This is a genomic window from Streptococcus downei MFe28, assembly GCF_900459175.1.
GTDB lineage: Bacteria > Bacillota > Bacilli > Lactobacillales > Streptococcaceae > Streptococcus > Streptococcus downei.
The window spans coordinates 1,554,390-1,612,060 of the sequence record NZ_UHFA01000002.1 but is presented as its reverse complement, the minus strand read 5'-3'; the positions used below and the strand labels follow the sequence as shown (position 1 = coordinate 1,612,060).

Here is a 57,671-nt window from a genome sequence, read left to right as displayed (position 1 = left end):
CGAAGGTTTCGGCGGCTTTTCAAACGCTAACTAGAACTGGCTTTCAATGATTTTCAAAAAAAGATGAAAATTTGGGCTAGTCTAAATGAACGGCCAGCCATAATCAATAATGATAGGAAAGTTCTGCCAAATAATGGGAACTTCCTTTTTTTTGTGTTAAAATAATAGGGTTAATGAGTCCCGAAAAGGCGGTCTAAAAAACTTATGGGTGTCGTCGTCTTGGCTTGATAGACCTTAGTCTAATCTTCGCCGGCGCCTTCTAACCCCTAAGCCTTTTAGCCTCGCTATCTCAAGTTCAGAAACGGATAGTTATATCCTATTTTGGGTCGAGCTTGAGAGACCGGTTCTTTGTAACTCGACACCAACAAGGGCAACTGAAAGTTGCTCCTTGTTGGACGCCAAGCCCCATGGGGTCTTGGCTAGTCGACTTACTAGGATTTTTTGGCCAATGATATCGATTGGCCAAAAATCCGTCGTAACAATCTGAATTCCAATCTTTGCTATGCTAGAGTAAGTTGACGCCATTCTATTTTAAGGGGGGACATTTTTATGTCAGAACGTAAACTTTTCACGTCTGAGTCGGTTTCGGAGGGACATCCCGATAAGATTGCCGATCAGATTTCGGATGCTATCCTAGATGCTATTTTGGAGCAGGACCCAGATGCCCATGTCGCTGCCGAGACAGCGGTCTATACGGGTTCGGTTCATGTCTTTGGGGAAATCTCCACGACAGCCTATGTCGATATTAACCGGGTGGTTCGTGATACCATTGCTGATATTGGTTATACCAATGCCGATTATGGTTTTGCAGCCGATTCGGTTGGGGTTCACCCATCCCTGATTGAGCAGTCGCCTGATATTGCCCAAGGGGTTAATCAAGCCTTAGAAGCACGCGAGGGGCAAGAGGATGAGCTCAGTTTGATTGGGGCTGGTGACCAAGGTCTCATGTTTGGTTTTGCGATCAATGAAACACCCGAACTCATGCCCTTGCCAATTTCCCTGTCTCACAAGCTGGTTCATAAATTGGCGGAACTCCGCAAGTCTGGTGCTATCAGTTACCTGCGACCTGATGCCAAGTCTCAGGTGACGGTTGAATACGACGAGATGGACCAACCTGTTCGGGTGGATACCGTGGTCATTTCCACCCAACACGACCCTGATGTGTCACAAGAGCAGATTCGTCAGGATGTGATTGAGCAAGTCATCAAGGCTGTTATCCCAGCAGAATATCTGGATGACAAGACTAAGTACTATGTCAATCCAACCGGTCGTTTCGTTATCGGTGGTCCCCAGGGGGATTCTGGTCTGACTGGACGTAAGATTATTGTCGATACCTATGGTGGCTATGCCCGGCACGGTGGTGGGGCCTTCTCTGGTAAGGATGCTACCAAGGTTGACCGCTCGGCTTCCTACGCCGCTCGCTATATTGCTAAAAATATTGTCGCTGCTGGCTTGGCCGACAAGGCAGAAGTTCAGCTGGCCTACGCTATCGGGGTTGCCCATCCGGTTTCTGTTCGGGTGGATACCTTTGGAACAGGAAAAGTTTCTGAAAGCAAGCTAGAAGCAGCAGTCCGGGAAAACTTTGACCTCCGCCCAGCAGGAATTATCAAAATGTTGGACCTCAAACGGCCAATCTACCGTCAAACTGCCGCCTACGGCCACATGGGTCGGACCGATATCGACCTGCCTTGGGAAAAATTGGACAAGGTGGATGCCCTCAAGGCAGCCGTTCAATAAAGCACTCAACTACATTCCTGATGGAGTGTAGTTTTTTGCTAACGTTTTGGGCGCTGGTCGATTTTGGGGGCTGATAACCCTTGTGCAAATCATCTGTTTGACAGGTGGTTATGCTCGGATGCTATAGATAAGAAAACTTGATTAGACAGGCCCTTCTGTCATTTGATAAGAGCCGAGCCTGTACAGCAGATGCAGTGCTGGAACTGTCAAGTCAAAAATTTTCATCCGATTGTCAAATTCCTTAATCTCTGCTATAATAAAAAGGTTCAAATCAGTGATAGAAAGAAATTAAGCTATGCGAAAAATTATAATCAATGGTGGCAAGCCTCTCTCTGGTGAAGTGGCTGTATCAGGTGCCAAGAATTCGGTCGTTGCCCTGATTCCCGCCATTATTCTAGCAGACGACATCGTGACCTTGGATGGTGTGCCGGCCATCAGCGATGTGGATAGTCTGGTAGAAATCATGGAAATCATGGGGGCTAAGGTCAAGCGTGATGGTGAAACGCTAGAAATTGACCCCCGTGGTGTCAAAGATATGCCCATGCCTTTTGGGAAAATCAACAGTCTGCGTGCTTCCTATTATTTCTATGGAAGTCTCCTAGGCCGTTTCGGACAGGCGGTTGTCGGCCTACCTGGGGGCTGTGATCTAGGCCCCCGCCCTATTGACCTCCACCTCAAGGCTTTTGAAGCTATGGGAGCTAGTATTTCCTATGAGGAAGAAGCCATGCGCTTAGCGACTGATGGCAGAGCCATGCAAGGGGCCCATATCTATATGGATACGGTCAGTGTCGGAGCGACCATCAATACCATGCTGGCGGCCGTCAAGGCCCAAGGTCGAACCGTGATTGAAAATGCTGCTCGGGAGCCTGAAATCATTGATGTGGCGACCCTGCTCAATAATATGGGGGCCCATGTCCGTGGGGCTGGAACCAATATTATCACTATTGATGGGGTTGACCGTCTTGGTGGAACTCGTCATCAAGTTATTCCTGACCGGATTGAAGCTGGCACCTATATTGCCATGGCGGCAGCTATAGGTGAGGGTGTGCGGATTACCAACGTTCTCTACGAACACTTGGATAGTTTCATTTCCAAGCTGGAAGAAATGGGCGTGCGGATGACCGTTGATGAGGATGCGATCTTCGTTGAAAAGCAAGACAATCTCAAGGCCATTTCTGTTCGAACCGCGCCCTATCCTGGCTTTGCGACAGACCTGCAACAGCCCATCACTCCGCTTTTATTGACGGCTCACGGTCGAGGGTCTATTCTTGATACCATCTATGAAAAACGGGTTAATCATGTCCCTGAATTGGCTCGGATGGGGGCAGACATTTCTGTCTTGGGTGGTAAAATCGTCTACAATGGCCCTAGCCAATTAACTGGTGCAGCGGTCAAGGCGACAGACTTGCGAGCAGGTGCGGCCCTTGTCACCGCTGGACTCATGGCTCAAGGACGGACAGAAATCACCAATATCGAATTTATCCTGCGGGGTTATGCCAATATAATTGAAAAATTAACCGCCCTAGGTGCTGATATTCAATTAGTTGAAGACTGAAAAAAGACTGATTCACGACTGTGGATCAGTTTTTTGATAGGTTGAATAAGAGTGACAAAGGCCTTCCTATAACGATGAAAACCATTCGATTTGCATAGGAGGGGGCTATCCAACTTTCTCCATAGCAATTTTTGGATAGATAATCATGAGAAGGGATAAAATAGGTTTAGAAAGTTTCAAGCCTATAGACAGGTATTTGAAGGGAGTAGAAAATGAATATTTTTATTATCGGGGCTAATGGCCGAGTGGCCCAAGAATTAACAAAGAAACTCGTTAAACAGGGTCATACCATCTATGCTGGCCTAAGAGATTTGAGTAAGATCCAAGAGACCCAGCAGATTAAGCCCATTCACTTTGATCTTCATGACTCAGTAGAAGTGCTGGCAAAGAGTCTAGTAGGGATGGATGTGGTCTATTTCTTAGCGGGTTCCAGGGGTAAGGACCTCCTGCAAACCGATGCTTTTGGAGCCGTTAAGTCCATGCAGGCTACGGAACAAGCAGGTGGCAAGCGTTTCATCCTGCTCAGTTCCCTCTTTGCTACAGAGCCAGAAAAGTGGAATCAAGCAGGCCTGGACCAATTGACTGATTACAATATCGCCAAGTTCTTTGCTGATAACTATCTCATCAATCAGACCCAGCTTGACTATACGATTTTGCAACCTGGTGGTCTGGCAGAAGAGGAAGGAAGGGGACTAGTAACCTTTGCTCCTGAAAAGGTTGGTCGCAATCCTATTCCTGATGCCGCCGAAGTTCTAGCAAAAATTATCGAGTATCCCAATACTAAGAGGAAGGTCATCCAAATGCTATCGGGTAGCCAACCGATTGATGCTAGTATGGCCAAACTATAGGAGGTGTTTATGGTAGAAAAAAATCTTCGTCAGCAAATTGGCGATTTAGCCTATGAAGTCACGCAAAATGCAGCAACTGAGCCAGCCTTTAGCGGTTCCTATGATGATTTCTTTGACAAGGGTATCTATGTTGATGTCGTCAGCGGAGAGGTTCTCTTCTCATCGCTAGATAAGTATGATTCAGGCTGCGGTTGGCCAGCCTTCACCAAGCCCATTGAAAATCGCATGCTGACCAACCATGAGGATAATTCATTAGGGATGCATAGGATTGAGGTTCGGAGCCGACAGGCCAATTCCCACCTGGGTCATGTTTTCAATGATGGTCCAATAGATAAGGGTGGCCTACGCTACTGTATCAACTCGGCAGCCCTGCAATTCATTCCCTATGACCAAATGCAAGAAGCCGGTTATGGAGATTGGTTGAAGATATTTGAGGAAGCATAATTGTAATAGTTCCACTTGGTTTATGACTAGGTGGGATTTTTTAGCCCATGAAAAAACACCCTGCTAGGCAAGGCGTTTCTAATTAGAGCTTAGGGTTGAAAGTTATTAAAGTCATTTGGAACTTGCTTGGTTGGCATGGAAAGAAGAACCAACAGGGCAATACTGCCAAAGGGAATAAATTGGATGAAAATGAAGGCCCAATGGTAACCAGCATCACGTAGGCGACGGACAATCAGGGCAATGCCTGGGCAAATATTAGCCGATCCCCAAATCATAAGTAGGATTCCAAAAATTCCCATGGAAGCAATGAAACCAGTTGAAGGGGCATCTGAATAACTAGTAGCAGCGCCACCAACGATAGCAATAATAATAATATAAAAGGCTATGGAAATCAGGGAGTTCACTAAAACAACCTACCAGAATCCAGAACGGCTGGTCCGTCCTTCAAAGTCCACATATTTGTTTCCAATAGTTCTTATAAGCTTCAATCATAAAATAGATACTCCTTAAATTTAGAATAGCTTAAGTTTACCGGACTTTTTATTGAATGTCAAACTACTTTGAAAATCAAAGTGTCTTTCAACACTCCTATTTTCATCCGGTTGAGCACTTTGGCCAAACTGATTGGGACTACTAAGGCTACCGGCTTCATCACCCTATCGTTCTAAAAGATGCGGACCTAGACATAAAAAACTTCCACTGGTTTTATCGACCAGAGGAAGTTTTTAAATCAAGGATAAACTTATTGTTGGATAGTTTGGTCAGGGAATTGAGGACGGTTGAACTTCCCAAGTGAAGTAAGGTAGAGAATACCTCCGATTAACTCTGGAATTTCTCCAAAAAGACCAAATAGCAAGCTCAAGGCCCCTCCTACGATGAGAAGGATATGTGCTGCAAGTGGAACAGCCTTATTGTCTGCTTTTCTAAATTGCACTATAGCAACAATTCCCAAAATCAAGACAACTAGACCAGGAATGGCAGAAACCAAGTAAACTGGTATCTGTGTTTGGAAAATTTCTTGAGCATTAAGTGATTTTCCTGAATTAGCAATCTTGGAACTAACCATAGTTAAGCCAATAATTCGAATCATAAAAGAAAGAATTGGGCAGACAATTCCGACCACACCATTGGTCAAGGCCAGCTTCTTCAAGCCATCAGTATTGGTATCGTTATTCATAAAATAAACTCCTTTTTATTTTTACTCTCCTAGTCTAACAAATTTACCCAGTAAAGGCAAGGTAATATTAAAATATTCTTAATTTTGTTAGACTGTTGAAGAGGTCTCGGCACTCTTATAATCCTAGTTGAGTTCCTCATTTAAAGAGTTCCCCTAATCTTGCCATTTCTTAAAGGCTAGAACGGCATTGTCCCCACCGAAACCAAAGGTGTTGGAGAGGGCATAGGTGACGTCTGCTTCTTGGCCTTGGCCTAGAATGATATTGGCCTCAACATCAGGATCCAGCTTCTTAGTGCCTGCTGTCATGGGCAGGTAGTTGTGGCGGAGGGCTTCAATGGTAATGATGGCCTCAACAGCGCCTGTTGCCCCTTGGAGGTGGCCGGTGAAGGACTTGGTCGAAGAGACAGGGAGCTGACGTCCAAAGAGGCTGACAATGGCCTGGCTCTCTGCCAAATCATTAGCAGGGGTGGAAGTCCCGTGGGCATTGATATAGTCAACTTGGTCAGGGGAGAGGTCAGCCTCCCTCAGGGCTAGTTGAAGGGCCTTTTTAGCGCCAATGCCGTTAGGGGAAGGGCTGGTTAGATGGTAGGCATCGCAATTGCTCCCATAACCAATAATTTCGGCGAAAATCTTGGCTCCCCGCTTTTGCGCATGGTCTAGACTTTCTAGAACCAAAAGGCCAGCCCCTTCTCCCATGACAAAGCCATTGCGGTCCTTGTCAAAGGGAATAGAAGAGCGTGAAGGGTCCTTGGTTCTCGATACAGCTGTCAGGGCATCAAAACCTCCCAGTCCAATCTCTGTGATGGGAGCTTCGGCTCCACCGGCTAAGATTATATCCAGGTTGCCGTATTTGATGTCCCGAAAGGCTTGACCAATAGCATCGTTGGAGGAGGAGCAGGCTGTCGCAATACATTTAGAGCTACCCTTAGCACCTAGTGCCGCTGCAACATTTAGAGCTGGCATATTATAGAGGGCCTTGCTGAGAAAGGTCGGTTTGACTGCGTCTAGTCCATGGTCATCCATGGCGATAATTTCGTCCTGAAATTCCTTGAGACCTCCGACGGTCGTCGAGAGATAGACGCCTGTTCGCTCCTGATCCTCAGCTGAAATCTGCCCAAGACCAGAATGTTCTAAGGCTGCATTTGCGGCATAGAGCGCATACCAGGTGCTGAGGTCATAGCGCTCCTTGTTTTGATTGGCAAAATAGCGATTAAAGGGGAAATCCCTAATTTCTCCGACATTAGAGGCGCTTGTCTGACTGGCATCAAAGCGAGTCAGAGCTTTGATGCCGATTTTACCTTGGACTAGGCTGTGCCAGACCTCTTGGGGAGTGTGACCGATGGCAGTAGTTAGGCCATAGCCTGTGATAACGACACGATTTTTATTCATCTATACCTCTATTTCTGTTAAAATTTTGCTTCATACTAGGCTGAATTAGCCTGATGGACTAGGATTTTCAATTGACTGGATGTACAGGAAAAACCAAATTTTTCTAGGATGCCTTCAATACTTAGGGTTGTGATGAGTAGCTGAACTTGGGAACAAAATACTCCAGTCAGTCGGCTGGAGTTGCTTGAAATAAGAAGCGACCTATTCTATTATTGATGGTTTTCTGAATTGCCCGCTTGTGGATTGAAGCTTGGTTCAGCCTTGGCTTGCTGGTCAGCTGGATTTGCGAAGGCATTATCCTGAGCCAATGGCTCTTGAACGGTTCCATTAGCAAATCCATTTACAGGATTTTGAGGAGTTGGCGCCTCTTGTGGAGCAGGATTAGGATTGAAAGTTGGAGCTGGATTGGTGTAGTCTTGGGCTTGTGGTTCTTGACTAGGATTATTGGCAAAACCATTGGCTGGATTTTGTGGGAAAGCCGGATTGATTGGCATTCCAAAGGCATCATAATCCGGTGCCGGTTGATCTAGCTTATTCACGGAGGCTAGGAAAAGTCCTCCGGCAACGATAGAAAGAACATCAGCAACGATACCAAAGTATGGAATAACATTGATACCAAAAGCGACAATCAATAAAATTGAAGCAGCGGAATTGACCCGAGGATCTTTTGAGAACTTATTAGCCCCCATAATTCCATAAATAAAGGCTGGAACCCGAATGGCAGCGATAATAAAACCGAAAATGACAAAGATTGGAATTAATGTATCTGGCTCATCAGCGTTTAGAGCTGAAATTGCAAGGCCCCATTTAACAAAGTGTAGTAGAAGGGTGGCAATCCCACCAATAAGGGCAATTAAGCCGGCTGTTTTGACAAAAGTTTTTTCATTTGACATATGTAAATAACCTCCATTTATTTCCTTCTAGGCTAACAAATACTAGGCAGAAAAGCAAGTCTCTATCTTACTTCTGTGGTTTTCTGGCCTCGCGATGACAGAGCCAGCCTCCAAGTAGGGCAAGCAGGTCTGGGAGGATATTGATATAGGGACTGAGTAAGAAAGTGATGGCAAGTAAGAGTTGGCCCAGATTGGCCAGGCTGACCTCATCTCTAAGTTTGAAAAAGCCGATGAGACCAAAGATGGTGATGGGCAAGCGAAAGATGGCAATACCTATTCCTAGAAAATTCTGACCGGGTAAATTCCAATGGAGAAGGGCCAGATAAATCAGGGAAAGGAGAAGGGTCAGGCTACCACCGTAGAGGCCAACTCGGCTATTTCTATTAAGTAATTGTTCTCGTGACATGTTTCCTCCAAAATACTTTTAGCCTAGTATAGCAAACCCTCCCAATAAATCAATAGGCGAAGCGTGCTTGGTGACTTTGGCGGAGCGTACTAGGTGATTTTTGGTCCCTTGTGGGTCTAAACTTGATGAAAAATCTTGCTCCCTCAGGGGTGATGGGATAGTTTAGGATGGTGTTTTTCTAGTCACTGACATAAAGTTTTAGCAGAAGTTGAGGGGGCCTGTGAGCCCTAGAAATCTTGGTTAGCGGGCATCACGCCTAATCTCCAAACAGTTTGATTGACCAAACTATTTCGATATAGTACTATGTTTAAGTATCAAAAAATAGGGGAAAGAAATGATTAAAGCAATTGAACTATATCTGGTTACCGACAAAGACGGCCAAGCGGCTGTCGATTTTTATGCTCAGGTCTTTGAGGCCAAAATCCTGAGCAAGACAACCTTTGGTCAAGCCATACCTGATTGTCCTGAGGAAAACAAGGACCTGCTCTTGAATGCACAACTTGATATTAATGGCATTCGTCTGCAGATTTCTGACAACAATCCTGAAGGTTATTATGTCGTTGGTAATAATGTATCTGCTTGTTTACAGGTTGACGATGCCGACCAGGCTCGTGAACTTTTCGATAAATTAGCGGTAGAGGCTCGCCATATTGAGATGGAATTGCAGGAGACTCCTTGGAGCCCTGCCTATGGCATTATCGTGGATAAGTTTGGTTTAACCTGGCAAATCAATACAGATATTGGGGGCTTCGTGTCGGAAACGGTTAATTTTTAAAATTAGGGAATCTAAGGACAAATTATTGAAAAGAATACTATAATAAGAGGTAGAAAATGATTAATAAAGAAGTGGGAGTAATGCTCTATGTCGATGATGTGGCTGCTGAGCGAGAATTTTGGCAGGCCATCGGCTGTAGGATTGAAGAAGAAAAAGAAGAAATGGGTTTTCTCAATTTCAGTATGAGACCAACCTTGGATAGTTCGGTGGTCTTTACGGTCTATGCTAAGGATTTCATCCGTCAGGTATCCCCTGAGGTCCTAAATCATCAGCCTAGTCTTTTGTTTGAGAGCGAGGAGCTCTTGATGCTCCATGCCAAGATTGCTGAATTGACGGATAAAATTGGCCCCATCCAGACAGAGCCTTTCCCCAACTTTAACTTTGCTAGCCCTAGTGGCAACTATTATGCCGTTAAGGGTGTATAATACGGAGGTAAGACAATGGCAATTAGGCGTGCGCAGTTAGCGGATATTCCTGCTTTGGAACAGCTCTTGGAGGAAATTCTTTTGATCCATCATCAGGCCAGACCTGATCTCTTTAGAGAGAAGGGGAAGAAATTCAGTCGTCAGGATTTGGAAAAGTTAATCCCAGACGATAGCAAGCCAATTTTTGTCTATGAGGATCAAGAAGGTAAGATTCTCGGTCACCTCTTTACCATTATTGAAAATCATGCTGGTCAAAATGATCAGGAACATAAGACTCTCTTTATTGATGACCTTTGCGTGGCTGATGGAAGCAGAGGTCAAGGGATTGGTCAGGAGCTTTTCGATTTTGCGCGTGCCTATGCCAAAGACCTAGGTTGTTACAATCTGACCCTCCATGTCTGGAATGCTAATAAAGGAGCTCTGCGCTTCTATAAGCACCAAGGGCTCAAGGAGCAATTCACATCCATGGAGGAAATCCTCTAGAAAAGTAGAAGACAAGGACATCCTTGTTAATTACCTTTATGGGGCTTCTAGATCTTCCTTACCCAGTGAGTAGAACAGGTCCAGTTTAAGCCTTAGTAGAACTTTATACTAGCCTAGGGAAAATCAAAGAGACTTAAGATCCTTGCAGGAAGTGCGGGGATTTTTTCTTGGGGCTTGGAACCTTGAATTTTGGTAAGGCTTTTAGTATCGAAGCTTTTTCTGAGAATTTTTGCTTTTTTTAACAATGTTCCTAGCAACTGATTTTTCAGGTTTTCAGGACCTTGGTATTGTGGTAAAATATTCAAGTAACACTATCTTAATTTGAAAGGACGATTATGTCCCTGATATTATTCTCAACAGCTGTATTTCAGCTTTTCATGTTGAAGTTGCTTATCTGCTCATCGCAGTGGTCATTTTTTACCTATGTTACTGGAATCAGGCCCAAGTTCTATAAGGTTAGCCTCATAGTTGGTATCCATATACTGCTATCTATGCTTTTGGCGCCCTATATTGGAGAAGTTACGGTTGGGCTCCTGGTCTACCTAGTCGTTATTTCGATCAATATGCCCCGTCGGCCCTTTATGGAGAACTTTTTCTTTGCCCTCTTTCCACCTGTTCTCTATTCCATTCTCTGGAATTTCACGGCAAGAATCTTGTTTCCCTTTTTCTCGGATCATTCCTTTACCTATCTCAACCAGAATTTTATCTGGGAAATGCTTATCCTCATTGCGGTCATCTTATTGGAGCGCTTCCTGAGGGAGTTCTATCAGATTGACTATATCTCAATGAAAAACAGTGTCTGGTTGGATAGGCAGACCCAGAGCAATTTTTGGGTGACCTTTGGTGAGATGGCCAGTTACTATGTCTTTCAGCATCTCCTTTTGCTACTTGAAGCCCTGCATGTCAAAAGCATTCTCGGTATGCCTTTGTCCATTGTCTTCCTAATTGTTGCAGTAGTCTATGCGGTGATCCTGATGAAGGTGCTTATTCTGATTGACTATTTCTCCCGGGAATATCTCAAAGATTTGAGGCGTAAAGAGCAAAAGCAGTACCTGGAAAGTCTAGAATCATATAGCCAGCAAATTGAAGAGTTTTACCAATCGGTTCGGTCCTTCCGTCACGATTATAATAATATTCTCCTTAGCCTAAAGGGAAGTATTGATAGTGGGGATATTAAACTGATTACCAAGGTCTTCGATGAGATTTTCCAGGAGAATATAGCTGGTTTGGAATCCAAGGATCGGCAGGCAAAATTAATCAATATTATGGTGCCTGAGGTCAAGTCCTTCCTCTTTGTCAAACTCAATGAATTCGAGAAGAAAAACCATCGCCTCATCCTTTCCATTCCTGAAATGATTAAGGACTGTGGTAGCCCAAGTTCGGCCGGTCTGACTATCTTTTCAGAAATGTTTGACCGGATTGAGCCCTGGTTTGAAAAAAATCCTTCGGCAGTTTTAACGGTTAGAATTATTGAAAAAGATGACCTGCAAACTTATGGCCTTGAATTTACACCCTATCAGGCAGAAGATTTGGAGCAGTTAGAGGACTTAAAAACGGATAGTCGCAAGGTACTTAACCATTACCACAGTCTAGAATTTACGCAGGGTACTCACGATCAGACCTTCTATCAAGAATTGCATGTTAGAAGGGAGGTGGCATCATGATTTTTATGAAATGTTTTCTCTATTCTTGGGCCCTCTTTTGGTCTGGTTGGTATGTTTTTACTTGGATTAGTAAACTCAGCCTTCCTTTGAAAAAGCTGCTTCCCGCCTCTCTGGTCTCTGCCTTATTAATCTACTTTAATCTGAGACTGGGAACTATTGTTGATGTGGTTCACCTCTTATTGATCTCCTTTATTTTCTTTAAGTTTGAACCCAAGCGTCGACTGGTTTTCTTTTCCTTTTATACCGCGATTGGCCTAGAATTTTTGCTGAGTATTTCTTACTATATCGTCTTTGGGGTTGACCCCAACCAGATGAATTTGGCAGAATACCCCATCTACCAGATCTTGATTGCTAATCTTTTGGTTATTCCTGAGTACTGGGTTATCCATACGGTCTTCAATTTGAATTTTAAGTCCATTACCAATAGTCGTAGTAAGCGGGTCAATAAATTCTTGATTGAGATAACAATCGGACTGGTTGTTTCCTACCTGATCCTATATGGTATCTATCTCTTAAGTCATATTCATAATGACCCCACCATTGATTGGCTTACCGCCAACCGAAACAAGGTCGTCTTTGCGGCTGTTCCTATCTTTGCTTGGTTCCTGTTTGGTTTCAACCGCTGGGTTCGTATGACCCTGAAAAAGGATATTGAGAACGATAGGGAACTCCATATCTCAAACTTAGAGACCTATAATCACCGAGTAGAGGTCCTCTATGATGAATTGGCCAGCTTCAAGCGAGACTATCAGTCTGCGCTGGAAAAAATGGCCAAGAGTATTGTTAGCCAAGACATCGCAAAGATAAGAAAGACCTACCAGCAAATTCTGGGGAATACCAACCAGGCCCAAGAAATCAGTCGCTCCAAAAATAGCGATATTGGTAAACTGTCAGCTATTCATGTTTCTCCGATTAAAAGTATGCTGTCGGCCAAGATTTTACAGGCCCAGGAAGCAGGTATTGAGGTGACCATTGAAGCACCCGACCAGATTGATGACATTCCCATGAAGATTATCGATTTGGTGACCCTGATTGGGATTTTAAGTGACAATGCCATCGAGGCAGCCAAGGAGTCAGAAGAAAAAGCCATTAGTGTGGCCTATTTTAGGGTTGATAACCAGCAGTTCTTCGTGATTGAAAATTCGACGAAGGACGAGCAGGTTCCTATCAGCCATATCTTTGAAGATGGATTTTCTTCTAAGGGGAGCAACCGTGGGATTGGTCTGGCCAATGTTGAGCGGATTATTTCTGAATACGCCAACGTCAGCCTATCCACACGGTCGTCAGATTATAGCTTCCGCCAAACCCTAGCCATGGTTGAAAATGACAACCAGCAAGAAAAGCCAGTAGCTAGCTAGTGGTTTTTCAAGGCTAGGTCTAGTCTCTTTTCTCTGTTGAACCTAAAACCATATTAAAAGGAGCGCCCGACTGGTGCTCCTTTTTAGTATCAAGAAATTCTCTTCGGCTTCGGTCCCAGAAATTTTTTCAGGACCAAAAGCAGGTAGCCTAGGAGAATGTAGAAGATGGTTAAAACCAAGATATAGGTCAGGACATAGGACCAGCCTTCCTTAGGCACATTGAGGAAGAAGTAGGGAAAGGGGCTGACCGTTGAATCTGGAATAGGCCACTTGATGAAAAATCCATTTAAGAGAGCCCAGATACAGTAGAGGATTGGCATGACTGTCCAGAAAATGGGATCTAGTAGCTTGTAAACCCTCTTTTTATCAAAGAGAAGAGTGTCAAAAATCATTCCCAGCGGGGCAATATAATGGACTAGGAAGTTTCGGATGTTCCAGTAGTCAGCAGCCGAAACCCTGGGCGCCAGCATAAAATGGTAGACCAGAAAGGTCAGGGTAATCACTAGGGTTGTGCTCCCCTTAATCCTCAGGAGACCAGAATGTTGGTTGATGGATTGTCCCTTGGCTTCAAGGTAGAGATGGTAGAAGTGGCTGGAAAAGACCACAATATTGGAAAGGACTGTGTAATAAAGCAACATGCCAAAACCATTTTGACTAATCTGCATGCCAACCCCAATCAGGCCACAGAGACCAAAAAAGAGACGATAAATTTGTGTCAGGGACATAACTGTCGGACTCCTAAGTTTTATAGTTTTTCCTATAGTACCATAGTTAGGAGTATTCGCCTAGCCTGCTTGTCTAATTTTTAGAAATCTTTAAAAATATGCTATACTGAAAGTAATGACAAGGGAGAAAACATTATGCCAACCTTTTTAGACTACGCCAAAATTTACGGGGAAAAATCTTTTTCAGAACTGACTTTAAATAGCATTGACCTAGCTATCATCAATGAATTGGGCTATCTTCCATTGGGGCAGGACCAGTCTTTAGAAAGACCTGTCAGCCTACAAAAATTAAAGGAGGACTTTGATGCTAGTGGTCAGTCGGTTCTCTATTCTTTCTCGGTTACCAAAGAGCGAGTCGCCTTGTTAGAAACCGTCTTGGATGCTCCCCGTTATCAGGGCTTGAGCGTGAGGGCTTACATCAATGATATCGACCCCCAATTTGAAAAACAGTTTGCGGCCATGGTCATGGAGCTTCCTGCTATCCACCATCATCAGGTTGTTTTTCGAGGGACGGATGAGACCTTCATCGGCTGGAAAGAAGACTTTAAGATGACCTATCTGGATGAAATTCCAGCTCAGCGCCAGGCCCTGGACTATCTGCAGAAGATTTTGCAAGAGAACGAAGAGACTTATACACTAACCGGTCATTCTAAGGGAGGCAATCTGGCACTTTATGCGGCTTCTTGCCTGCCAGAGCATTTACAGGCAAGAATTGACCATTTGTTACTTCTGGATGCACCAGGCCTGCACGACCACATTTTGGAGAGCCCAGGCTACAAGACCATTAGTCCCAAGGTTCTCTGCTTAAGGCCCAAGGATTCCATTGTTGGTAGTATGTTAAAACATGATATTCCCAGCTCCTTCGTCGAAAGTAAGGCCCTTGGCACCTTCCAACACAATGTTAGTAAGTGGGAAGTCGAAGGGGTGGATTGGAAATGGGCGTCAGGTCAGTCAGAACTTAGTAGGGCTATGGAAGTCACCTTTAGCCAATGGACTGAGGAACTTTCTCAAGAGGAGCTGAAAACCATCTTTGATACGGTCTTTGACCTTTTCTTGGAGAATGATGTCGCTACCCTAGATGTACTCCAGGCTGATGTCCTCCAAAGTGCTAGGACCATTATGACGGCTTTCTCACAATTACCTGCCGAGAAAAGACAGCTACTGGGCAAATCGGCTACCAGTCTTTTAAGCATTTTTATCAAATCCCGCCTACAAGAAGTGGAAGTGCTCAAGCTGGACCAGTTGTCCGATAAACTAAAAGGCATCCTGGGTCCAGGGATGAAATGAGAAAAAGGAGGAGAAAATGTTATAAAAGGAGCTGGGCAAAAACTCAAAATCTCACTAATTTTCTCAGATTTTAAAAATAAGAAATCGCATGAAATCAGCGTTTTTAAACGAAAGATTTCATGCGATTTTGTTAATTCAGGACTTTTTGCCCAGCTCCGAATTTTAGCTAGCCTATTTCTTTTTCTTACTAGGGGGACTGTTTATGCTACCGGTGAAATAGCTAATAATTGTTACAATAAGGCTGATTGGAAGGGCGTGTCTGATAGGTTTTAGTGGATGTTGGAAGACGAGTGCAGGATCTTTAGCCATAAAGAGGTCTAGGAGGAAGATAAGGATAGACATAAGGAAAAATAGTCCAAGGAATTTTATCCAACCCTTAAGCTTGATAGTTTCTCGAAGCTGTTCTTCTGTATCTTCGATATTTTCAGTGCTTTCGACTCTTATCTTTCTCTTTATAAGAAAGTAGAAAGATAAGCCATTAACAGCCATAAATAATAAGAAAATAACAGACTACGCTGAGAAGAGGCTAGCTAAAAATGATTGGCCTCTTAAAAGACTATAAGTCAAAATCATGACGGGGGTGAAGAGTGCAGATATGCTTGCACCAAAAATAGTAGCACCCATTTTCCATTTTCTTAGAGTGGCATGATATTCGACATCTTCAATATAAACTTTATCCAATTGAAGTTGTCGCAACCTTCTAATTTTTTGCCTTTCCAATCTGAGTTGAAAGAAGGCTTGGATGATATAGGTGGTAAAGAATCCGATGGCTGAAGCCAAGGGCCACTTGAAAATCAAGAGAAAGAATATAAAGTTGGGAAGTGCTGAAATCAATCTCCCTAACCGGTAAGCTCTAGCATCAAATTCATTGAAAATTTCCTTTTGCAATTCATCATAACCTGATTCTAGACTTATGCTATTTTTTAGATTCGTCCAAAGTTTCATTTTCGCCTTCCTTTTTTAAAAAAATTTTCTAGGTCTGAGGAAATAGTACATCAATAGGCCCCAAATCAATCCGGCACAAAGACTAGCAATAATGTGCTTGGGCGTCAAAAGGTAGTCCCAATAGTCCTTCTTGTGCTCATCAAGAGGAATGATAACATACATGAAGAAGAGAAAAAGTAAGGTTCCAAAAAGGATTCCTTTCCTAAATATTTTAACTTGCTTGTTGTATTCTGCCTGAGTCTCATATATTTTTCTTCATCAAAATCAACAGACTTTCTAGACTGCCAAAAGGGAAAGCTTTGCTTTCCTCAGCAAGTACGGCAAAGTGAGTTAACGATGCGACACGAGGTATAAACTGTCGTTACCACAGTTTATACAGAGTTAGTCAGGGATATAGAAAACTACAATCGTAGTTTTCGTAGTCACTCTAATGAAAACTATAGAGTAACTTTATCCGTGGGATAGTTTTGATTTTTGAAGAGTATTAGTCTCTTGGAGACCTGTCACTGACCTCCCAGAAGAGGCTGTTAAGGTCGGTGTCTAGACTTTTAGCAAGCTTGATACAAAGTTCAAGCGAAGGGTTGTACTTCCCATTTTCAATCAGATTGATAGTTTGCCTAGCCACACCAATTTCCCTAGCCAAGGCCAGTTGCGACAATTTTTTTAACTGGCGAAATTCTTTAACGCGATTCATGTCTACTCCCAATGTCATATATATATTACATCCCCAGTATAACAGAAAATCAGATAGTGTCAATTATACATGACATTTTTGCCGGAAATTTTTGTTTCTTTCAAGTGGGTTGTCCTAACTTAATAGCTTTTTTGTGGGAGTTCAGTAGCTAGTTAGAAGCCAATTCCAATTCAGCCAATTTTTTTAAGAAAAAAACAAGGTAAATATCTTGACAGGTCTGTAACAAATTGGTAAACTATAGGAGCAGTAGCCGATTTAGCTCAGTAGGTAGAGCAACGCACTCGTAACGCGTAGGTCGTAGGTTCAATTCCTGCAATCGGCATTCTTCATAGACAAGTGGTGGCACGGCTTAGCGGTGTCACCTTTTTTTGAAGAAAAGGATAAGTTTATTGTAGATAGGAAGCCTAGGAAGTCCAAGGGGAAAACCGTATTTTTGACTCGGCTTATTTTGCTGGATAAGTATGTAGCCCTTCGAGCACCCTTAACCCAATCTAGGAGTCAAGTTTAGAATATAGGAATGTGTTAAAAAATCGTTTGCGGGTTGACCTTCTCAATTTATCAGTGATTTAAACAGAAAATTATTTATAGGTGAAAATATGGAAAAGAAATCTTCAAATGCCCTTGTTAATTGGGCGCTCGGTTTGGAAATTACCAGCCTGGTGATTGGGCCGATTCTTTCAGTCATCGCTATAACGATTGCAACGGTATTCGTTCAGTCGAGTAGCTTGGGTGACCTGTCTACAAGTTCTGGTGGCAGTGATGTGGCTAGGTTTATAGAATTTATAGGATCATTTACCCAATTGATTGGTATTTTTGCGGTTTACCTCTTTGCCCTAATGTCTGCTAGCTTAATTGATTTGGTCTTTACCTGGCTTGCGACCAGTATTAGTCTTTTTGCTGCTAGTAGTCGGAAGAATGCTAAATCTATTTTTAGGGGATTCTTCATCTGTCTGGTTCTGCAGGTTCTTACTCCCTTTTTGGCTTTACTCCCTATTCTCTTCAGGTTAGAGAGTGTGGTAATCCTAATCTACTTCTCTTTTTTCGCTTTTCTGGGTTCAAAAATTTTCGCTCTGGTTTTGGCTAGTCGATTATTTGGACAAGCTCGGCGAGAAAAAAGGGACTTAAGCTATCAAAGCCAGCCAACTGTGTCTGGGGTTATGAACAAGAAGGTACCAGCAGTCAAAAATTCTCTGACCAGGGGCGATATAAGCCCACAGATTCCGGAAAGGGTAAAAGAAGGGAGCCTGCCTGCAAAGGTCCAAGAAGCAGCTCAGGTCAAGACAAATTTGAAAGGAAAATCTATGGTGAAAAAACCTTCATCTGGATTGATTGTTTGGTCGCTTAACCTCGTCATTCTAGATTTTTGCTTGCAAGTAGCTTCGATAGGCTTTATGATTTCAGCAGGAGTCATGACAGGCAACGTTGACTTACTTTATCCTCTAGTTGTTATCATTGCCTATTTATTTCAATCTGGATTCTTTGAGGGAAGCGGCTCTTTCATGTCCATTATTTTCCTCTTGATTGTATTCAGTCTAATTTCGGGGGCCATTGATGTCGCTGCTCTAGTCTTGCCCATAATTGTAGCTGTCAAAAACATCCGCCATCGTTTACCAGCTACTGGGATTCTAATCGCGCTAGCTACTAGGTTGCTTGTACAAGTCCCCACCTACTTTGTAACTCAAGCAGGGGGGCCTAGAAAATTGGTCAATCTGGATGGGTGGCATTCTTAGTTTGGCCTCGCAAATTGCCCTGATGACGTTTCTGGTCATGCTCAATAAGAGGATTGGACAGGAAAGAAAAGCTGGGCAAGCAGTTGGCTCTCCTACAAACCCACCGGTTAATCACTTAAATTCCTAAAAAGGAGGATTGAATATGAATCTCTTTCAACCCTACGATGACTTCCTAAGCCCTTCCATAGAAGAGAGGGCAAGGATAAAGACTAGATGCTTGCTGAAGTTTGCCCTGGTCTTTCAGATTTTGGCCATCCTTTTTATGGTCATTTGGAGTGTGGCCTTAACGGGGCATTTTCAGGCAACCTCCTATTCTAAAGAAGAAATGGCAGGTGTCATAACGACAGTGGCAATGGTTTTTCCTATCGTCTTGTTTGGGCTGGCCTTGATTCTAGTCCCTCCCTTCTTTTCCCTGCTTTCCCTGAGCCTATTTAAGGATAAAATCATCACCAAGTCTTTTCTAATTCTAACGGTATCAGTTGACCTCATTCTTTTCCTGATAGCCATGGCCTATTTCTTGCAGGCAGATGCTACAGGCTATTTGGTTATAACTATTCTTGAATTCCTAAGTAAAGTGATTTCGCTTCCTATCCTAATAGTCGCCATCATTCGCCCAAGACCCCCAAGGATATTTCCTAATTTTTAGGATCTTGATGAAAGCAAAATATCAAGAATTCACAAGTCATCCAAGAGGGTGGCTTTTTTCAGTAGTAGTGATGGAATAAAGTTAATCTCCAATTTCTGAGCAAAATAATTGCCATTTTAAAAACAACAGGTTATACTATATCTATAAGCTGTTAAACAAAAAGAAACATCTATATAAATCATTTTTTAAATAGGAGAAAAAACTATGTCTACAGTAACAATTTTTGGTAAAGGTAATATGGGGACAGCCATCGCATCTGTTTTTGAAAAAGCTGGTAACAGCGTCAACTTCTCAACAACGGAAGAACCTGCGACTAGCTTTGGCGACATCATCGTTTTGGCTGTGCCTTACCCAGCTCTTGAAGGCATCGCAGCGGCAAACCAGGAGAATTTTGCTGGTAAAATCGTCATCGATATTACTAACCCTGTCAACTTCCAAACCTTCGATGAATTGACCGTTCCAGCAGATTCTTCTGCAACAGCCCAACTGCTAAGGTAGTCAAAGGCTTCAATACGACCTTCGGCGCTACTCTGGCAAGCGGTAAGGTAGCTGGTAGCCGCCCTCTTTGCTTCTGACCATGCGGATGCTAAGGAAGCTATCATGGAGGCTCTCAAGGGTGGCGACGTCCAAGCTATGGATGCTGGTAGTCTGAAACGAGCACGTGAATTGGAAGCTATGGGCTTCTTACAAATTAGCCTAGCTGCCCAAGAAAAAATTGCCTGGACAGGTGGCTTTGGTATTTTTAAATAAGTCATCGAAGTGTGATTTTTTCAGATTTGCCATTTGTCCTTGGATAGGCTATAGTAATAACTAGAGAAGGAATAAATGGAGTGATTAAAGATGAAACAATCTCATAAACTGAGCGATGCTCTACATATTTTAAGCTATATTGCCCTCAATCAGGAGCGCTTGCCTAAGATTTCCAGCCAGACCATCGCCGACTCTGTTGGGACCAATCCGGGTCTTGTTCGTCGGCTGATGTCCAATCTCAGTAAGGCAGGTCTCTTGATTACCAAGGTGGGAGCAGCCAAGCCTCAGTTGGCCAAGGCCCCCAAGGACATTTCTTTTTATGATGTCTTCGAGGCGGTTGAAACCGATGGCCTGCTTAAGGTTGACGAAAGTACCAACCCTGACTGTCCAATCGGTAGCAATGTTCCTAAGGTTCTACCAAGTTTTTACCAGAGGGTAGCGAAAGCTGCCTACGATGAAATGAGGGCTATCAGCTTGCAGGACATGATGGATGAAATTTTGGCAAATATTGGTGGCTAAGAAGTCCTAACTAAGCAAGAAGCAAATAAGAGGTTGGAGCGAGATTCCAACCTCTTATTTAGAAGCAATAATTACTAATTAGAGATTTATAACTGACTTAAGAAAGGAAAAGAATGTACGACTATCAATCAAGAATACGATTAGGACGAGTGGTCTTGAATGTGGCTAACTTGGACCTACAAACTAGATTTTACAAGCAGGTCCTAGGACTAGCAATATTGGACCGAGGTCAAGGCTGGGTTAATTTGGGGATTAAGGACAGCGGGCTTGACCTGCTGCGATTGGAGGAAGTGCCAGCAAGTGAAGTAGAAGCTTATGGTCTCTATCACTTTGCTATTTTACTTCCCAGTCGTAGCGACCTTGGAGACTTCCTCCGACATGCTTTGGTTAATAATGTCCCTCTGCAAGGTGCCAGTGACCATGGCTACAGCGAAGCCATTTACCTCAATGATACCGAAGGCAACGGTATTGAAATCTACCGCAACAAGCCAGTACCGCAGTGGGATATTCAGGGTGATAAGATTTTGGGTATCACCGAAGAAATGGATGGCGATGGTGTTTTAGCATCAGCCCATGGCGATTATGCGGGCTATCAAATGCCAGCAGGAACTAAGATGGGGCATTTCCACTATAGTGTTTCTAATGCTGCCAAGCTATCAGCCTTTTATCGGCATCTCTTTGAGATTAAGGAAAATCAGGCCTTTTCAACGGCCAGTTGGATTGCTGATGGTGGCTATCACCATCATTTTGCCTTTAATCACTGGGCTGGACCAGGTTTAGCTAAACGAAGTCAGGGCCTTCCTGGACTCAACCATGTCCAAGTATTTGTCAAGGACTCGGCTTATCTGAAAACTATTGAAGAGAGAGCTCGGGCTCTTAAATCCTTGCTTGCAGCCAATGAGAACGATTTGCTTATTGAGGATATTGTTGGCAATCGGATAGTGGTGGAGCTGGAGAAATCACTATAATCATTGTATAATAGGGGCTATCCTAAAGAAATTTGCTGGGCACTAGTGAGTAGGGCTCAACTAAGCCTGACTTGGGAGTTTGAAACTGTCAATGACTGTTGAGGAAAAGCCGAGTCTTTTAGTGGCTGGCATACTAGTGGAAAATGCAAGGAGTAAGGAAAGGATTAACCGCTAAGGCTGTTTTATTAACTCACCCAAAATAATTCCTTGCTACCCAGAAAGGAGCTTGAATTTGACCTATAAATTTTTACTTTTCGACCTTGACCACACCCTCCTAGACTTCGAAGCGGCGGAAGAAGTTGCCCTGACACAAATGCTGGAGGCGGAAGAGGTCGATGATGTGACAGCCTATAAGGCCTACTATAAGCCCATGAATCAGCAACTCTGGCTGGATTTGGAGGCTAAGAAAATTTCAAAGGAAGAGCTGGTCAACAGTCGTTTTGCTCTACTTTTTGAGCATTTTGGTAAAGTGGTTGACGGGAAGGTCTACGCTGAGAAGTATCAGTCCTTTTTGATGAATCAGGGTCAGACCTTTGCTGGTGCTAAGGAGCTCCTAGCTGAACTGACAGTCTCAGGTTATCAGATATACGGGGCAACCAACGGCATTACGCGTATTCAGGAAGGTCGCCTGAGGGCTTCTGATATTAAGCCCTATTTCAAGCAGGTCTTTATTTCAGAACAAACAGGCTATCAAAAGCCTGATAAGGAATTCTTCCAAGTGCTAGCAGACCAGATTCCTGGATTTGCTAAGGATCAGGCCCTTTTTATCGGCGATAGTCTAACTGCTGATATTCAAGGTGGCAATAATGCTGGTCTGGATACGGTTTGGTACAATCCTGAAAGAAAGGAAAACACCAGCCCAGCGATACCGACTTACACAGTCACCTCTTATTCAGAGCTCTTGCAACTCCTTCATGGTCAGAGGAGTGAATAGGGATGATTTGAGCTATAACTTAAAACCACCCTAAAATGCCTTGTTTCCAAGGTTTTTTTACTTGTTCTTCCTTTCCTAACAGGGTATAATTAGTAAGTTCAGATACTTTTTATAATACGCCTTTAAAATCAATATCTTCCCTTGAGGGACTCGCTCTGGCTGGCACTTGTATTTCCAGCAAGTCTTACACCTGGGCTAATTTGATTTTCATTGGCTAGCAATCATAAAATTTTTGAAAAAACGACTCCAGAGAGATGCAAGTCTGGGGAGACAGGTTGGGTCGTTTTAGAGATTTTTTGTGGAGAGAGAAGTGGGAACATTATCGATTTAAGAAGTTGAGGTCATAAGCGATTGGGAAGCTATGTCCTCTAATCACAGTATTTTAAACATGAGAGGGAGAGAATCATGAAACCACTATTAATTTTAGCAACCAATCAAAACCATTACGAGGGACAGGAGATTCCAACAGGCCTTTGGTTGGGAGAGCTGACGCATTTTATTGCCATCATGGAAGAGAAAGGTCTGCCCTATCAAATTGCCAGCCTTAAAGGAGGGGAAATTCCTCTGGATCCTTTTAGCCTGACGGAGCAGTTTATGGATCAAGAGAGCATGGATTATTACGATGACCTTGCTTTTATGTCAAGCTTGGTCAATTCACTAGCTCTGGACAAGCTTGAGCCAGCTGATTATTCGGGCCTTTATTTTACAGGGGGGCACGGGGCTATGTATGACTTTGCCCGCGATCCTCAGGTAGCTGACTGGATCTTAGCCATGAGCGCAGCCCAAAAGCCAGTAGCGACTATCTGTCATGGTACTGCAGCCCTGACCAATCCCCAGCTTGAAGTTGATGGCGAGGCCTGGGTTGAAGGAAAAAGGGTGACAGGCTATTCCAATGCTGAAGAGCTTTATGTCGGCCATAGCGACCACGTTCCCTTTCTCCTGCAAGACCGATTGGAGAGAATGGGAGCCGACTATGTAGAGGCTAATCCCTTTCATTCTCACGTCTTGACTGATGGCAAGCTGATAACTGGGCAAAATCCACAGTCTACTAAGGAATTAGCCAGAACTCTGGCTGGCCTCCTGCTAGGAGAAGAGGAATGCTAGTGACATACTACCGCAGAATCTTGTTTATCCTGGGAATTTTGGGTCTCGGCCTCCAGCTCTTTAAGTATGGGCTAGGGAGGCTACTTTACTATACCATTTTATCCAACTTGGCCGTCGTCGTATTTTTAGGAGTCACTCTATACTGGATGGCTCAAAAGAAGGAGGCTACTTTACTCAGTCACAAATTTTTACGCTTTAAGGGTGGCTTGACGGTAAATGATTTTGATTCCCTTTATCGTTTACCTATCGTTTACCATTTCTTCTTGGCTCCTTTGGTGACAGCGCAAGCCTATTGGAATTTAGAGAATTTCTTGGTTCACTATATTCTTCCCTTGGGCTTTCTCCTTGATAGTCTCCTATTTGACCCAAGGAAAAACTATAGAATTTGGGATCCTATCGCTTGGTTACTTTTTCAATTAGCCTATAGTTTCCTGGCTCTTTTTAACGGTTTTGTGACCAAGTGGGCCATTCCAGGTGCTGTAGACAGTCCCTTCCCTTATTACTTTGTCAATGTCTATAAGTATGGTTGGGGCTTTGTCCTTAAAAATTGTTTGGGACTCTTTGTTTTTTACCTCATCCTGGGTTATCTTTTTTGTCTAGCCAATTATGGCTTGGACCTAGCCAGCAAAAGCAGGAGTTAAAAAATGAAAATTGATTTTAAAAATGTATCAAGCACAGGCTTAGAGAGTTCCCCTGTCGCTGATAGTCTAGCAGGTTGAGGCCCGGTATTTCTGGAATAAGTTTAAGGTAGACTTTGAGACTCAGCCAGTATTTGAGCGAGCGGAACTGAAACTGATGGCTGATATTGAGGCCCTGCTCAAGCGAGAAAAGGATTTGGTTTTTGTGGCCAAGCCCTTAGAAATTGCCCAACTCTTCCTAGAAGACCGCATCCTCTGGACACATGTTTTTTATGAGGATGGCCTAGCTATTAATGTGCTCTACGAATTGGACAATCCCAAGAAGCGGTCGGTCTCAAACTCTCGGACGGCATGGAAGTGCCAGCCGAGCTGGAAGGCCGCTTTAAATTCGCACGACAAAAATCTAAACTAGCTGGCACTATTCGTGGCTCTTATTTCACCCTCAAGGGAGATAATCAGGCTATGATAGAGCGCTGGTTGGAGAAGTTTAAATCATAAAAAATGGCAGGATTGACTGAGAAACCGCTTTGGGGTGACCTCTTGTCAGACCTGCCTTTCTTTTTATTCAAGAAACTATTTGAGTTGACGACCGTCTTGGTCGAAGTAGCAAACTTCACCGTTAATGACTTGTCTACCCGTTACTCTAAGGCCATTATCCTTATCAAGGTAATACCAAGTTATACCGCCATCAGGGGTGACAAAACGGCCCTTAATTTGTTGACCAGTTTCATCAAAAGTATAACGTTTACCAGCAATAGTTTGTCCACCAGTTAGAGCTTGACCATTATCCTTATCCAGATAGTACCAAGTTTTGCCGCCATCAGGCGAAGCGAAGTCTCCTTTGACTTGAGAGCCATCGGCATTGAAATAGTAGGTCTTACCGTTGACAACTTGAAGGCCTGTCAAAACCTGTCCATTGTCTTTATCTAAGTAGTACCAGGTCTTACCTCCATCGGGCGAGGCGAAGTCTCCTTTGACTTGAGAGCCATCGGCATTGAAATAGTAGGTTTTACCATTGATCACTTGAAGGCCTGTCAAAACCTGTCCATTATCTTTATCTAAGTAGTACCAAGTCTTGCCACCATCAGGTGAAGCGAAGTCTCCCTTGACTTGAGAGCCATCGGCATTGAAGTAATGAGTTTGTCCATCAATATCAGCCAAACCAGTCTCTAGTTGGCCATCTGCCTTGCGATAATACCAAGCTTGATTAGCGGTGAACCAGCCTTGCGACTTAACTTCCTGATTGAGCGGAGTCAGATAGACATTTTGGAAAGCGACCTCTCCATCCCAAAGTCCCAGGCCAATATAGGCCTTATTGAAATAGTCCTTAACTGTGTCAAATTTATGGCTCATAACTTCTTGTCCATCAATACTCAGGCTCACACTATCCTTGGTCTTCTTGATTTCAAGGTGATGGTAGAGATTATCATTGAGCGCCTTTGTGAGCGGTTCTTCTGTGATGGTATCCCCTTGGAAGTAGTAAAGTCGTGCACTGGCTTGGTCGCCCAATTGGAAGGTGTAGGCATTAGCTGGGTCGGTTGCCGGAGAGGCAAAGAAGATGTTGACCAAGCCCTTTTGATATTTAACATCAGCTTCTAATTTATATTCAGCATAAGAGACAATATCGGTTGACATAATGGCATCATTAGCGCTAGTATTGCTGTCCAGCAGCTCTTTATCATCGACCACCCATTGCCCTGAAATAGCCTTGAGATTTTTCAAGTTGGTCTTAAAATTATTCTCAAAGATATTAATTTTGTAGACCTTGGTCAAGCTAGGATCCTCCTTAGAGCTTGCCGTCAGGGTTAAACTGCCAGCCTTTTTGGCAGTCAAGGTCACCTTATTACCAGATTGACTAAAGTCAACTAGGTCAGGCTTATCTAATTGCCAGTTTACTTCCTGCTTGGCTTGAGCAGGTGCTAGGTAGGCCTCGAAACTTGTTGACTGACCAGTATTCAAGCGTGTTTCAGCCTGGCCGGTTCCGACAAGTTTGAATGGCTTGTCTGTTACGACCTTATTGGTCCAGATAGACTTAAGTGGATAAAAGGCAATATCAGCTTTAGCGTCACCACCTTCCGTGAAGACACTGGCTCCAAGGCTATCAGGAGCTGGGAAAATTTGGTTGGCACCAGCTACAGTGTCTCCCTTAGCAAAGACTTCAAGGCTAGCGCGGTCGACAAAGATATGAAGAGAAATGCTACCATCAGCATTTGTCGTTACCTTTTGCTTGTTAATTTCAGCAAATTTATCGGTAATAATAATGCCTGATTGGCTACGGTCGATTGAGAGTTCTTGAGTTTGTAGATCATAAGAGACAACAGTGGCTTGGTCTTGTGATTGCCGTAATTTAAAGCCAACCTTCGTGGTAGTTGCACTTGGCCTAAAGGTTGAGACGATTTCATAGCTATCGGATTTAACATCCTTGAGTAAATCATTATTAGCCGAAACCGTAACATCCTGATAGTTTATAGCCTTAGCTGTGTCGCGAAGAGACTCGTAGGCTTTAATTGGAGTTTGCGTCAAGACATATCTATCATTTTCCTTGGTCAATCCCAATTGCAGGTTGAGATTATAGGTTCCGTTGAAGTCTTGGTCAAGGGTCTTACCGACTAGGTTACAGTAGTCCCAGGTATTCATCCAGTTTAGTTCTGTTAATTTTGGAATGGTAGGATTGGCCTCGCTACCAAAATCCTGTACATAATAGGTCATGGCAGCGTAGGAATCTTTACCAAAATTCATAATGCCATCGGAATCCTGATAGGCCTGGTCTGGGCTGAAGGTCCATTTACCATCAACTTGCTTGAAGTCGCCGACCTTGTAATAGCGACCGCCTCGTGAAAGTACCCATTTAATGCTACCATCATCGGTTTGAATCGGATAGAGGTCAGGACACTCGGTTTGGATGTCAGGATAGGTAGATTCAACCGACCAGTCTCTTAAATTATCAGAAGAATAGATGCGTAAAGGACCACCAGCTAGGACCATGAACCACTTGTTATTCCAATGGAAAACTTTAGGGTCGCGGAAATCCTTGCTTTGCAGCGGGTCATTAGACCAGTCAGCAGCCACTTGGTCAACCTTGGTCCAAGTTTGACCTTCGTCCGAACTATAGGCCAATTTAATTCGTTGGCCATTACCATCAGCTGTAACTAAGGCAACCAGTCCACCTTCTCCATCTTTGAAGAAGCCAGAGCTGTTGTGTTCGTCGACGACAATACAACCCGAGAACATGGTTCCGTTACTATCGGGGTAGAGAGCAATTGGTTGCTCTTCCCAATGAAGGAGGTCTGTGCTGGTAGCATGAGCCCAGTGCATCGGTCCCCAAACATTATCATCATAGAACTGATAAAAGAGATGGTACTTACCCTTGTAATAGACCAAACCGTTAGGGTCATTGCCCCAGCCGTCCTTGACCGAGTAGTGGTATTGGTCACGGAAGAGTTCATTGTAATAGACTTCATTTGCTTGCCGCCGATGGACATTGATGCGATAGGTTAGGCTAGCCTGATTAGCTTCAGTTGTAACAGTGCTGGTCACCGTTAGATAATTAGCTCCAACAGCTAGAGGGATGCTGTCAGTTAATTGGTATTCCTTGCCGGTGCTGTCAGAAATCTTAAATTGCGCTTGACTATTTTTGGGCTTAATTGCTAGTTTTACGCTAGTCGTGGCATTATCAACATACTGGATGTTGATAGGAGCATTAGCTAGAAATTGCCCTTTCTTTTCGGCGCCACCTTGGTCAGGTGTGACAGCGACATCTTCTAGTTCTGGATTTAAATCATCAGTGATTGGCGTATAGTAGGTATTTTGGAATACCACTTCGCTATTCCAGTTAAGCAAGCCCAGATAACCCTCTTTAATGACAGTGGTTTGCCCCTTGTCATCTTTTTGTAGGGTATAGTCCCCAGTGGAACCAATCAATTGACCGTTGATATAGAAGGAGAGCCAAGAATCAATTGCGATAACTCTGATGAAATAGTTACCATCGGCGCTTGGTTCGATTTGTCTTTCATCAATCAGTTGTTGATCCTGTCCATCTTGCCAACGCCAAAATTTACTCTTTTTCGTGCCACCATCGATATTGATGGCATAGCTATTTTGGACGTTATTAGGGTCAGTACTGCGGAATATTAGACCGACAGCTCCCTGATTTTTGAGGAACTTGACATCGGTTGAATAGACAAAATTATCTGTCTTGATATCAGAAATGTTCCAGCTGTCTCCCTTGTCAAGGGCATTGCTGTAGAGACCGTCATCTCGAACTTTCCAAGTTCCATTTGTTGGCTTAAGATTGGTCAAATTAGTTTGATAACCTTTTTCAGCAACTTGTGCTACATCAGCTAGGTCGGTCTTCTCGACAGTGACAGCCCCATCGACAGGCTTAATAGTAGGATCTTTCTCATTATTTGAGGCTACACCCGTTTGTTCACTAGATTCGACTGAAGTGGTTGCAGTCGAAGTATCAGCAGTTGCTTGTTCGCTAACTTCATCGGATTTGGAGGGAGTATCACTCTTGTCCGTTTCATCGACAGCAGAAGTTTCTTGGCCAACTGAGGCTGTTTGGTTATCAGCTGTAGTTGCTGAATTGTTCATTGATTTTTCAGCAAGTCCTCCGACATCTGCCAACTGTGTGCTGGAAGAACTGGAAGTCGTTGCTGTGGTATCCTCAGCATAAACTGGACTAGCTAGAGCCAGGCCTGCGACGAGTAGGGTAACGAGGCTACAACCAAAAATCCAGTGTTTGCCACGCTTATGCATATACCAACCAGTCCGTTTACTTTCCGTAGATGAGCTATCTGTCATGATGGCTTCCTCCTTTTTTGAATTTTCACGACCATTATAAAATATATGTAAGCGTTTTACAATATGTGAATAATAATTTCTTTAATTAAAAAATCTAGTTCTACCTTGTTCAGTTTGAGGATGGGCGAATGGATAGGTTGTTATTTTAAATCCTTAAGTAGGCCAAGTAAATTTGTTATAATGTCTTTATGAATGAACTGATTAAACACAAGTTGGAGTTGCTACCAGATAGTCCTGGTTGCTACATCCACAAGGATAAAAATGGCACGATTATTTATGTTGGTAAGGCCAAGAATTTGAAAAATCGGGTTCGCTCTTATTTCCACGGTAGCCATGACACCAAGACTGAGATGTTGGTCTCAGAAATTGCCGATTTTGAATATATTGTTACGGGCTCCAATACCGAGGCCCTGCTTCTGGAAATCAACCTCATCCAGAAGAATATGCCTAAGTACAACATTCGCCTCAAGGATGATAAGTCCTACCCCTATATCAAGATTACCAATGAGGTTTACCCTCGGCTCATGATTACCCGTCAGGTCCACCGCAAGGATGGCCTCTATTTTGGCCCCTATCCCGACTCTGGAGCTGCCACCGAAATTAAGCGCCTGCTGGATCGGATTTTTCCCTTTAAGAAATGCACCAATCCAGCCAATAAGGTCTGCTTTTATTACCATTTGGGTCAATGCAATGCCCACACTATCTGCCATACAGACCAGACCTATTGGGATGGCCTCAAGGAGGACGTAAAGAACTTCCTCAATGGCAAGGACAATAAGATTGTTGAGCAAATTCGCCAGAAGATGCTCAAAGCGTCGGAACTCATGGAATTTGAACGGGCGGCCGAATACCGCGACCTCCTAGAAGCCATCAGCAAACTTCGCACCAAACAGCGAATTATGAATCAGGATATGCAGGACCGAGACATCTTCGGCTATTATGTGGATAAGGGGTGGATGTGTGTCCAGGTTTTCTTCGTCCGTCAGGGCAAGCTCATCCAACGTGATGTCAATATATTTCCTTATTATAATGAACCAGAAGAAGATTTCCTGACCTATCTAGGGCAATTTTATCAGGAGAGTAAGCACTTCCTGCCCAAGGAGGTCTTCATTCCACAAGATATTGATGACCAGCTGGCTAAGGCGGTTGTCAAGACCAAGGTCCTTAAACCCCAACGGGGCGAGAAGAAGCAGCTGGTCAATTTGGCCACTAAAAATGCTCGGGTCAGCCTGCAACAAAAATTTGACCTTCTAGAAAAGGACATTAAAAAGACCAAGGGAGCCATCGAAAATCTGGGCCAACTGCTCAATATTCCTGCCCCCCGACGGATTGAGGCCTTTGATAACTCCAATATTCAGGGGACCAGTCCTGTGGCAGCCATGGTTGTCTTCGTTGACGGGAAACCTAGCAAGAAAGACTATCGCAAGTTTAAAATCAAGACCGTTATTGGTCCTGATGACTATGCCAGTATGCGCGAGGTTATTTACCGTCGCTACAGTCGCGTCATGCGCGATGGCCTGACCCCTCCAGATTTGATTGTTATTGATGGTGGTCAAGGCCAGGTCAATATCGCTAAAGATGTTATCCAAAACCGTCTGGGGCTGGATATTCCGATTGCTGGTCTGCAAAAGAATGACAAGCACCAGACCCACGAACTCCTCTTTGGTGAGCCTTTGGAAGTCGTGGACCTTCCACGAAATTCTCAAGAATTCTTTCTCCTGCAAAGGGTTCAAGATGAAGTCCACCGCTTTGCCATTACCTTCCATAGACAGGTCAGAAGCAAGAATAGCTTTAGTTCCAAGCTGGATGGTGTCCCAGGCCTAGGACCCAAACGCAAGCAGCTCTTGCTCAAGCATTTCAGGAGCCTGACCAAGATCCAGCAGGCCGATGTCGATGACATCGTCAACTGCGGTGTCCCCAGAAATGTGGCTGAGGACTTAAAGGCAAGACTGAGCGAGATGGAGAATGCCAAGGTGGAAAAATAAATTAGCCTGACTAGGATTTTCCTAGAAGGAATTACGAATAGATTATGGGGATAGTTTTGAAAACCCGGTATTTGATTATCTGGTACTTATTGATAAGTATTGAATATGTACGTTATTATGTACATAAGAGGAGGCGATTTTATGGTAACGATGTCTGCGACAAACCTTCGCAAGGATCTCTTTAATACCCTAGAGAATACCATCAAGTATAATGAGCCTGTAAATGTGACAACCAAGCAAGGGAATGCGGTGATTTTAAGCGAGGATGACTACAATGGTCTCTTGGAAACACTCTACCTTTGAAGAAGAGGTTGATTGGTGACTTATCGGCTGATTTATTCTAAAAAAGCTCTATCAGATATTCAAAAATTAAAGGCAGCCAACTTGACGACTAGAGCGAAAAACCTAACTGAGCTTCTGAGAGATAATCCCTATCAAAATCCTCCACGCTATGAAAAATTGGTTGGTAATTTGAGCGGTGCCTACTCACGACGAATCAATCGAAAGCACCGTTTGGTCTATCAGGTGGATGATGAGAAAAAATTAGTCAGAATCTTGAGCCTGTGGTCTCAACTATGAGTTTTAGTCAGGAATAACCCGTTTTTTCTAAACAGACCACAAAAATTTTTGAGCCCGAGGGGACTTTTTCCTATCCCTTTAGCTTTAAGCAACTGTCTTTAATAAAAGGGAATTTTTCCCAACTCTACAAAACCTAGCTAGATTTTTCTGGTTAGGTTTTTCTTTCTACCAATCTTTCAGCCCTTTGTCTTTCTTATGCTCAATAAAAAATCAAAAATAGTCAATGCAAGGATCAAAGCTATCAGCCCCTTTAGTGGCTTGATAGCTAACGGCAATCTCCATAACGATTGCCTAGCTCCCTTACTAACCTCACAAAGTTGGTGAAATCGACCAACTTTGCTCTGCATCGCACGAACTGCAGGTGGCTCAAAAGGTCTGATAGACCTTTTGAGGTTGGAAATAGGGAAAGCTTCGCTTTCCTCAGTAAGTACGGCAAAGTGAGTTAACGACGCGACACGAGGTACAAACTGTCGTTGCCACAGTTTATGCAGAGTTAGCCAGGGATATAGAAAACTACAATCGTAGTTTTCGTAGTCACTCTAATGAGAAATCATAGAGTGACTTTATCCGTGGGATAGTTTTGATTTTTGAAGAGTATTACCGTAGTGGAAATTTGCCCACCCCTAGCTTTTATGGTAATCTGACCTTAGAAAGCTTGCGAGGTCGCTAGGGGACTGGGATAGTTGGCTTTGCAGAGCCACTCCCAACGCCTTCCTAGCTAATATCTGAAAAAGCAGAAAGGAAATACTATGGTAAAGACATACGATTATATTGTTTTGGGAGGCGGTTCAGGCGGGATTGCTTCGGCTAATCGAGCTGCCATGCACGGAGCTAAGGTTCTCCTGATTGAAGCTCAGGAAACTGGCGGAACCTGCGTCAATCGTGGCTGTGTGCCCAAGAAGGTCATGTGGTATGGAGCCCAGGTTGCCGAAGCCATTGGTAAGTATGCCGGCGAGTACGGCTTCAAAGTGGCTTCTAGCGACTTTGACTTTGCTATCCTCAAGAAAAATCGCCAGGCCTATATTGACCGCATCCATGGCTCCTATGAGCGAGGCTTTGCCGCCAATGGCGTTGAAGTGCTCAATGCCTACGCTCGCTTTCTCGATGCTCACACCCTGGAAGCGGATGGTCAAACCTACACCGCTCTCCATATTTTGATTGCGACCGGCGGTCACGCCCGCATTCCTAATATCCCTGGTGCCGAATACGGCATCACTTCCGATGGTTTCTTTGAATTGAACCAAATTCCTAAGCGTGCTGCCGTCGTTGGTGCGGGTTATATTGGGGTCGAAATTTCCGGCGTGCTCAATGCCCTTGGCAGCGACAGCCACCTCTTTGTCCGCCACGACCGGCCTTTACGAAATTGGGATACCTATCTGACCGATGCCCTCATGGAGGAGATGGAAAAAAACGGTCCAACCCTCCACAAAGAGTCTACACCCAAAGAAGTCCGTAAGAATCCTGATGGTTCTCTGACTCTGGTTCTGGAAAATGGTCAGGAACATGAGACCGATGTTCTGATTTGGGCCATCGGTCGGGTTGCCAATACCAAGGGCTACGGTCTGGAAAATACGGGCGTGGCCCTCAATGAGCGAGGATTTATCCAGGCGGATGCCTATGAAAATACTAATATCCCTGGCCTCTATGCTATCGGTGATATCAACGGAAAACTGGAGTTGACCCCAGTAGCGGTTAAGGCGGGTCGCCTGCTTTCTGAACGCCTTTTTAACAATCAGAAAGATGCTAAACTAGACTACACCAATGTTCCAACGGTGGTCTTTAGCCATCCAGCTATGGGTAAAGTTGGCTATACTGAAAGCCAGGCCATTGAAGCCTTTGGCAAGGACCAAATCAAGACCTACACCTCTAGCTTTACTTCAATGTACACAGCCCTCGCCGACCACCGCCAAGTGGCTCGAATGAAACTAGTGGTGCAAGGGCCGGAGGAAAAGGTCATTGGTCTCCATGGCATCGGTTATGGTGTCGATGAGATGATTCAGGGCTTTGCGGTCGCCATCAAACTAGGAGCGACCAAGGCCGACTTTGATGCCACCGTTGCTATCCACCCAACTGGAGCAGAAGAATTCGTCACCATGCGATGAAATTTCTTGAAATTGACATACTGTCCCTTATGTGGACAAATAAAGGGACTAAAAAAACAGCCAGACTTTCTCAATCTGGCTGCTTTTTAATCTCGCCCATTTAAAAGATAGTGCCGAACGTCTGAAATGAAGTAGAGGGAGCCAGTCACGACAAAGAGGTCGGTTGACCTTTCAGCCTGCTTCAGCCAAGTTCGGAAATCAGGTATCTGGGCATAAGTATCAGGATAATCAGTCAAATCTGCAGCCCCAGGGAAATCGAAACTGACAACCGTTACATCCTGACCAGCCAGTAGCTCCAGCATTTTCGCTAAATCTTTTCTTTTAAGCCCCGCAAAAAGCAGGTGCTTGGGGCGGTCAGGGAATTCCTTTTCCAAGAGTTCTATCAAGGCTTGGATGCCTTGGGGATTGTGGGCACCATCTAAGAGAATATTCGGTCTGACAAGCTCACCTCGGCCTGGCCAAGTGGCACTCCGCAGACCCTTGCGGATGGCTAATTCGTCAACCTTTGGAAAGTCAAATCTCAGCAAGAGGCTGGCCTGGATAGCTAGGGCGGCATTGTTCTTCTGATGCGGTCCGAGGAGGGAGGTGTGAAGATTTTCCAAGGAGCCTAGGGGACTAATAAAATCAAAAACCTCCATCTCATCCTTTATCTGAAATTCCTGCCCCAACCGATAGAGTGGAGCCCCTAAACCTTGGGCTTCCCTTTCAAAAACACTCCGAGCCTGCCTAGGCATTGAGCCAAGAATCATTGGCCGATTGGGCTTGATGGCACCAGCCTTCTGCCAAGCGATGTCCTCTAAACGGTCTCCCAAGGTTTCTGTATGGTCATAACCGATAGAAGTGCAAATCGTTGCAAGGGGGGTGATGACATTGGTCGAGTCAAAACGACCGCCAATTCCAGCCTCGATGATAACAAGGCCTACTGGCTGAATCTGCCCGAAATAGACAAAGGCCAAGACCGTCACCAATTCAAATTCCGTAAGGATACCTAAGTCGGTCTTGGTAATTTCCTCCAGCCAGGGCCTGACAAAGTCAAAGGTTTTAACCAAATCCTGGTCGCTGATGGGCCTGCCATTGACAGAGATTCTTTTATTGAAGCGGGTGATAAAGGGAGAAGTAAAGGTCCCCGTCTTATAACCAGCAGACGAAAAGATAGCTTGCAGGAAGGCAGTCGTAGAGCCCTTACCGTTGGTTCCGACAATATGAAGAATGGAAAAGCCCGCTTGAGGCCTCCCCAGTTTATCCAATATCCAATTTAATCGTTTAAAATCAGGCCGTCGGCCATTAGCCTTGTGGCTGTGGATAGCTTCTAGCGTTTCTTGATAAGTCAGCATGATTATTGAGCGGTTTGCCCAGCATCGCCAGCAGGTTGACGTTGACTTTGGCCAGTAGTTCCTGAGTTAGCATCACCTTGTTGATTTTGATTACCTTGGCTTTGATCACCTTGGCTTTGGTCACCAGTTTGGTTAGCATCTTGAGACTGATCTTGATTTTGACTTTGGTCATCAGTCGTCTGACCATCTTGATTTTGCTCAGCATTCGCATCGCTCGAGCTGTCTTGCGTTTCTGAGCTAGACTGGTTACTGTCGCTACTTTTAACAACGGAGCTTGAAGGCGTGCTGTCCTTATCACTATTGCCTGAGTCCTTGTGGGTTAGAGCGTAAATCGTAAATGAAGCAACAATAATTGATAGAATTGCAGCCACGGTTGCAATAGTCTTTTGGATGGCAGAAAGCCCCTTCTTAGCACCACGAGCGATTTTCTTGCTGGTTCTTGCTTTAGGAATACGTCTGTCGCTTTCCTTGCGGATTGGGGTGTGGCTGAGTTGGGCATCGTCTTTCTTTCTGCGTTCCGAGCGTGAGTATTGTGCCATGAATCAAATCTCCTTAAAAAATATTTCTAACTACTAGTGTACCAAAATCAGATAAATTTTCCATAATTAAACTGGGAAAATTCATGCTTGGCAGGAGAATCTTCCCCCTAGCCAGCCCTATAATTTATGCTATAATGAAAGCAATTGACGTTAAAAGGAAAAATTATGATTTATTTTGATAATTCAGCGACAAGCCTGCCCTATCCTGAGGCTTTGGCTAGCTATCAACAGGTAGCGACTAAGATTTTTGGGAATCCGTCCAGCCTTCACAATCTAGGCGACCAAGCGACCCGTCTGCTGGAGGCCTCCCGTAGACAGATTGCCCAGTTGCTGGGCAAGTCGGCTGAGGAAATTTTCTTCACCTCAGGTGGTACCGAAAGCGACAACTGGGCTATCAAGGGTCTAGCTTTCGAGAAGGCTCCTTATGGCAAGCATATTATCGTTTCCGATATTGAGCACCCAGCGGTTAAGGAATCGGCCAAGTGGTTGGCTGGCCAAGGCTTTGAAGTTTCCTATGCCCCTGTTGACGGGCGTGGTTTTGTGGATGTCCAAAAGTTGGCCGACCTGATTCGATCTGACACCACTTTGGTCTCAGTTATGGCGGTCAATAATGAAATTGGTTCTGTCCAGCCCATCCAGGCGATTTCAGAAATCTTAGCCGATAAGCCGACTATTTCCTTCCATGTGGATGCTGTCCAGGCCATCGGTAAGGTTCCAACCGCTAAATATCTGACAGACCGTGTCGATTTTGCCTCTTTTTCTGGACATAAATTCCATGCTGTTCGTGGCGTTGGTTTCCTCTATAAAAAATCTGGTAAACGCATCAGACCCCTCTTAAGTGGTGGTGGTCAGGAGAAAGACCTGCGCTCAACTACCGAGAATTTGGCTGGGATTGCAGCCATGGCCAAGGCTCTGCGCTTGACCCTAGATAAGGAAGGACAAGCCCTGCCCCGTATCCAGGCTATGAAATCTGTCATCTTCGATGAACTCAGTCACTATCCTGATATCAGGCTCTTTTCTGGAAATGGTCAAGACTTTGCCCCTAATATTTTGACCTTTGGAATCAAGGGTGTGCGAGGTGAAGTAGTGGTTCATGCCTTTGAAGAGCACGAGATTTATATTTCTACAACCAGCGCCTGCTCTTCCAAGGCTGGTAAACCAGCTGGGACTCTGATTTCCATGGGGGTGCCGACCAAGGAAGCCCAGACAGCCGTTCGCATTAGCCTGGACGATGACAATGATATGAGTCAGGTCGAGCAGTTTCTGACCATCTTCAAGCAGGTCTACGAGAAAACAAAAAAAGTTCGCTAGGAACCCACCATAAGAAAGGATGTCCGGCAGCAAGTAGTCGGACTTTTGAAAGAAATCATGCAATACTCTGAAATTATGATCCGCTATGGCGAATTGTCCACCAAGGGCAAGAATCGGATGCGTTTCATCAATAAACTCAAACGCAATATTCAAGACGTCCTCTCGGTCTATCCCCAAGTCAAGGTGACCGCTGACCGCGACCGTGGCCATGTATTCCTCAATGGCAGTGACTACCATCCTGTTGCTGAAAGCCTCAAGCAGATTTTTGGTATCCAGGCCTTTTCTCCCGTTTATAAACTGGAGAAGGACATGCCAATTCTGCGTCAGGCCGTTCAGGAAATCATGACGGGTCTCTATCATGAGGGACTGACCTTCAAGGTTTCCAGCAAGCGCAGTGACCACAAGTTTGAGCTGGACAGTCGTGAGCTCAACCAAGACCTAGGTTCAGCCGTTTTTGATGTTCTCCCTAATATCCAGGCACAGATGAAGAAGCCTGACATCACCCTCAAGGTGGAAATCCGTGACGAAGCGGCCTACATCTCCTATGAAGAAATCAAGGGGGCTGGTGGTCTCCCAGTTGGAACGGCAGGTAAGGGCATGCTCATGCTCTCAGGCGGGATTGACTCCCCTGTGGCTGGCTATCTAGCTCTCAAACGGGGCGTCGATATTGAGGCCGTCCACTTTGCTAGTCCGCCCTACACTAGCCCTGGAGCCCTCAAAAAAGCTCAGGATTTGACCCGAAAGCTGACCAAGTTCGGTGGCAATATCCAGTTTATCGAAGTGCCCTTTACGGAGATTCAGGAGGAGATCAAGGCCAAGGCTCCTGAAGCCTACCTCATGACCCTGACCCGTCGCTTTATGATGCGGATTACCGACCGCATTCGCCAAGAGCGACATGGTCTGGTCATCATCAATGGCGAAAGTCTTGGCCAGGTGGCCAGCCAAACGCTGGAGTCCATGCAGGCTATCAACGCTGTGACAACGACCCCAGTCATTCGACCGGTTGTGACCATGGATAAGCTAGAAATCATTGACATTGCGGAAAAGATTAACACCTTCGAGATTTCTATCCAACCTTTCGAGGACTGCTGTACCATCTTCGCCCCTGATCGGCCTAAGACCAATCCTAAGATTAAAAATGTTGAGCAATACGAAGCGCGTTTAGATGTTGAGGGATTAGTAGAACGCTCAGTAGCTGGCATCAAGGTTTCTCAGATTACGCCTGACGATTCAGCCGATGCCGTGAACCAGCTGATTGACGACCTCCTATAAAGGAGGAGTTGTCTATGTCCTTAACAGTCAAGACAGTCAGGCCCAGTGCAGACTTTTATCCTCTAGTTGAAGCGCTCTATCTGACCGCTTTTCCTGAGCAGGAGCGCCTGCCTTTGGCTTGGATGAACGATTTGTCTGATACTGGTCGAGCTGACTTTCAGGCCTACTTTGATGGTGCGGTCTTTTGTGGATTTAGCTATAGCCTCAAATCTGAGACCTGCTATTATCTCCTCTTTCTAGCCGTAACCAAAGACCAGCGTTCTAAAGGCTATGGCTCTGCCATCTTGACCAAAGTGGCCCAAGAAGCAGGAGGGCGAACACGAATCTTAGTCATTGAGCCTCTTGACCAATCGGCCACTAATTATGGCCAGCGCCTGCGACGGCTAGCCTTCTATCAGTCAAATGCCTATCATTTGACTTCCCACTATTATTACGAGGATCAAGAAGCCTATCGGGTCATGGCTGATCGCCCCAAGCTTTCCCCTGCTGATTTGGCAAGTTTTAGAGACCTTGCTAGCTTGATAGAGTCTACCGGACTAGCCATCGGACTCGACTAAGCAATGGCCACAAAGGTCTTTTAGCCCCCCCCCCCCCTCTATGTAAAATCCTTGAGGAAAAATCAACCTCACCCAATAATAAAGTCCTACCTGCCAGTCAGTCATCTAACTGCTTGTCAGGTAGTTTTTTTATTTACGAGCTTGGTTTTTAATGGTATGAATTTTCTCATAGTGATTTTTCTGAAAACGCAAACATGCTATAATGGTAAACAAAAAGGGGATTGTTATGAAGAGAATATCCATTTCCAAAACGAGTTTAGTCTGCCTAGCCTTGGTGCTTGCTATTTTGCTTTTTGCTGGTCTTTACGACCTCCTAGGTCAGTCCCGAAAATCAGACTCCAGCTCAAATCAGGTTCATACCGCTAGAGTTGTGGCCAATGGCGATATTTTGATTCATGATATCCTCTATATGAGTGCTCGCCAGTCGGATGGTAGCTATGATTTCAATCCCTATTTTAAGTATGCTAAGGACTGGATTTCAGATGCAGACTTAGCCCTAGGTGATTACGAGGGTACCATCAGTAAGGACTATCCTCTAGCTGGCTATCCTCTTTTTAATGCTCCTAGCTCTATTGCCCAAACCTTGAAGGATACAGGCTATGATGTCATTGATTTGGCCCACAATCATATCCTAGACTCTGGCTTATCTGGGGCCTTGGAAACTGCTCAAACCTTTAATCAGTTGGGGATGGACACTATTGGTATCTATCAGAAAAACCGTCAGAAGGAAAACTTTCTCATCAAAAAGGTCAATGGCATCAAGATAGCTATTCTGGGCTATTCCTATGGTTACAATGGCATGGAAGCCAATTTGAGTAAGAGTGAGTACAAGAAACACCTGTCTGACTTGGACGAAAAACAAATCAAGGCTGAATTGGTCGAGGCAGAGAAAAAGGCGGATGTCACCATCGTTATGCCGCAAATGGGAGTGGAGTATCAAAAGGAACCAACAGACGAGCAGGTCCAGCTCTATCATAAGATGATTGACTGGGGTGCAGATGTCATTTTCGGTGGCCACCCCCATGTGGTCGAACCAGCAGAGACCCTAAAGAAGGACGGTCAAAAGAAATTTATCATCTACTCCATGGGCAACTTCATTTCCAACCAAAACCAAGAGACCGTTGACGACATCTGGACCGAAAGAGGTCTCCTCATGGATGTCACCTTTGAAAAGCGAGGGAAGACGACCTCTATTAAGACGGTCAAGGCCCATCCAACCATGGTCTGGCGCCAAGCTACAGGTCAAAAAGTAGAGGAGGGTTATGATGCCTACAACTACCAAACCTTAATCCTCGATGACTTTATCCAGGGTGGTAAGTACCGCAATGAATTGGATGATAGCATGAAAGATAAGGTAGATTCAGCCTACCAAGAAATGAACGAACTGGTTCAGTTGCAGTGGTAGACTAATATTTTGAAAGAAGAAGTGCCCACAGTCAATAAAATCGCAACTAGTGGCCTAGACATGAAAGAGGCATCGTTCTAAATTAAATTTTTAATCTTGATACCCATAAAAATAACAAATTCAAGGCAAACTCTTGAAAATGAAGCCTACTAATGCTAGAATAGGACTGTTGACTAATATGCACATCCTGTGCAACCGCACGAAAATCGTTGGAAGTTTTATATAAACTTCCTTAAGTAAGAGTTCGGCTCTCACGGTTCTAGGCGAGTCTTCACATGAAGGAATTCTCCTTCAGCAAAAAATCTTATAGGAGGTGCATAATGAGCACATACGCAATCATCAAAACTGGTGGAAAACAAGTTAAAGTTGAAGAAGGTCAAAGCATCTATGTTGAAAAACTTGATGTAGAAGCAGGAGCAGAAGTCACTTTTGACCAAGTTGTTCTTGTCGGTGGAGATGCTACTAAGGTTGGTAGCCCACTTGTTGACGGAGCTAGCGTTGTTGGAACTGTTGAAAAGCAAGGAAAACAAAAGAAGGTTGTAACTTACAAGTACAAACCTAAAAAAGGTAGCCACCGCAAACAAGGTCACCGTCAGCCTTACACTAAGGTCCTTATCAAGTCAATCAAGGCTTAAGGTGCTCAGATGATTCAAGCGGTATTTACAAAAGGTGCTAGTGGCTGGTCAGAGATGGAAGTCTCAGGCCATGCTGGCAGTGGTGAGTATGGCTTTGATATTGTCTGTTCTGCGGTTTCCATGCTGACCCTCAACTTTGCAAATTCCGTAGAAGTTCTGACGGGGCGGGAGGCCCAGATAGAAATGGCTGATGAGGGAGGTTACTTGCGAATTTTAAGACCGCAAGGCTTGACTCCTGACCAAGAGAAGGTTTGGCAGACGCTATTTGATTCGGTCCGTATTGGACTAGAAAATTTAGCGGAAAATTCTTCGGAATATGTTGCCCAACCTATCATTAAATAAGTATTCAACGAAAGGAAATTATTATGATTAAACTTAATCTTTCTAACTTGCAACACTTCGCCCACAAAAAAGGTGGCGGTTCTACCTCAAATGGTCGTGACTCTGAAAGCAAACGCCTTGGCGCTAAAGCTGCAGACGGCCAAACAGTAACTGGTGGTTCAATCCTTTACCGCCAACGCGGAACTCATGTCTATCCAGGTGCCAATGTTGGCCGTGGTGGAGATGATACCCTCTTCGCTAAGGTTGAAGGTGTGGTTCGTTTCGAACGTAAAGGTCGCGATAAGAAACAAGTATCTGTTTATCCAATCGCAAAATAAGTTAAAGGCAGGCCTTGAGCCTGTTTTTTTATGCCTAAAATTTGGAGAAGTGGGCCAGATCCTAAAATTTTGGCTTGGTGAAATCGGGCCTGTTTTCTTCCTCCTAAAAATTGCCACATTTTTCATTTTATGACAAAATATTACAGAATTTGAGCTGATAAAACCCTAGGTCAGGGCTCAAGGAAGCAGAATTTTGGTCATTTATACTCTTCAAAAATCAAAACTATCCATCGTTAACTCACTTTGCCGTACCCAAGTACTGTCTGCAGTTCGTTGCCTTGGCTATTTTTGATTTTTATTGAGTATTAGAAGTCAAAACTAAGAAGAAAACGTTTAACAAAATGTTAATAACTACACGACAAACGCATGAAGAAAATAACGTTTTCGGATAATAGATTCATAAAAAAGAGTCCACCTCCGGAGTTATAATAGACTTAGGAGGTGTCTTTATGTCTGAGATGATAGAATTTCTTATCACTGTCCGTGATGAGCGTGACAATTGGAAGATCAAGCATAGCTTGGCTGATATTGTGCTGCTCATCTTCTTTGCCCGCCTTTCAGGTGCAGAATTCTGGGAAGAAATAGAGGATTTTGGAACTATCTATGAAACTTCCTTACGTAGTGTACTTACCTTGGAAAACGGTATTCCATCTCACGACACCCTGCAACGTGTTTTTGCGACCTTGGATGCGCAAGTTTTGGTGGAAGTAACCTTGATGTGGAACGACATTCTCCGTGAGGCTGACCTGTCTGCTAAGACCTTTCCCAGCTTTGCCAAACGCCTCCTAGCAATTGACGCAAAGACCATTAAAGGCAACTCCAGTCAAACTCAAAAAGCCTTGCACATTGTGTCTGCCTATGCGACAGATTTAGGTATCTGTTATGGTCAAGTGGCAACCGATGACAAGAGTAATGAAATCACAGCTATCCCCGATTTGTTGGATAAGATTTCTGTAAAAGGGTGCTTGATTAGTATTGACGCTATGGGTACTCAGACTGCTATTGCCAACAAGATTATCAAGAAGCAAGCAGATTGTTGCTTGGCGGTTAAAGAAAATCAGAAAGGACTCTTAGAGGATATTCAGCCTTTCTTTAACGTGGGTAAAAGGGAGACAGACAGTTACGAAACCGTAGAGAAGGCTCACGGCCAGGTTGAGACTAGACGTTATGAAGTCATTAACGATACGGCTTGGTTACGCAAGGAACGCCCTAACTGGGGTCATATCCAGTGTATTGGAAAAGCCAGTATCACGATTGATAAGGATGGCAAACAAAGTGAGGATACCCGTTACTTTATCTTAAGTTGTCAGGCAAGTGCTAAGGAACTCTGTGCTTATGTCCGTGGGCATTGGCAAATTGAGAGCATGCATTGGCAGTTGGATGTTGTCTTCCGTGAGGACGCCAACAAGACCTTGAATAAACAATTAGCTTTTAACTTGAACGTGCTGGATAAGTTTTGTTTAGCTGTGCTTAAACAGTTAGATGTTGGCAAGAAAATGAGTTTGAGACGGAAAAAATTCAACTTAGGGATGAACTTTGACCAGTATTTGAAGAAATTAATCTAGTCAAAAAAGTGATCGTCTATGGTAAAACAGAGAAGAAACATTCATGCGTTTGTCGTGTAATAACTAGAAATAAATTGTAAATTGTGGTAAAATTACTTGACGATTAGAATTATTTAACTCTTAAAAAAGTTAAAGGTCGTTATTTTTTCAAATTAGGAGGACTCCATTGATGGAGAAGAATGAACGTTTTAAGATGCATAAGGTCAAAAAGAGATGGGTGACTATCTCAGTTGCATCTGCCACTATGTTAGCTTCAGCTCTCGGTGCTTCAGTTGCTAGCGCAGATACTGAAACTGTTAGCGAAGACAGCAACCAAGCAGTCTTGACGGCTGACCAAACGACTACCAACCAAGATACTGAGCAAACTTCTGTTGCAGCGACAGCTACATCAGAACAGTCTGCTTCAACTGATGCAGCAACAGATCAAGCATCAGCAACAGATCAAGCATCAGCAGCAGAGCAAACTCAAGGAACAACAGCTAGCACAGACACGGCAGCTCAAACAACCACAAATGCTAATGAAGCTAAGTGGGTTCCGACTGAAAATGAGAACCAAGTTTTTACAGATGAGATGTTAGCAGAAGCCAAGAATGTGGCTACTGCTGAATCTAATTCAATTCCATCAGACTTGGCTAAAATGTCAAATGTTAAGCAGGTTGACGGTAAATATTATTACTACGATCAAGACGGCAACGTTAAGAAGAACTTTGCTGTTAGCGTTGGTGAGAAGATCTATTACTTTGATGAAACTGGCGCTTACAAAGACACTAGCAAGGTAGAAGCGGATAAATCAGGTTCTGATATCAGCAAAGAAGAAACAACCTTTGCTGCTAACAACCGTGCTTACAGTACCTCAGCTGAAAACTTTGAAGCCATTGATAACTACTTGACAGCTGACTCATGGTACCGTCCAAAGTCTATCCTCAAGGATGGTAAGACTTGGACAGAATCAAGCAAGGATGACTTCCGTCCGCTATTGATGGCTTGGTGGCCAGATACCGAAACCAAACGCAACTATGTTAACTACATGAACAAGGTTGTTGGTATCGATAAAACCTATACCGCTGAAACAAGCCAGGCTGACCTGACAGCAGCAGCTGAACTGGTTCAAGCCCGTATCGAACAAAAGATTACAACTGAACAAAATACCAAATGGTTGCGTGAAGCTATCTCAGCTTTTGTTAAAACTCAACCACAATGGAATGGTGAAAGCGAAAAGCCATACGATGACCACTTGCAAAATGGTGCCCTCAAGTTCGATAACCAATCTGATTTGACACCAGATACGCAATCGAACTATCGTTTGCTCAATCGCACACCAACTAACCAAACTGGTTCCCTGGACTCTCGTTTCACCTACAATGCTAACGACCCGTTAGGTGGTTATGAGTTCCTTCTGGCTAACGACGTGGATAACTCTAATCCCATCGTTCAAGCAGAGCAACTCAACTGGCTGCATTACCTGCTCAACTTCGGTACTATCTATGCTAAAGATGCGGATGCTAACTTTGACTCTATCCGTGTTGATGCGGTAGATAATGTCGATGCTGACCTTCTGCAAATCTCTAGTGATTACCTTAAGGCAGCTTACGGTATCGATAAAAACAACAAAAATGCTAATAACCACGTTTCTATCGTAGAAGCATGGAGCGACAACGATACCCCTTATCTCCATGATGATGGCGACAACCTCATGAACATGGACAACAAGTTCCGTTTGTCTATGCTTTGGTCTTTGGCTAAACCATTGGACAAACGTTCTGGCTTGAATCCCCTCATCCACAACAGTCTGGTTGACCGTGAAGTGGATGACCGTGAAGTTGAAACCGTTCCAAGTTACAGCTTTGCCCGTGCTCACGATAGCGAAGTACAAGACCTGATTCGTGACATCATCAAGGCTGAAATTAATCCAAATGCATTTGGTTATTCATTTACTCAAGACGAAATCGACCAAGCCTTCAAGATTTACAACGAAGACCTCAAGAAGACCGATAAGAAATACACTCACTACAATGTGCCGCTTTCTTATACCTTGCTTCTGACTAACAAGGGTTCGATTCCTCGCGTCTATTATGGAGATATGTTCACCGATGATGGTCAATACATGGCCAACAAGACTGTGAACTACGATGCTATCGAATCTCTGCTGAAAGCCCGTATGAAGTACGTTGCTGGTGGTCAAGCTATGCAAAATTACCAAATCGGTAATGGCGAAATCTTGACTTCTGTCCGTTATGGTAAGGGTGCCCTTAAACAAAGCGATAAGGGTGATGCGACAACTCGTACGTCAGGTGTCGGCGTTGTTATGGGAAACCAACCCAACTTTAGCTTGGATGGAAAGGTTGTAGCCCTCAACATGGGTGCTGCCCACGCTAACCAAGAATACCGTGCTCTTATGGTATCAACTAAAGACGGTGTTGCAACCTATGCTACAGATGCTGATGCTAGCAAGGCTGGTCTGGTTAAGCGCACAGATGAAAATGGTTACCTCTACTTCTTGAACGACGATCTCAAGGGGGTTGCTAACCCTCAGGTTTCTGGTTTCCTTCAAGTCTGGGTACCAGTGGGAGCAGCAGATGACCAAGATATTCGTGTAGCAGCTAGCGATACAGCAAGTACCGATGGAAAATCACTCCATCAAGATGCTGCCATGGACTCTCGCGTCATGTTTGAAGGTTTCTCTAACTTCCAATCTTTTGCGACAAAAGAAGAAGAGTATACCAATGTTGTTATTGCTAACAATGTTGATAAATTTGTTTCATGGGGAATCACTGACTTTGAAATGGCTCCTCAGTATGTCTCATCTACTGACGGTCAGTTCCTTGATTCTGTCATTCAAAATGGTTATGCCTTTACCGACCGTTATGACTTGGGTATGTCTAAAGCAAACAAGTATGGTACAGCCGACCAATTGGTTAAGGCTATCAAGGCTCTCCATGCTAAAGGCCTGAAGGTTATGGCAGACTGGGTTCCAGACCAAATGTACACCTTCCCTAAACAAGAAGTGGTCACTGTTACTCGGACAGATAAGTTTGGCAAACCAATCGCAGGAAGCCAAATTAATCACAGTCTCTACGTAACAGATACAAAGAGCTCTGGTGATGACTATCAAGCTAAATACGGCGGTGCCTTCCTTGACGAATTAAAGGAAAAATATCCAGAACTCTTTACCAAGAAGCAAATCTCTACCGGCCAAGCCATAGATCCATCTGTTAAGATTAAACAATGGTCTGCTAAGTACTTCAACGGTAGCAATATCCTTGGCCGGGGTGCCGATTATGTCCTCAGCGACCAAGCAAGCAACAAGTACCTCAATGTTTCAGATGATAAACTCTTCTTGCCAAAAACTCTCCTAGGTCAAGTCGTAGAATCAGGTATCCGCTTTGATGGAACTGGTTATGTCTACAACTCAAGCACAACAGGTGAAAAGGTAACCGATAGCTTTATTACTGAAGCTGGTAATCTTTACTACTTTGGCCAAGATGGTTACATGGTGACTGGTGCCCAAAACATCAAGGGATCTAACTATTACTTCCTGGCTAATGGTGCTGCCCTTCGCAATACAGTTTATACTGATGCCCAAGGTCAAAACCATTACTATGGCAACGACGGTAAACGTTACGAAAATGGTTACCAACAATTTGGTAATGACAGCTGGCGTTACTTCAAGAATGGTGTCATGGCACTTGGCCTGACAACCGTTGATGGTCACGTTCAATACTTTGATAAAGATGGTGTTCAAGCTAAGGATAAGATTATTGTCACCCGTGATGGTAAGGTTCGTTACTTCGACCAACATAATGGAAATGCTGTAACCAATACCTTCGTCGCTGACAAGACTGGTCACTGGTACTATCTAGGTAAAGATGGTGTCGCTGTTACCGGTGCTCAAACTGTTGGTAAACAACACCTTTACTTCGAAGCCAATGGTCAACAAGTTAAGGGTGACTTTGTCACAGCCAAAGATGGTAAACTTTACTTCTACGATGTTGACTCTGGTGACATGTGGACCAATACCTTCATTGAAGACAAGGCAGGCAACTGGTTCTATCTTGGTAAAGATGGCGCAGCTGTCACAGGTGCTCAAACCATCAAGGGCCAAAAACTTTACTTCAAGGCTAACGGCCAACAAGTTAAGGGTGATATCGTCAAGGATGCCGATGGTAAGATTCGTTACTACGATGCCCAAACTGGTGAACAAGTCTTTAATAAGTCTGTAAGTGTTAACGGTAAGACTTACTACTTCGGTAGTGATGGAACTGCTCAAACTCAGGCTAATCCAAAGGGTCAAACCTTTAAGGATGGTTCTGGAGTTCTTCGTTTCTACAATCTTGAAGGTCAGTATGTATCAGGTAGTGGATGGTATGAAACAGCAGAGCACGAATGGGTTTATGTTAAATCTGGTAAGGTATTGACTGGTGCTCAAACCATTGGAAATCAACGAGTTTACTTCAAGGATAATGGCCATCAAGTCAAAGGTCAATTGGTAACTGGTAACGATGGTAAGCTTCGCTACTATGATGCCAACTCTGGCGACCAGGCTTTCAACAAGTCTGTGACTGTTAATGGCAAAACTTACTACTTCGGTAGTGATGGAACTGCTCAAACTCAGGCTAATCCAAAGGGTCAAACCTTTAAGGATGGTTCTGGAGTTCTTCGTTTCTACAATCTTGAAGGTCAGTATGTATCAGGTAGTGGATGGTATAAAAATGCCCAAGGTCAATGGCTTTACGTTAAAGACGGAAAAGTATTGACTGGCCTGCAGACAGTAGGTAACCAAAAGGTTTACTTTGATAAAAATGGTATCCAAGCCAAAGGTAAGGCTGTAAGAACTTCTGATGGTAAGGTTCGCTACTTTGATGAAAATTCTGGTAGCATGATTACCAACCAATGGAAATTTGTTTACGGACAATATTACTATTTCGGTAGTGATGGTGCTGCTGTCTACCGTGGCTGGAACTAAAAAGATCTGAGATAAACCTATCTCGACCAAGTCAAAAAGCTTCCTCGCATATGGCGGGGAGGCTTTTTTAGTACAAAATAAGTTGCAACAGTAAGAAAATGTGCGAATTCCAGTAATTTATACTCAATAAAAATCAAAAAATAGCCAAGGCAAGGAGCAATGACATCAAGTCACTAAAGTGACTGATGTCGAACGGCAATCGCTATGGAGATTGCCTAGCTCCCTTACTAACCTCACAAAGTAGGTAAAATCGACCAACTTTGCTCCGCATCGCATGAACTGCAGGTAGCTCAAAAGGTCTGGGAGACCTTTTGAGGTTGGAAATAGGGAAAGTTTTGCTTTCCTCAGCAGGTACGGCAAAGTGAGTTAACGATGGATAGTTTTGATTTTTGAAGAGTTTTATTCCTGGGACACTTTGAAAATATCAGGACGGTCTAAAGCCCAATACGGCCACCGGAACAGAAAAATTGTCGGGTGTTTTGAGGTCTCCTTATGATATAATGAAGGCAGTATAGAAGGCAAGCATATCCCTAATCAGGTAAGTTAGAGTATTTAAGGAGCTTAAAATGACCATTAAAATATGTATCGTTGAAGATGACTTAGATTTGGTCAGTCTTGTTCAAGAACATCTAGTAAAATATGACTTTGAAGTGGCCATCTGTCAGGATTTTAAGCATATTGACCACTTTATTAATGACCAGAAACCCGACCTCATTTTGCTGGACATCAATATTCCCTATTATGATGGCTTTTACTGGTGCTCTGAAATCAGGAAAAAGACGACCGTCCCGATTATATTTATGTCTGCCAGAACCGAAGAATATGACCAAATAAGGGCCATTATGAATGGCGGGGACGATTATTTGACCAAGCCATTTTCTCATGACCTCTTACTGGCCAAGGTAAATTCACAGCTGAGAAGAGCCTACGGCGAATATGCTCACAAAGAAACTGGAGCGACCTGCGGTGACTGTTCCTTTGATAAACTTCGATTGACACTGGAGTGCAAGGGGAAACAGATTGACCTTCCTAAAAATGAAGCTATTCTGATTGGTATCTTATTCGAGGCTTATCCCAACGTAGTCCGTCGTGAAAAAATTTTATCTGGAATATGGGATAGTGACCTCTTCGTAGAAGAAAATACACTAAATGTCACCGTCAGCAGGGTCCGGAAAAAATTATTAGATTTAGGTTCTCAATTAGAAATTGTGACGGTCAGAGGAATGGGGTATAAGGTAGCCTATGAAGAATAAGAGAGCTTTTCAATTATTTCTTTTAGACCAGCTCAGCTTAGTAATGGTCGTCCTTGTCACCCAGGTCATTTTCTTTGGTGCCTTATTCTACCTCAAGGGGATTTGGTTTGAAGAATTTTTTTACTTTGCTTTCCTTGTGTTCTTTGTTCTTTTTATCTATCTCCTCGTGCAGTTCTACCTCAAGGGGCGAGTTTATGGCAAAATTTTATTACAGAGTGAGTCTTTAAATGACTATTTGATTGAAGAACCCAGAAGCGCCTTTGAAGAAAATTATAATGCCATGATTGACCAACTCTTGCAGAACAAGGGAAAAGCAGAAATCAGACAAAAGCAGGAGAAAAAATTGCAAAAGGTCATGATTTACCGTTTTGTCCATCAAATAAAAACGCCCTTGTCCGTGCTAAAACTGATTTGTGAAAAAGAGACTAACGAAGAAAATCATCAGCAAATCGAAAGAAACCTGCAGAGCATTCAATATAATTTAGATCAGATGATTGCTGCCTATCGCCTAGATGAATTTAAGAATGACTTTGTCTCCGATAAGGTCTATCTAGCCAGGGTTTGCAAAGACAGCGTCAATGCCTTAAAAGACCACTTCATTACCTCGCAAGTCTATCCCAAAATTGACATCGATGAGGCTCTTTATGTCTATTCTGATTCAAAATGGTTGAAATTAGTCATTCAACAGCTACTGACAAATGCCATTAAATATAGTTACAAAGGACAGACCGTTAGACTAGCAGCTAAACAGCAAGATGAGCACGTTACCCTATCCGTTATTGATGACGGCATTGGCATTGAGCAAGTGGATTTGCAATCTATTTTTGAGCTCTTTTATGTTGGTAAAAATGGTCGCAACAACGCTGATTCAAGTGGTATCGGTCTCTATATTGTCAGAAGAGTGCTTGATTACCTAGGGCATGACCTTGAGGTTGCCTCAGAAGTTGGCAAGGGAACAAGAATGACAATCATTTTTTAATACCGAGTTAAAATCAAAGCTTGAAAACCCATAAAGAAAAGCTTTGGCAGGCATTCGGTTTTATTAACGAGCGGGGGATTAATCTGATATTTTTGAGCATACTTGTTTGGGAACCGGTTTACTTACCTTAACCCCCCTTCTAAAGAAGATATGAAGCTATTTTAATTTATTAAAATTTAGGGAGACGGTGAACGAAGTGAACCTAGGCGATACTTTCGCCGTAGTGGCATTATTAGCAACAAACGTCTTTGTTGCCAATAACGGATTTTTTGAAGAGATTTCGTCCAGTGGACGAAATTTGCCTGAGCCTAAAAATGTAAAAGCGAAGGGCTCAAAAAATAGCAGGAAGCAAAGACATCAAGCCACTAAAGTGTCTGATGTCAAACGTCCATCTCCATTGAGATGGACTAGCTTCCAGACTAACTCAGCTAGTCCAGTAATATCGACTGGACTAACTTCGTGTCGGAATGGAACGCCAACGGCGGTCGCTTCCGTCCGCACTACCTAAGAAAGTATCAAGGCTGATTTTAACCAAATATACTTTCCTAACAATTCTAATATAAACATTCATTTGCCTAAAGGATCCAGGAACATTACAAAAATGTAAGTTTATGTAATGTTCTTGGATTTTTGTCTATGAGGGAACTTGGTAGAATAAAGACAGAAAATAAGAGAGGAGAAAACAAATGTTGTTAAGTGTTTCAAATCTAGAAAAAATCTATAAAGGAAAGGTGTCTTTTAAAGCTCTAGATGACATTAATATGGACGTCTCTCAAGGTGAATTTGTGTCCATCATGGGACCTAGCGGAAGTGGAAAAAGTACCTTTCTTAACGCCATTTCAACAATTGATGAACCAACCAGAGGTAGTGTCCGAATTGCAGGTCAAGACCCTTATCAAATGAACGACGAGCAACTGTCAACTTTCAGAAGACAGGAACTAGGCTTTGTCTTCCAGCAGTTTAATCTAATCAATACCTTAACCGTTGGTGAGAATATTATCCTCCCCCTAACCTTAGATAGCGTTCCGGTAAAAGAGATGAAAGAGAGGCTCACAGATGTCAGCGAGTTATTAGGGATTGATCATTTATTAGATAAACGAACCTATGAAATTTCAGGAGGACAGGCTCAGCGTGTAGCCATTGCTAGAGCTGTCATCAACGAACCCTCGCTTTTATTGGCCGATGAGCCTACAGGAAATCTAGATTCTAAGGCTGCCAAGGACGTGATGCGACTGTTTAAAAAGTTGAATCAGGCCATGGGAGTGACCATTATCATGGTGACACATGACCCTAATATTGCGACGTATTCGGACAAGACATATATCATAAAAGATGGCAATATTTATCAAGAAATTGTTAATAGGAATGATACCAAAGCATACCAGAGAGATATTTTAAACACTATGAGTCTCCTTGGAGGTGATGACAATGACCCTATTTGATTTTGCTCTTAATAATATCAAAAGAGATTTTAAAACCTACTTGTATCATTTTCTAAGTTGTGTCTTATCGGTTTTAATTTTCTTCTTGTTTACAACTCTAGCTCAGCATCCAGCCTTATCCATTGTGGATTCAAGTGGCACCATTGGTCTCGTCTTATTTCTAGCGCGCATCGTCTCTGTCGCTTTCTCCTTTGTGTTGATTGTGTATTCAGTGGGAAACTTTTTGAAAAATAGGAGTAAGCAATTTGCCATCTTAAATATTATCGGAACCAGCAAGAAGCAGTTCAATAAGCTGATTTTTCTTGAGAATATGATTCTGTCAACCTTAGCCTTATTTTTAGGCATCATCATGGGAATTATCTTTTCGAAGCTCTTTTTGATGATAGCACAAAGGACGATAGGTAACTTAGATCTCCGCTTCTATTTTCCTCTAGTAGCAATCTTTCTGACAATCGTCTTAATGGGGGCCTTATTTCTAGTAATAGCCCTGTTTGCTCCAGTTATTCTAAGGAAGCATAAGATTATCGACCTGCTAAAAAAAGAAGAAGTCGCTGAAAAAAATCATTTCTTCCTTACCTTGCTAGCCATCTTAGTCATTGTACCTATAACGGTGTATCTGTTTTTAACCGCAGGTGAGAAACCATCAATTCTTGTCTATATCTTTGGTTTATTATCTTATACGGGCGGTGCCTACTTTATCGGCTACTTTGTCTTTACCCTTTATGCTTTTATCATGAAAAAAAGTGGACGCCTGTACAGAAAGCAAAACATGATTGCTGTCAGTGATTTCAAATATAAAATCAATACCAATATCAAAACCATGACTAGTGTCCTGATTTTATCTAGTATCGTCTTAACCTCTCTGGTCTATATCGTGGGTGCCCCTCAAAACATTGCGCAGGATACAAAAAAGGTCGCGCCCTACACCTATATGTACGCTAATTGGGAAAATCAAACAGACGGAGCTCAAAAAGCAGACACCCTTTCTAAAAAATTAGCAGAGACGGATGACTTTAAGCAACTGGCTATCAACTATCTTCAACTAAAAAGTGATATCAGAACGACGAGACATATTATTTTATCCAATACTATGTACAATGAAATAGCTAATTTCTTGCATAGAAAGAAGATTAACCTCGCAGATGATAGCTACTTTCTAATTGGGGTGGATGGTAAAGCAGACCCTGTTTTACCGAATAATGTCAGAAACACATTGGCAGATGTTCAGATTAAAAAAGAAAGCGGATTTGATAAGAGAGTGATTGCTATATCAGGGTATTTTACAAGTGTTACCGTCATTGCTGATAACAAATATGAAGAACTCTCCCAGAATTTAAGCAAAGATACCATCTATGCTTTTGACCAAGTTCGCTATCAAGAGAAGAAGGCAGGAAAGATGGAAGAGCTTGAAAAAGCAATTGGCTTTAAAAAGGGAAAAGAGACCTTGATATCCTATTATATGTATTATGACAATGAAAGCTTAACTAGAAAGCTAGTCTCTTATGTCGGTAGCATTCTCTGTATCTCCTTTTTAATCGGAATGGCCAGCATTATCTACTCTAGACTCTACTCTGTTATGGAAGAAGAAAGTAAAAAATACAGTATTATGATGAAGGTTGGTTTAAGCCAATCCAGTTTAAAGGCTGCTACAGCAAGCACGCTTAGATGGATCTTTCTAGCACCTTTTACCATTGCTTTAGGCCTATCTGGGCTCTTTGTGACCATTATCAATCGGACTACTTTAGCCTCTTATACAAGCACAGCCCTTATCTGTTACGGCTTCTGTATCGTTATCGAAATCATCTTATATCTTATCGTTAAGGACAAATACCAAAAACAACTCTTTAATCGTATTTATGAGAAATAAAAGGCTAGTATCAGTCTCCCAAGAGTTGGCCATAAAAAAAGATTGTGTTTTCTAGTGAACGCAATCTTTTTTTGTCTTGTAGCCACGGTGAGAAAGGAACTAAAGTTGCTAAAACAAAAACCACCTGTCTAACAAACAGGTGGCATCGATTAAGCCTTGGTCGCAATGCCTTGGTCGTCAATCTTATAGGTTTGATTGCCGATAGTGATAGTGGTGTTCTTGACTAAATCACCGCTGTCCTTATCGAAGTAGTGGTAGTTATTGTCTTCTGTTTTAACCAGACGGCCTTTGGCCTGAACAGACGTATAGGGGTCGAAGTAGAGGGTTTGTCCATTAATGGTTTGCGTTCCTTGGACAGTCGTGCCTTGGCCATCAACATAGTACCAATTTCCGTACCTATCAGCGACAAAACTATCGGTCAGGATTTCACCGCTATCGCCATCGTAGAAATATTTGTAAGGTCCGGCCGGTGGGGCGTAGTAGCTTCCCTTAATTTGCGTGCCTGACCGGTCTGTAAAGGCATAGTGCTTGCCATGGATAGTAACACGACCATGAGCGGTATTACCCTTTTCATCATTGTAATACCAATCCCCTGCCTTACTTTGGAAGAAGAGGTCGGTCGCTATTTCGCCGTTATCTTTGAAATAGTGGGTTTGGAGCTCATCGGTATTCAGGGCTGTATTCTTGGCTTGAATACCTGTCAGGCGGTCAAAGAAATAACGCTTGCCGTCAATAGTTTGCCATCCTTTGAGCGCTTTCCCATCTTGGCCAAAATAGAACCAGTTGCCATCCTTATCAGCAGCAAAGCGGTTGGTCCACATATCACCCGTGTCAGCATCAAAGTAATAGGTGTCCTTGTCGATTTTAGCAGTAGCCCCCTTAACCTGTTGGCCAGTTGTTTGGTCAAAGTAGAGCTTTTGACCGTTGATGGTTTGTAGGCCCTTGGCCAAACTTCCGTCTTCTTGGGTGTAGTACCAGTCATTTTGACCAGTAGTTGAAAAGCCTGCCTTGGCCTTGGCTGGGTTTTCTGAACTTGAAGGTTGTTGGTTTCCTTCAGTTGGAGTTCCTGCCTGCATTTGCTGAGTCGCCTCTGTTACAGCACTGGTCTTTGGAGTGTCAACAGCCTGCCATTTGGCAGTCTGGTCGGCCGAGCTAGGGGTAGTTTGCTGAGCAATTCCTTCCTGACTATCCTTTGAAGTAGTCGTAAGCTCTTTTTGGTCTTGCCCACCCGTAGCAGGAGTAGTCTGCTCGCTTGCTTGGGAGCCTGGGCTTTGTGTTTGACTTGCTTGCTGATTTTGATTGGCTTCTACAGTCTGATTAGCATCGCTACTGCTTGGCCTGCTGACCACAGCAAAACTGTCCGCTCTAACCACAGTTGATTTTCCTTGCTCGTCAGCCTTAACCTGACCATTGGCCAAGAGGGAGGCAGACAAGAGGGTTGCTGCTCCAGCAAAGGTCGCCCAATGCTTTTTGACCTCATGTAAATTGTTAGAATTCTTTCCTTGCATAGATTTTACCTCCTTATGCAAAGCCTATTCTACCACAGTTTTCGCACCTTCCTGTAAGGTTTTTTAAAAGGATGGAAGACTGTAAGAAGTTTGTAACCTAGGGTAAATCTTTTTCATAATAACGTAAGATAACTTGACGATTCAAGTCATTTTCTAAATCAAAATATTATTGGGATTAGGCTGGAGTTCGGTTTATACTCTTCAAAAATTAAAACTATCCATCGTTAACTCACTTTGCCGTACTTAAGTACTGTCTGCAGTTCGTTGCCTCGGCTACTTTTGATTTTTATTGAGTATTAACAGTAAGATATGAGATGGCCAAGCAACGGCAAAGTTACAAGAGGGGGAAGTGTGGCGAGTAGAAGAGCGGAAGGGTTTTCTATAGTTCCTGCAACCAAAAAGAACCCTCACATGGAGAGTTCTTAAGATGGGACTAGAATAAATCGTTCATTATGCCTTGGCGGCAATACCATTGTCGTCAATATTGTACTTTTGACTGCCATCATAGATACTGGTGTTGCGCAACATGTCTCCAGTATGGAGGTCGAAGTAGCGATAATTGCTACCATCCGTATTGACCAATTTACCCTTGACTTGCTCATGATTATAGGTATTAAACATGAGGGTCCGTCCATCAGGAGTAGTGGTCAAGCCTGAGGCAACAGAACCATCGGCTTGATAGTAGAGCCAAGCGACCCCAACCTTGGAACCAGGAGCGACCCCGCGATAGTCTTGCTTGTCAATTTGACGGAAGCGATCCTTCCACATATCACCTGTATCTTGGTCGAAGTAGTATTCCTTACCATCAATAGTTGCTGTAGCCCCTTTGACCTGCTTACCAGTATTATTATCGAAGTAGAGAGTTTGGCCATTGATGGTTTGCAAGCCCTTTGCTAAGCTACCATCTTCGTTTTTATAATACCAGTCATTATTACCAGTAGTATAGAAGCCAGCTTGGCTAGCTGCTTGGTCTGAAGATGCTTTGGCATCGTCTTTGCTAACAACAGCATGGCTGTCTTTTACATCCCTACTTACTACTTGATTAGCATCGCTCTCGCTAGCCTTTTGGGCTTGATTAACGGCAGTAGCGACTTGTTCCGGTTGGCTAGCTTGATCAACAGCTTGCCATTTATCTTGATTGGCTGTATCCTGTCTTTGCTCTTGGGCTTGATCAGCAGTATTAGCAGAAGCTTGCTGATTTTGATTAGCTGTAGCCGTTTGTTCAGCAGTCGCAGTCGTAGTTTGCTCAACTTGACTAGTTTGACCAGCATCGGCAGGTCTAGTCACAACAGCAGCACTATCAGCTCGAACAACCGCTGAGCCTGTTTGTTCGTCAGCCTTGGCTTGGTTATTGGCCAAGAGAGCGACAGACAAGACTGTAGCCGTACCAGCAATGGTTACCCAATGCTTTTTAACCTTGTGCATCTTATAAGTTTTCTTTCCTTGCATAAAACATACCTCCTTATGCAGGGCCTATTGTATCATACTAATGAAAGCCTATCGTAATAGTCTTTAAAACGATTACAGATTGTAATCTCGATGAGACAAATCTTACTCTTTTGCAAGAAAGTTAATCTTAAAGAAATATTAAAATTACGTCCGTTAGGAAAGCTAAAAAAACAGAACTGTTTTCCAGTCCTGTTCGAGTTAATTAGGTATTGGGGCAGAAATTATTTTCTGTACCATTCTCCCTTGCCGTCAGCAGTTTTTCTAAAGCCATATTCGGTACCGATAATTTTCTTGTAACCATTATCAGCGGAACCGTCAGCTCCTAGATGCAGCCAACCATTGTATTCTGGTTGATAGCCACCGTAGTGGAGGGAGTTGCCTCGACTGATTTCAACGGTTTGGTTGGTCACCATTTGACCATCTTCACCGAAGTAATAGGTGTTATCATCAATATTAGCAAATTGATTTCTTGCTTGTTCACCATTGCTAAAGAAGTAGACCTTCTTACCATTAATCGTTTGCGGGCCGGTTACGGTCTTACCGTCTTTGTCAATGTAGACCCAGCCAGTATAGTGAGCGTCATACTCTCCTAGGTAGAAGTCTTTTTGTTCATAGTGGCCGCCAGTTTGGGTGTCGCCAGTATTGTTATTGTCTTGAGCGGTCTTTTCAGTCGCAACCCCGTTTTCGTCCAGATGATAATCCTTGCCGTTGATGGTAACGTCCTTGTTGGTTTGGAGAACACCGTCATTATCGAAGTAGTAGTCTTTACCATCAATGGTTTGTAGGCGATCCTTGACTTGAGCTGAGACTTGGCGGGCATAATCTGGTGCTGAGTCCGCATCTTTATTGGTCAAGAAGTACATTCTCTTTCCATCAATGGTTTGCCAGCCTTGCACGGCAGCTCCGTCTTGACCAAAGTAGAGCCAGCCGTTGAAGACAGGATTATAGTATCTGTTATTATTGAAGTTGATATTAACAAATTGGTTTTTAACCTTTTCACCAGTGTCAGGGGCAAAGAAGTAGTCCTTACCATCAAGGGTAGCTAGCTCGTTCTTGAGTTGGACACCATAGCTATTGAAGTAGTAATCCTTGCCATCTTTAGTTTGCAGACCTGAAATGGCATTGTTATATTGGTCCACATAAACTTGAGCACTATAGTGACCGTAGTTATTCTGCAATTCTTTTGTGATGAAGTGGCCGGTAGATTTTTTCTCACCAACTGGAGTAGCTACCCCATTTTCATCTAAATGGAAGGTTTGTTGGCCGATGGTAACATTGCGGTTGGTTCAGAGTTCACCAGTATCTTGGTCGAAGTAGTAGTCCTTACCATCAATGGTTTGGATACGGCCCTTGATTTGACTGCCGACCTG

At 43.6% G+C, this 57,671-nt stretch carries 48 protein-coding genes, 1 tRNA gene, 4 pseudogenes and 1 other annotated feature (2 of these 54 cut by a window edge); of the genes and pseudogenes, 38 read left to right on the top strand and 15 right to left on the bottom strand.

What is annotated here, in order from left to right; all coding sequences use genetic code 11:
• The 5 genes and pseudogenes from DYE66_RS07730 to msrB all read left to right on the top strand — a co-directional run.
• Nucleotides 1-34 (top strand): annotated as a pseudogene (locus DYE66_RS07730) (oxidoreductase) (it extends 1,043 nt beyond the left edge of the window).
• Nucleotides 35-549: 515 nt separating this feature from the next.
• Entirely contained in the window at nucleotides 550-1,737 is a 1,188-nt protein-coding gene (metK, locus tag DYE66_RS07725) for a methionine adenosyltransferase (protein ID WP_002998451.1), read from the top strand.
• A gap of 295 nt (nucleotides 1,738-2,032) precedes the next feature.
• On the top strand, nucleotides 2,033-3,292 hold the full coding sequence (locus DYE66_RS07720; RefSeq protein ID WP_019787598.1) for a UDP-N-acetylglucosamine 1-carboxyvinyltransferase: 1,260 nt from the start codon (nucleotides 2,033-2,035) through the stop codon (nucleotides 3,290-3,292).
• 212 nt (nucleotides 3,293-3,504) lie between these two features.
• Nucleotides 3,505-4,140: an SDR family oxidoreductase gene (locus tag DYE66_RS07715; protein WP_002998301.1), complete on the top strand. Its 636-nt coding sequence runs from the start codon at nucleotides 3,505-3,507 to the stop codon at nucleotides 4,138-4,140.
• 9 nt (nucleotides 4,141-4,149) lie between these two features.
• The gene (gene msrB / locus DYE66_RS07710; RefSeq protein WP_002998104.1) at nucleotides 4,150-4,584 is read left to right on the top strand and encodes a peptide-methionine (R)-S-oxide reductase MsrB; all 435 of its coding nucleotides are present in this window, start codon (nucleotides 4,150-4,152) and stop codon (nucleotides 4,582-4,584) included.
• An 89-nt stretch (nucleotides 4,585-4,673) separates the two neighbouring features.
• Here the strand turns inward: msrB and DYE66_RS07705 are convergent, their stop codons facing one another.
• The 5 genes from DYE66_RS07705 to DYE66_RS07685 form a co-directional block, all read right to left on the bottom strand.
• Nucleotides 4,674-4,988: a DUF805 domain-containing protein gene (locus tag DYE66_RS07705; RefSeq protein WP_002997860.1), complete on the bottom strand. Its 315-nt coding sequence runs from the start codon at nucleotides 4,986-4,988 to the stop codon at nucleotides 4,674-4,676.
• A gap of 338 nt (nucleotides 4,989-5,326) precedes the next feature.
• Entirely contained in the window at nucleotides 5,327-5,761 is a 435-nt protein-coding gene (locus DYE66_RS07700; protein ID WP_002998284.1) for a hypothetical protein, read from the bottom strand.
• 153 nt (nucleotides 5,762-5,914) lie between these two features.
• A complete protein-coding gene (gene fabF, locus DYE66_RS07695; RefSeq protein ID WP_002998054.1) occupies nucleotides 5,915-7,150 on the bottom strand; it encodes a beta-ketoacyl-ACP synthase II in 1,236 nt (411 codons plus the stop codon).
• Between the two features lie 209 nt (nucleotides 7,151-7,359).
• Nucleotides 7,360-8,043, bottom strand: a complete 684-nt coding sequence (locus tag DYE66_RS07690; RefSeq protein ID WP_002997764.1) for a hypothetical protein — start codon at nucleotides 8,041-8,043, stop codon at nucleotides 7,360-7,362.
• Between the two features lie 67 nt (nucleotides 8,044-8,110).
• Nucleotides 8,111-8,449 (bottom strand): hypothetical protein, encoded by a 339-nt coding sequence (locus DYE66_RS07685; protein ID WP_002998393.1) that lies wholly within the window; start codon nucleotides 8,447-8,449, stop codon nucleotides 8,111-8,113.
• A 334-nt stretch (nucleotides 8,450-8,783) separates the two neighbouring features.
• Here DYE66_RS07685 and DYE66_RS07680 point away from each other — a divergent pair, with 334 nt between their 5' ends.
• The 3 genes from DYE66_RS07680 to DYE66_RS07670 are packed head-to-tail and all read left to right on the top strand — an operon-like array spanning nucleotide 8,784 to nucleotide 10,132.
• On the top strand, nucleotides 8,784-9,224 hold the full coding sequence (locus DYE66_RS07680; protein ID WP_019787602.1) for a VOC family protein: 441 nt from the start codon (nucleotides 8,784-8,786) through the stop codon (nucleotides 9,222-9,224).
• 56 nt (nucleotides 9,225-9,280) lie between these two features.
• Nucleotides 9,281-9,649 carry a VOC family protein gene (locus DYE66_RS07675; protein ID WP_002998081.1) on the top strand — a complete coding sequence of 123 codons (369 nt, stop codon included), beginning with the start codon at nucleotides 9,281-9,283 and terminating at the stop codon, nucleotides 9,647-9,649.
• Nucleotides 9,650-9,664: 15 nt separating this feature from the next.
• Entirely contained in the window at nucleotides 9,665-10,132 is a 468-nt protein-coding gene (locus DYE66_RS07670) for a GNAT family N-acetyltransferase (protein ID WP_002998353.1), read from the top strand.
• Between the two features lie 113 nt (nucleotides 10,133-10,245).
• Here DYE66_RS07670 and DYE66_RS10770 read toward each other — a convergent pair whose 3' ends face one another.
• Complete coding sequence (locus DYE66_RS10770; RefSeq protein ID WP_002998550.1) at nucleotides 10,246-10,437, bottom strand: hypothetical protein; 192 nt, start codon at nucleotides 10,435-10,437, stop codon at nucleotides 10,246-10,248.
• A 30-nt stretch (nucleotides 10,438-10,467) separates the two neighbouring features.
• On the opposite strand from DYE66_RS10770, the gene DYE66_RS07665 reads away from it, so the two are divergent.
• Both DYE66_RS07665 and DYE66_RS07660 read left to right on the top strand, forming a co-directional pair.
• A complete protein-coding gene (locus tag DYE66_RS07665; protein ID WP_115325087.1) occupies nucleotides 10,468-11,796 on the top strand; it encodes a sensor histidine kinase in 1,329 nt (442 codons plus the stop codon).
• A complete protein-coding gene (locus tag DYE66_RS07660; RefSeq protein ID WP_115325086.1) occupies nucleotides 11,793-13,154 on the top strand; it encodes a sensor histidine kinase in 1,362 nt (453 codons plus the stop codon). Before DYE66_RS07665 ends, DYE66_RS07660 begins: the two co-directional genes overlap by 4 nt.
• An 89-nt stretch (nucleotides 13,155-13,243) precedes the next feature.
• On the opposite strand, the gene DYE66_RS07655 is transcribed toward DYE66_RS07660, so the two are convergent.
• Nucleotides 13,244-13,879, bottom strand: coding sequence for a Pr6Pr family membrane protein (locus DYE66_RS07655; protein WP_002997996.1), 636 nt, complete (start codon nucleotides 13,877-13,879; stop codon nucleotides 13,244-13,246).
• A 135-nt stretch (nucleotides 13,880-14,014) separates the two neighbouring features.
• On the opposite strand from DYE66_RS07655, the gene DYE66_RS07650 reads away from it, so the two are divergent.
• Nucleotides 14,015-15,166 carry an Mbeg1-like protein gene (locus tag DYE66_RS07650; RefSeq protein ID WP_002998200.1) on the top strand — a complete coding sequence of 384 codons (1,152 nt, stop codon included), beginning with the start codon at nucleotides 14,015-14,017 and terminating at the stop codon, nucleotides 15,164-15,166.
• Between the two features lie 510 nt (nucleotides 15,167-15,676).
• Here DYE66_RS07650 and DYE66_RS07640 read toward each other — a convergent pair.
• Together DYE66_RS07640 and DYE66_RS07635 are read right to left on the bottom strand one after the other, a co-directional pair.
• Nucleotides 15,677-16,111, bottom strand: a complete 435-nt coding sequence (locus DYE66_RS07640; RefSeq protein WP_002998179.1) for a hypothetical protein — start codon at nucleotides 16,109-16,111, stop codon at nucleotides 15,677-15,679.
• A gap of 484 nt (nucleotides 16,112-16,595) precedes the next feature.
• The gene (locus tag DYE66_RS07635) at nucleotides 16,596-16,805 is read right to left on the bottom strand and encodes a helix-turn-helix transcriptional regulator (RefSeq protein ID WP_002997785.1); all 210 of its coding nucleotides are present in this window, start codon (nucleotides 16,803-16,805) and stop codon (nucleotides 16,596-16,598) included.
• Nucleotides 16,806-17,054: 249 nt separating this feature from the next.
• Between DYE66_RS07635 and DYE66_RS07630 the strand changes: the two genes are divergently transcribed.
• The 10 genes and pseudogenes from DYE66_RS07630 to DYE66_RS07585 all read left to right on the top strand — a co-directional run bounded on the left by DYE66_RS07630 (nucleotide 17,055) and on the right by DYE66_RS07585 (nucleotide 24,592).
• Nucleotides 17,055-17,127 (top strand) — tRNA-Thr (locus DYE66_RS07630).
• Between the two features lie 274 nt (nucleotides 17,128-17,401).
• Complete coding sequence (locus DYE66_RS07625; protein ID WP_244914167.1) at nucleotides 17,402-18,535, top strand: hypothetical protein; 1,134 nt, start codon at nucleotides 17,402-17,404, stop codon at nucleotides 18,533-18,535.
• 142 nt (nucleotides 18,536-18,677) lie between these two features.
• Nucleotides 18,678-19,181 carry a hypothetical protein gene (locus DYE66_RS07620; protein ID WP_002997931.1) on the top strand — a complete coding sequence of 168 codons (504 nt, stop codon included), beginning with the start codon at nucleotides 18,678-18,680 and terminating at the stop codon, nucleotides 19,179-19,181.
• Nucleotides 19,182-19,385: 204 nt separating this feature from the next.
• Nucleotides 19,386-19,931: pseudogene (locus DYE66_RS07615) on the top strand (NADPH-dependent F420 reductase).
• 90 nt (nucleotides 19,932-20,021) lie between these two features.
• Nucleotides 20,022-20,450 carry an Rrf2 family transcriptional regulator gene (locus DYE66_RS07610; protein ID WP_002997783.1) on the top strand — a complete coding sequence of 143 codons (429 nt, stop codon included), beginning with the start codon at nucleotides 20,022-20,024 and terminating at the stop codon, nucleotides 20,448-20,450.
• 113 nt (nucleotides 20,451-20,563) lie between these two features.
• Entirely contained in the window at nucleotides 20,564-21,418 is an 855-nt protein-coding gene (locus DYE66_RS07605) for a VOC family protein (RefSeq protein ID WP_002997684.1), read from the top strand.
• Between the two features lie 232 nt (nucleotides 21,419-21,650).
• Nucleotides 21,651-22,352, top strand: coding sequence for a pyrimidine 5'-nucleotidase PynA (gene pynA, locus DYE66_RS07600; protein WP_002998388.1), 702 nt, complete (start codon nucleotides 21,651-21,653; stop codon nucleotides 22,350-22,352).
• 405 nt (nucleotides 22,353-22,757) lie between these two features.
• A complete protein-coding gene (locus tag DYE66_RS07595) occupies nucleotides 22,758-23,456 on the top strand; it encodes a type 1 glutamine amidotransferase domain-containing protein (protein WP_115325085.1) in 699 nt (232 codons plus the stop codon).
• Complete coding sequence (locus DYE66_RS07590; RefSeq protein WP_167410115.1) at nucleotides 23,450-24,097, top strand: Pr6Pr family membrane protein; 648 nt, start codon at nucleotides 23,450-23,452, stop codon at nucleotides 24,095-24,097. Before DYE66_RS07595 ends, DYE66_RS07590 begins: the two co-directional genes overlap by 7 nt.
• 3 nt (nucleotides 24,098-24,100) lie before the next feature.
• Nucleotides 24,101-24,592 (top strand): annotated as a pseudogene (locus tag DYE66_RS07585) (phage tail protein).
• A 75-nt stretch (nucleotides 24,593-24,667) separates the two neighbouring features.
• On the opposite strand, the gene DYE66_RS07580 reads toward DYE66_RS07585, so the two are convergent.
• Nucleotides 24,668-28,897 (bottom strand): GH32 C-terminal domain-containing protein, encoded by a 4,230-nt coding sequence (locus tag DYE66_RS07580; RefSeq protein ID WP_002998327.1) that lies wholly within the window; start codon nucleotides 28,895-28,897, stop codon nucleotides 24,668-24,670.
• Nucleotides 28,898-29,085: 188 nt separating this feature from the next.
• On the opposite strand from DYE66_RS07580, the gene uvrC reads away from it, so the two are divergent.
• The 4 genes from uvrC (at nucleotide 29,086) to gorA (ending at nucleotide 33,563) form a co-directional block, all read left to right on the top strand.
• Entirely contained in the window at nucleotides 29,086-30,882 is a 1,797-nt protein-coding gene (gene uvrC / locus DYE66_RS07575) for an excinuclease ABC subunit UvrC (RefSeq protein ID WP_002998421.1), read from the top strand.
• Nucleotides 30,883-31,023: 141 nt separating this feature from the next.
• On the top strand, nucleotides 31,024-31,185 hold the full coding sequence (locus DYE66_RS07570; protein ID WP_002998085.1) for a type II toxin-antitoxin system Phd/YefM family antitoxin: 162 nt from the start codon (nucleotides 31,024-31,026) through the stop codon (nucleotides 31,183-31,185).
• A 12-nt stretch (nucleotides 31,186-31,197) separates the two neighbouring features.
• A complete protein-coding gene (locus DYE66_RS07565) occupies nucleotides 31,198-31,461 on the top strand; it encodes a Txe/YoeB family addiction module toxin (protein WP_002998270.1) in 264 nt (87 codons plus the stop codon).
• 749 nt (nucleotides 31,462-32,210) lie between these two features.
• The gene (gene gorA / locus DYE66_RS07560) at nucleotides 32,211-33,563 is read left to right on the top strand and encodes a glutathione-disulfide reductase (RefSeq protein ID WP_002997848.1); all 1,353 of its coding nucleotides are present in this window, start codon (nucleotides 32,211-32,213) and stop codon (nucleotides 33,561-33,563) included.
• A gap of 86 nt (nucleotides 33,564-33,649) precedes the next feature.
• Here the strand turns inward: gorA and DYE66_RS07555 are convergent, their stop codons facing one another.
• The gene (locus DYE66_RS07555; RefSeq protein ID WP_002998126.1) at nucleotides 33,650-34,897 is read right to left on the bottom strand and encodes a bifunctional folylpolyglutamate synthase/dihydrofolate synthase; all 1,248 of its coding nucleotides are present in this window, start codon (nucleotides 34,895-34,897) and stop codon (nucleotides 33,650-33,652) included.
• Nucleotides 34,898-34,899: 2 nt separating this feature from the next.
• Entirely contained in the window at nucleotides 34,900-35,436 is a 537-nt protein-coding gene (locus DYE66_RS07550; protein WP_019777065.1) for a DUF6556 family protein, read from the bottom strand.
• 165 nt (nucleotides 35,437-35,601) lie between these two features.
• On the opposite strand from DYE66_RS07550, the gene DYE66_RS07540 reads away from it, so the two are divergent.
• The 13 genes from DYE66_RS07540 to DYE66_RS07480 all read left to right on the top strand — a co-directional run bounded on the left by DYE66_RS07540 (nucleotide 35,602) and on the right by DYE66_RS07480 (nucleotide 53,344).
• Nucleotides 35,602-36,747, top strand: a complete 1,146-nt coding sequence (locus DYE66_RS07540) for a cysteine desulfurase family protein (protein ID WP_115325084.1) — start codon at nucleotides 35,602-35,604, stop codon at nucleotides 36,745-36,747.
• Nucleotides 36,748-36,804: 57 nt separating this feature from the next.
• Nucleotides 36,805-38,019: a tRNA uracil 4-sulfurtransferase ThiI gene (gene thiI / locus DYE66_RS07535; RefSeq protein WP_019788422.1), complete on the top strand. Its 1,215-nt coding sequence runs from the start codon at nucleotides 36,805-36,807 to the stop codon at nucleotides 38,017-38,019.
• 14 nt (nucleotides 38,020-38,033) lie between these two features.
• Nucleotides 38,034-38,576 carry a GNAT family N-acetyltransferase gene (locus tag DYE66_RS07530; RefSeq protein WP_002998260.1) on the top strand — a complete coding sequence of 181 codons (543 nt, stop codon included), beginning with the start codon at nucleotides 38,034-38,036 and terminating at the stop codon, nucleotides 38,574-38,576.
• Between the two features lie 226 nt (nucleotides 38,577-38,802).
• Entirely contained in the window at nucleotides 38,803-39,981 is a 1,179-nt protein-coding gene (locus DYE66_RS07525; protein WP_002998040.1) for a CapA family protein, read from the top strand.
• A gap of 183 nt (nucleotides 39,982-40,164) precedes the next feature.
• Nucleotides 40,165-40,262, top strand: a sequence feature (ribosomal protein L21 leader region).
• 39 nt (nucleotides 40,263-40,301) lie between these two features.
• Nucleotides 40,302-40,616 carry a 50S ribosomal protein L21 gene (gene rplU, locus DYE66_RS07520; RefSeq protein ID WP_002997788.1) on the top strand — a complete coding sequence of 105 codons (315 nt, stop codon included), beginning with the start codon at nucleotides 40,302-40,304 and terminating at the stop codon, nucleotides 40,614-40,616.
• Nucleotides 40,617-40,625: 9 nt separating this feature from the next.
• The gene (locus tag DYE66_RS07515) at nucleotides 40,626-40,958 is read left to right on the top strand and encodes a ribosomal-processing cysteine protease Prp (protein ID WP_002998472.1); all 333 of its coding nucleotides are present in this window, start codon (nucleotides 40,626-40,628) and stop codon (nucleotides 40,956-40,958) included.
• A 23-nt stretch (nucleotides 40,959-40,981) separates the two neighbouring features.
• Entirely contained in the window at nucleotides 40,982-41,275 is a 294-nt protein-coding gene (gene rpmA, locus DYE66_RS07510) for a 50S ribosomal protein L27 (protein ID WP_002998151.1), read from the top strand.
• A 449-nt stretch (nucleotides 41,276-41,724) separates the two neighbouring features.
• On the top strand, nucleotides 41,725-42,840 hold the full coding sequence (locus DYE66_RS07505; RefSeq protein WP_115325083.1) for an ISAs1 family transposase: 1,116 nt from the start codon (nucleotides 41,725-41,727) through the stop codon (nucleotides 42,838-42,840).
• A gap of 169 nt (nucleotides 42,841-43,009) precedes the next feature.
• Nucleotides 43,010-47,803 carry a glycoside hydrolase family 70 protein gene (locus tag DYE66_RS07500; protein WP_002998533.1) on the top strand — a complete coding sequence of 1,598 codons (4,794 nt, stop codon included), beginning with the start codon at nucleotides 43,010-43,012 and terminating at the stop codon, nucleotides 47,801-47,803.
• Nucleotides 47,804-48,369: 566 nt separating this feature from the next.
• Nucleotides 48,370-49,056 (top strand): response regulator transcription factor, encoded by a 687-nt coding sequence (locus tag DYE66_RS07495; RefSeq protein ID WP_002997821.1) that lies wholly within the window; start codon nucleotides 48,370-48,372, stop codon nucleotides 49,054-49,056.
• On the top strand, nucleotides 49,046-50,035 hold the full coding sequence (locus DYE66_RS07490) for a sensor histidine kinase (protein ID WP_002998216.1): 990 nt from the start codon (nucleotides 49,046-49,048) through the stop codon (nucleotides 50,033-50,035). The genes DYE66_RS07495 and DYE66_RS07490 overlap by 11 nt, the downstream gene beginning before the upstream one ends.
• Nucleotides 50,036-50,721: 686 nt before the next feature.
• Nucleotides 50,722-51,477 (top strand): ABC transporter ATP-binding protein, encoded by a 756-nt coding sequence (locus tag DYE66_RS07485; protein WP_002997823.1) that lies wholly within the window; start codon nucleotides 50,722-50,724, stop codon nucleotides 51,475-51,477.
• A complete protein-coding gene (locus tag DYE66_RS07480) occupies nucleotides 51,464-53,344 on the top strand; it encodes an FtsX-like permease family protein (protein WP_002998004.1) in 1,881 nt (626 codons plus the stop codon). Before DYE66_RS07485 ends, DYE66_RS07480 begins: the two co-directional genes overlap by 14 nt.
• Nucleotides 53,345-53,493: 149 nt before the next feature.
• Here DYE66_RS07480 and DYE66_RS07475 read toward each other — a convergent pair whose 3' ends face one another.
• The 3 genes and pseudogenes from DYE66_RS07475 to DYE66_RS07465 form a co-directional block, all read right to left on the bottom strand.
• Nucleotides 53,494-54,852, bottom strand: a complete 1,359-nt coding sequence (locus DYE66_RS07475; protein WP_002998173.1) for a cell wall-binding repeat protein — start codon at nucleotides 54,850-54,852, stop codon at nucleotides 53,494-53,496.
• Nucleotides 54,853-55,302: 450 nt separating this feature from the next.
• Complete coding sequence (locus DYE66_RS07470) at nucleotides 55,303-56,301, bottom strand: KxYKxGKxW signal peptide domain-containing protein (RefSeq protein WP_002998408.1); 999 nt, start codon at nucleotides 56,299-56,301, stop codon at nucleotides 55,303-55,305.
• A 221-nt stretch (nucleotides 56,302-56,522) separates the two neighbouring features.
• A pseudogene (locus tag DYE66_RS07465) lies at nucleotides 56,523-57,671 on the bottom strand (KxYKxGKxW signal peptide domain-containing protein) (it continues 855 nt past the right edge of the window).

Bases quoted from the DNA above. Each gene is read 5' to 3' on its own strand.
- DYE66_RS07530 (WP_002998260.1), top strand. From the start codon at position 38,034: ATGTCCTTAACAGTCAAGACAGTCAGGCCCAGTGCAGACTTTTATCCT.
- DYE66_RS07480 (WP_002998004.1), top strand. From the start codon at position 51,464: ATGACCCTATTTGATTTTGCTCTTAATAATATCAAAAGAGATTTTAAA.
- DYE66_RS07525 (WP_002998040.1), top strand. From the start codon at position 38,803: ATGAAGAGAATATCCATTTCCAAAACGAGTTTAGTCTGCCTAGCCTTG.
- DYE66_RS07675 (WP_002998081.1), top strand. From the start codon at position 9,281: ATGATTAATAAAGAAGTGGGAGTAATGCTCTATGTCGATGATGTGGCT.
- DYE66_RS07680 (WP_019787602.1), top strand. From the start codon at position 8,784: ATGATTAAAGCAATTGAACTATATCTGGTTACCGACAAAGACGGCCAA.
- DYE66_RS07515 (WP_002998472.1), top strand. From the start codon at position 40,626: ATGATTCAAGCGGTATTTACAAAAGGTGCTAGTGGCTGGTCAGAGATG.
- uvrC (WP_002998421.1), top strand. From the start codon at position 29,086: ATGAATGAACTGATTAAACACAAGTTGGAGTTGCTACCAGATAGTCCT.
- DYE66_RS07555 (WP_002998126.1), bottom strand. From the start codon at position 34,897: ATGCTGACTTATCAAGAAACGCTAGAAGCTATCCACAGCCACAAGGCT.
- rpmA (WP_002998151.1), top strand. From the start codon at position 40,982: ATGATTAAACTTAATCTTTCTAACTTGCAACACTTCGCCCACAAAAAA.
- DYE66_RS07720 (WP_019787598.1), top strand. From the start codon at position 2,033: ATGCGAAAAATTATAATCAATGGTGGCAAGCCTCTCTCTGGTGAAGTG.
- DYE66_RS07540 (WP_115325084.1), top strand. From the start codon at position 35,602: ATGATTTATTTTGATAATTCAGCGACAAGCCTGCCCTATCCTGAGGCT.
- DYE66_RS07625 (WP_244914167.1), top strand. From the start codon at position 17,402: ATGGAAAAGAAATCTTCAAATGCCCTTGTTAATTGGGCGCTCGGTTTG.
- DYE66_RS07495 (WP_002997821.1), top strand. From the start codon at position 48,370: ATGACCATTAAAATATGTATCGTTGAAGATGACTTAGATTTGGTCAGT.
- DYE66_RS07650 (WP_002998200.1), top strand. From the start codon at position 14,015: ATGCCAACCTTTTTAGACTACGCCAAAATTTACGGGGAAAAATCTTTT.
- DYE66_RS07610 (WP_002997783.1), top strand. From the start codon at position 20,022: ATGAAACAATCTCATAAACTGAGCGATGCTCTACATATTTTAAGCTAT.
- DYE66_RS07660 (WP_115325086.1), top strand. From the start codon at position 11,793: ATGATTTTTATGAAATGTTTTCTCTATTCTTGGGCCCTCTTTTGGTCT.
- DYE66_RS07690 (WP_002997764.1), bottom strand. From the start codon at position 8,043: ATGTCAAATGAAAAAACTTTTGTCAAAACAGCCGGCTTAATTGCCCTT.
- DYE66_RS07485 (WP_002997823.1), top strand. From the start codon at position 50,722: ATGTTGTTAAGTGTTTCAAATCTAGAAAAAATCTATAAAGGAAAGGTG.
- DYE66_RS07620 (WP_002997931.1), top strand. From the start codon at position 18,678: ATGAATCTCTTTCAACCCTACGATGACTTCCTAAGCCCTTCCATAGAA.
- DYE66_RS07635 (WP_002997785.1), bottom strand. From the start codon at position 16,805: ATGAATCGCGTTAAAGAATTTCGCCAGTTAAAAAAATTGTCGCAACTG.
- DYE66_RS07500 (WP_002998533.1), top strand. From the start codon at position 43,010: ATGGAGAAGAATGAACGTTTTAAGATGCATAAGGTCAAAAAGAGATGG.
- DYE66_RS07640 (WP_002998179.1), bottom strand. From the start codon at position 16,111: ATGAAACTTTGGACGAATCTAAAAAATAGCATAAGTCTAGAATCAGGT.
- DYE66_RS07605 (WP_002997684.1), top strand. From the start codon at position 20,564: ATGTACGACTATCAATCAAGAATACGATTAGGACGAGTGGTCTTGAAT.
- DYE66_RS07470 (WP_002998408.1), bottom strand. From the start codon at position 56,301: ATGCAAGGAAAGAAAACTTATAAGATGCACAAGGTTAAAAAGCATTGG.
- metK (WP_002998451.1), top strand. From the start codon at position 550: ATGTCAGAACGTAAACTTTTCACGTCTGAGTCGGTTTCGGAGGGACAT.
- gorA (WP_002997848.1), top strand. From the start codon at position 32,211: ATGGTAAAGACATACGATTATATTGTTTTGGGAGGCGGTTCAGGCGGG.
- DYE66_RS07595 (WP_115325085.1), top strand. From the start codon at position 22,758: ATGAAACCACTATTAATTTTAGCAACCAATCAAAACCATTACGAGGGA.
- DYE66_RS07700 (WP_002998284.1), bottom strand. From the start codon at position 5,761: ATGAATAACGATACCAATACTGATGGCTTGAAGAAGCTGGCCTTGACC.
- DYE66_RS07715 (WP_002998301.1), top strand. From the start codon at position 3,505: ATGAATATTTTTATTATCGGGGCTAATGGCCGAGTGGCCCAAGAATTA.
- DYE66_RS07685 (WP_002998393.1), bottom strand. From the start codon at position 8,449: ATGTCACGAGAACAATTACTTAATAGAAATAGCCGAGTTGGCCTCTAC.
- fabF (WP_002998054.1), bottom strand. From the start codon at position 7,150: ATGAATAAAAATCGTGTCGTTATCACAGGCTATGGCCTAACTACTGCC.
- DYE66_RS07655 (WP_002997996.1), bottom strand. From the start codon at position 13,879: ATGTCCCTGACACAAATTTATCGTCTCTTTTTTGGTCTCTGTGGCCTG.
- DYE66_RS07505 (WP_115325083.1), top strand. From the start codon at position 41,725: ATGTCTGAGATGATAGAATTTCTTATCACTGTCCGTGATGAGCGTGAC.
- rplU (WP_002997788.1), top strand. From the start codon at position 40,302: ATGAGCACATACGCAATCATCAAAACTGGTGGAAAACAAGTTAAAGTT.
- DYE66_RS07550 (WP_019777065.1), bottom strand. From the start codon at position 35,436: ATGGCACAATACTCACGCTCGGAACGCAGAAAGAAAGACGATGCCCAA.
- DYE66_RS07670 (WP_002998353.1), top strand. From the start codon at position 9,665: ATGGCAATTAGGCGTGCGCAGTTAGCGGATATTCCTGCTTTGGAACAG.
- DYE66_RS07580 (WP_002998327.1), bottom strand. From the start codon at position 28,897: ATGACAGATAGCTCATCTACGGAAAGTAAACGGACTGGTTGGTATATG.
- thiI (WP_019788422.1), top strand. From the start codon at position 36,805: ATGCAATACTCTGAAATTATGATCCGCTATGGCGAATTGTCCACCAAG.
- DYE66_RS07590 (WP_167410115.1), top strand. From the start codon at position 23,450: ATGCTAGTGACATACTACCGCAGAATCTTGTTTATCCTGGGAATTTTG.
- DYE66_RS07570 (WP_002998085.1), top strand. From the start codon at position 31,024: ATGGTAACGATGTCTGCGACAAACCTTCGCAAGGATCTCTTTAATACC.
- msrB (WP_002998104.1), top strand. From the start codon at position 4,150: ATGGTAGAAAAAAATCTTCGTCAGCAAATTGGCGATTTAGCCTATGAA.
- DYE66_RS07490 (WP_002998216.1), top strand. From the start codon at position 49,046: ATGAAGAATAAGAGAGCTTTTCAATTATTTCTTTTAGACCAGCTCAGC.
- DYE66_RS07665 (WP_115325087.1), top strand. From the start codon at position 10,468: ATGTCCCTGATATTATTCTCAACAGCTGTATTTCAGCTTTTCATGTTG.
- DYE66_RS07475 (WP_002998173.1), bottom strand. From the start codon at position 54,852: ATGCAAGGAAAGAATTCTAACAATTTACATGAGGTCAAAAAGCATTGG.